The organism is Paenibacillus sp. FSL R7-0179 (assembly GCF_038002265.1).
Classification (GTDB): Bacteria; Bacillota; Bacilli; order Paenibacillales; family Paenibacillaceae; genus Paenibacillus_AQ.
Window position 1 is genome coordinate 2,324,359 of the sequence record NZ_JBBOCC010000002.1, and the last position, 57,671, is coordinate 2,382,029.

Here is a 57,671-nt window from a genome sequence, read left to right on the forward strand (position 1 = left end):
CTTGATATATTGCCGGGCGGTCCAACGAAGGTGTAGGTCAGCTCCCGGTAGTTGTCCCGGAGACTTCGCAGAGCATACAGGTCAGCCAGAATTTCGCAAGGGTGATTATGAGCAGTCATCGCATTAATAACGGGAACAGAGGCGTAGGCGGACAGTTCCTTCAGTTTGCAGAGGTCAGGTGTTCTGACAATAATGCCATCCCCCCAGTTCTCCAGGTAGCGGACGATATCGCCCGGCGCTTCTTTCTTGTCGAGCGTCTCCGGCGGAAAGGGAATGCAGGCCCCGCCCAGGTCACGGATGCCTTTCTCGAAGCTGACCCTTGTCCGCAGACTGGTCTCAGGGAAGAAGAGAATCATCGTTTTACCTTCGAGCAGTGGTTCTGATTTTCGGAGACGCAGCCGGTCGGTTAATTCAAAGATATCCAGAATCTGCTCTGCAGTAAGCTGGTTGATATTCAAAAAATGCATCGGTGTATCCCCCGGTAGATGAGAAATCAGCAATAAATGCCGGTTGAATAAATATACAATAATCAGGAATAGTATACAACCCATTTTATGTTAAATTGTTTAGGGAGTTTCATTAATACTTAACCCTGATATTGTCATCCGGAACATTCTACCGGCAGTTGAATCAGAGGGGATGCAGCCATTCAACCAGCAATTGATAGGATTGCGTATGCTGAAATGCTATGCTGTTTCTGGCAGTGCGCACTGTACATATTATAATCTCGGAGGGATATCATGCTCGACTTACGCAGAATTGGGGCTTATATATCGCGGCTTCGCAAAGACCAGGACTGGACCCAGCTGGAGCTTGCCGATCAACTAAATGTAAGTCATCAGGCCGTATCGAAATGGGAGCGGGGCGACTCGCTGCCGGATATTGGAACACTTCCGCAGGTTGCGGGGTTATTCGGCTTAACCGTTGACGACATTTTGAATGCAGGAGACCACGCAGAGCATCGGGAACACCCGCATCTGGGACGGATCGTAGAGGAGATTGCAGAGAACAGGCCGGGCCAGGTTACAGAGATGGTTAATGCCGGTAGGCTGGAGATGGAAGAGCTTGTAGAGGTAGCGCCTTTTGTAAAAGCAAGTGCCCTTAATAAGGTCACAGAGGGTATAGACAGCAGCGTCCTTAGTTTAAATGTAATTATGCGTCTAGCCCCGTTTCTGGGAAGAGATACATTGGATGAACTGGTTCGTCAGGCTGAAAAGAAAGAAATGGCATGGGATGTTATTGCCGGACTTGCGCCGTTCGTCAGCAGCGGTACCTTAAGCGAACTGGTCGATCAAGCAGCAGACGGTTCTAGAGAGGTGAACAATCTTGTGGGCATCGCCCCGTTTCTGGAACGGGAGCAGCTGGACCGGTTGGTGCAACAAGCCAGTGGGGACTGCCCCAGCTGGCATTCCATTCAAGGACTGGCTCCCTTTATTAGCAGGGGGACGTTAGGCCTTCTGGTTGACCGCGTGGCAGACGGTACAGTCGATGGAAATCGGCTCCCAGGACTCGCTCCTTTTCTGGATAGGGGGAAGCTTGAGAAGTTGCTTGGTGAAGTCCAAGCGGAACAGCTTAGCCCGGATCTGCTGGCAAGCCTCGCCCCGTTCATCGATCAAGGGACGTTGAGCAGAATGGTGGCAGGCTTGTTGAATACAGGGAAGTAGACAGCAAAAAGAAAATAGACAGATAAAAACAGAGCACCGGCGTATCCGCCGTCATGCTCTGTTTTGCGTTAAATATGGGTAGCGTTGCTGCTACAGCCCGAGCGTATTTCCTTTTTCCAGCCGCTGAATCTGCTGTTCGCCGTTATCTGCCAGCTCCCGGAACTGGGTAATGGTCTCACGCATCTTGGGGAGCGCCTCCTGCTTGTAGGTGCTGATCGAATCCAGGGCGGAGAGGACGTCGGTGAAGGCCTGCTTCAGCGTATCGACCGAAATACTGGTTTCGAGCGATTGCTTGTGAATGGCTGCACCCTGCTCCTTAAGCATTCTGGAGGTGCCGCTGATCAGATTATCGGTGGTCTGGTTCAGCAACTCGATTTTTTGGAGAACGATCTTCTGGTTGTATAAGGCGCTGGCCACCGTAACCGAAATTTTAAGCGCAGATACCGTAACATTCCTGGCTCTGTCCACTCCACGGATCAGTTCCTTGTTGTTGCGGATGACAACCTCGATGGCCATAATTCCCTGTTGATTGACCACGAGCATCTGCTGCAGATCCATCACCCGCTGGCGCAGCGGGAACAGCACCTCCTCCGTAATGAACCGCACCTTATCCTCATCTTCACTGCGCTGCTTAGCAGCTTCAATCTGCTTCTCAATCTCCTCGTCCATCAGGATGCCGAGCTGAATCTCCTTCTTAAGGCGCTTGGTCAGCTCCCTCAGGGTCTGCTGTTCAATCTCCAGTGTCGTGTTGTCATTCTTCAGCACGGCTTTGCCTTTATCCAGGGATAGAATAATATCTGAGATGACAGCGTCGGCCTTTTGATATTTGGCGAAATAATTACGCAAGGGATGAAAAAACTTGCCGAGAAACCCGCTTTTGGCGAAATCTACCGCGCTGGGGTCCAGATCCTTAAGCTGCTGATGCAGCTCGGTTAATCCCTTGGCGACCTGGCCGCCTTCATCCCCGGTCTTGGACAGATTGCCCACCGATACCTGAAGCAGGGAGTTCTTCTCCGACGAGGAACGCATGGTGCCCATCCCGAAGCTGTCAATGGACTGCAGCACGGCCTTGCGTTTCTCCAGAGACTCGAAATCCAGCTCCAAAATACTGGAGACATTATTAATCGCCTGCTCCTTAAGCTGGGTGACTTCCTCCGGCTCCGGCTGGACCTGCTCCTCGATGACCGATTTCAGCTTCTCGGGGCTGGGAATTTCCATGGTGAATGACATATGAACCCTCCTTCAGAATATAAAGTCTACATTTGCACGTTGAGCAGATTACCGATTTTGTATACTACATCCTCTGTGTCGGCGTTGATATTGGCCGCCTCGTTGATGCTGGAAATGCTCTCCAGAGCCTTGATATTGGCGTTATATCCAATGGTGTATACCGGAATCTTGTACGTCTCGATCAAGCCCCGGATATCATCCAGGGAATGGCCTTCGTTCGTCTCCCCGTCGCTAAGCACGAAGATCAGGGGCTTCATATCCGGGTTCACCGCCAGCTCATCCTTCAGCATCTTCATCGCAACCACCAACCCGTCGAAGGTAGCCGTTCCGCCCACAGGCTGAAGGCTGTTAATCGCTCCTACGAACATGGATTGCTGATTGGTGTCATATTTGCCGATGGGCAGATTGATGGTCACATCGCTGGAATAAGAGACGAAGCCGATGCTGTTGTCCTTGCCGAGGAATTTCTGGCCCTTCAGCAGGGACTCCTTGAGCCGGTTCAGCGGCTCGCCGGCCATGCTGCCTGAGACATCGGCAACGAACACTGCCGCAATCGGTTTGCTGCCGTTCTTTTTCTCCTTCCAGAGCTTCTGGGCTGAGGAGAGAATGGAGCCGTCAACCGGTGCCAGTTCGGAGACATAGTCTGTCAGGCCGTTGAAGCCCTTGTCGGCAGCTGTCTTCTGATACTTCTCCTGCTGGACGAATTCGCCGAACTTCTTGATGATCGCCAGCTTCTCCGGCGGCAGTTGCCCGAGTGCATAGAGCGGGCTGTCATGTCTTACCCCGAACGGGGTGAATACATAGCCGCTGGTCAGGTCCTTCGCATTGACAAAGGTCTGATACTCAAGCACGAAGGCATCCAGCATGCCGGATTTGGCCGCTTCCCGCATTTGCAGGGTGGTGGAGGCGATGAAGGGCACGTTGGCCTGGAACTTCTCGAAGCCTTGAACCGCCTTGTCTCCCAGCAGATCCGTACTGTCGAAGGTGCTCAGAGCGGTGACCAGGAAATTCAGCCCCGTTGAGCTGGCAAAAGGATCGGTGTACCCCATCGCCAGCTCATTAGCCGCAATGGCATCGGTAATGGTCTTCACGTTGATCGAACCGTATTTGTCGACCAGCTGATCGTATTTCTGCTTGCTCATTACTACTCCGGCTACGTTGCCGGTCAGACGCTTCGTAACCAGCTCGGCCTGCACTCCGCCGGCCTTAACCATCTCGCCCCATAGCTCATTAGAGGGAGTGAAGGCATCAGGCACATATTTGCCGGACCGGATATAATCAGCGGCTGTGCCGGAAGCGATGTTGCGGATTTTGACGGAGGCCGGTTTGCCGTCTATTGTAATACCGGCAGCGTTGAAGTCTGTTGCGACTTCATTCAGCCAGCCGTCATTGCCTGTTCCGGACTTCTCCGTGGAGGAGAAAATCTCGACGTAGCTATCGGTTGTGCTCTCTACGGAGATGGGGAACTTGGAGATATCGGGCAACGAATCGCCGATGGACGCCGGATCAAGATCAATCTGCCCTTTTACAGGCTCAGCACTGGTCACGTTGATATCCTTATAGATGCGGTTCAGTCTTTTGTCGGCGTCTTCGGCAGAGATTTCTGTCTTGGATTTGCCCAGATTGGACGTTAAGGTAATTCCGAAATAGACAAGTGCGAAGACGGATGCGGCGATAATGCCGAGTATGAACAGTGTTTTGCCTTTCCTCATAGGTTCATCTCCCTTTCCTTACTGATAGAGTTTCGTCTGCCCGATCAAGGCGGTTAATTCCTGCATACATGGCATGTCTTCCACATTGGTATAATCTGTGCTGCCCAGCTCGGTGATCTCCAGCAGCAGCTGATCCAGCTTCAGCAGAATTTCCTCGTTGGCCCCGAGGCAGCCTTTGACATAGGAGAGATATTCGTTGTATAACGCGGTTTTCTTCTGAATCAGGGAGCTGGAAAACCGGGTAGACGCGTTATCTGCACTAAATCTGGCGAACTCTGAGGCATCGAATACGCTGAGCTTGCCCAGCAGCCCCCGGATATTCAGATAAAAGAGCTTCTCGACCTCCATAATGACGGAATGAAACTTGCGGAAGCTGAGCTCAGCCGGATCGAACCTGCGGCCCAGCACCTGGAGCAGTGCGGTCTTCTTCTTCTCAATCCGCTCCATCTGGTCCAGGGCGAGGGCGATATCATCCTTCAGCACCTTCACATTCCGGTGACGGCCGAGGCCGGCAATGTAATCCTCCCGCGTCTCTAATTGCACGCTAACGGGCTTGGCAGCCGGGGGGTTGAAGAGCAAGGTGTAACTGCCATATAGGACGACCAGCAGACTGATGATTAACAGGGTTACTGCCGATGCCGTTTCCAGCGGACTTCCGCCGATCTCGACACCGAGCAGGCCGGGAGAGAGAACGATGACATTTAAGATTACAACTCCGGCAATCATGCCGAGGAGCTTAACGGGCCCGGATCTGTTCAGGATCTACACCTCCTCCATAGTAGTATATTTGGGGATAGCAGCTTGAATCACATGAAAAGAGTTAGAATGAAGGCTATTACAGACTGCTACGTATCGAAACTTGTCAATGTTTCAAATTTTTACGATTGCGCCGGATTGAGGACGGGGCTTGACCATATGTAGGCTCCTTTCAAATGATCTGCTGAATTGAGTTATATTTTATCATAATTTGGGAGAGTAGGGTCTGTGTTTGTTATGTTCATTGGCTGGAGAATTAATTGAAAAGAGGTCTATGTACCCTGAATTTCAAATTTAAAAGAATTAAGGCTTGACGTCAGCTCACTTGGCGTGTAACATATGAACAGTCGTCATTCAGGTGTAACCAGGCAATAATTTCATAACTCTATATTGTTCTCGTATAACCTCGCAGCCATTCCGATGTCACAGGGCGAGGGTTTCTACAGGAAGCCTATTCTTCCTAACTACGATGATAAGGACCGTGAACCAAGCGGTCCCTGTCCCGGAGTTAGGATTTTTTGCGTCTCTGCGGTCCTTGACCTTGACGAGATGATTCAGATCAGAAGATTCAGGAGGCATAACAGACATGAAAGATATGAAATATTTAATCTCCGTACTTGTAGGCGCTATGAGCTACGGCATTTTATCAACAATTGTTGTATTGGCCTACGGGCAGGGTTACAAGCTGGGAGAGGTAGTCGGCACCCAGCTCTTAACCGGCTGTATTCTCGCCTGGCTGCTTGCGTTATATACCAAGCTTAGAGCGAACCGCAAACAGCGCAGCACAACGAACGTTACAGCAACTGCCAAGGCGGCCCCCGCAAGGCTGACCTGGAAGCATAGACTGCTCTTGATGATGGCCGGTGCGCCAACCGTGGTTACGGGCCTGCTCTACTACCAGTCGCTCCGGTATATTCCGGCTTCGCTGGCGATTATCCTGCTGTTCCAGTTCACCTGGATCAGTGTGCTCATTCAGGCCGTAAGCAAACGTCAACGCCCTGACAAAATCACGGTGCTGACGCTGATCCTGCTGTTCGGCGGAACCCTGCTTGCCGCAGGTATTCTGAATCAGGGAGCTGCCGAGTTTAACCTGCTGGGGCTGATGCTCGGATTATTATCGGCAGTAAGCTATTCGATGTTCATTATCTTCAGCGGCAAAGCCGTTCCATCGGCCCATCCGGCCTACCGGAGCGCCTGGATGGTCACTGGCGGCCTGGTGCTGTTGTGTATCCTGTTCCCGCCGACCTTCCTGTTTAACGGTATGCTATGGGGACCGCTGCTGCTGTTCGGCTTCCTGCTCGGCTTGTTCGGCGCCTTCATTCCGCCGCTGCTGTTCGCCATCGGAGTTCCGCATATCGGCGGCGGGATGGCCGGTATTCTGGGTGCCGTCGAACTGCCCGTTGCCGTCTTAATGTCCTCGTTCGTATTGCAGGAGCATGTAAGTCTTCTACAATGGATTGGGGTGGTGCTGGTGCTGCTGGGTGTGGTATTGCCGGAGCTGTATAAGCTGCGGTGGGGAAGTGGAAATGCCCAGGCCGTGAGTTCGTCATCGGTCTAAGGTAAGTGCAGATAGAAGAGGAGTGTTCCCTGTGAATAGGGGACATTCCTTTTTTTGACATAACCATACATTTGTAAGCGCAAACATTTTTGTTGCCAAAACTGAAATTCGGTGCTATTCTGAATTTGGGATTGTTACTGCAAAGGCAAAACCCAAAACATGGTCACGTGTTTTGGGTTTTGCCTTTCTTTATGTTAAGGGCCCTGCGGGACGCCGTAAGGAATCCTTGACCCGTCTAACATCCTGTAAGCAGTGCCAAATGAAATTCGGGGTAAAGGAGGGCAGCTGGGTTGATTATCGAGAAGATTTTCAATAACAATGCCATTATTGCCAAGGATTCAGGTAAGGATGAATTGGTTGTTATGGGACGCGGCATCGGCTTCAAGAAGAGCCCGGGTGATCCGGTGGATGTCTCTCTGATTGAGAAAACATTTGTGCTGAAGCGAAATGACGCGTCCGAGAAATTCAAAGCCTTGATGGCGGATGCCCCCGCCGAATATGTGGGCTTAAGCTATGACATTATCGAGTATGCCAAGCAGACGCTGAAGGCCCGGCTGAGCGATTATATCTATGTGACCTTGACGGATCATTTGACTCATGCGCTAAGGCTTCATGAGCAGGGCATCCGCAATGACAATCCGCTTCTCTGGGAGATTCAGCGCTGTTACCCGAAGGAGTATGCGATCGGGCATCATGCCATGGGGATGATTGAGCAGGTTACCCGTATCCGCCTGCCGGAGGATGAGGCCGGGAACATTGCACTCCATCTGATCAATGCACAAATGAACAGCTCGGGTAACAAGATTGCGGATCTTACCAGGCAGACTCAGCAGATTGATGACATCCTCAATATTGTTAAGTATTCCTATAACAACGAAATTGATGAGAGTACCGTCAGCTATGAGCGGTTCATCACCCATCTGCGGTATTTCTTCCAGCGTTCGCGTAAGCAGGAGTCTGAGGAGTCTGTGGACGATTTTCTGCTCAAGCAGGTGAAGATGAAATACAGGAAAGCCCATCATTGTGTACTCAAAATTGAGAAGTATCTGGACCAGAAGCTCCGGGATGAAGAAATCCTGTATCTGACAATTCACATTCAGCGGGTAACACAAAGACAAACTGAATAAAACCACTTGGATTGTTACTGGTCATGCAGGCGAAACCAAATCAGGCAGGAACCTGCCGGGATGGTTTCGCCTTTTGCTTATCATTCATCAGGAAACGGGAGGACTTACTATGAAATATGAGGCACTAGCCAAGGATATTATCAAGCATGTCGGCGGCAAGGAGAATATCAACGGACTTAGCCATTGCGTGACCCGTCTGCGCTTCAAGCTGAAGAATGAGGCGGTGGCGAATACAGATGTACTAAAAAATATGGACGGCATTGTAACGGTGATTCAGAGCGGCGGCCAGTACCAGGTCGTGATCGGCAATCATGTATCTGAGGTCTATGCGCAGGTGATGACCGCGGGCGGTTTACAGGAAGGCGGATCAGAGGCAGCCTCCGGTGAGAAAATGGGTCTGTTCAACAGCTTCATCGACATGATCTCCGGCGTATTCTCGCCGACTCTTGGCGTACTGGCCGCAACCGGGATGATCAAGGGCTTCACCGCCCTGTTCCTGACCGTAGGACTTCTCACCAAAGAGTCGGGGACCTACCAGATTCTGAATGCGCTCGGGGATTGCCTGTTCTACTTCTTCCCGATCTTCCTGGGGTATACCTCGGCCAAGAAATTCGGAGCCAACATCTTTATCGGGATGGCAATAGGCGCTACGCTGGTGTACCCGTCCTTTGGCACCATCACGGCGGCGGGCGAACCGTTGTACACGCTTTTTAGCGGAACGATCTTTGAATCGCCTGTGTACATTACCTTCCTGGGGATTCCGGTCATCCTGATGTCCTATACCTCCAGCGTCATTCCGATCATCATCTCGACTTATATTGGCTCCAAGCTGGAAGCCTTCTTCCGAAAAGTGACGCCGAGCGTGGTACGTACCTTCCTCGTCCCGTTCTTTACCCTGCTGGTCACCGTCCCGCTGGCGCTGATTGCCATCGGTCCGGTCTCCACCTGGGCCGGACAGCTGCTGGGGCAGGGAACCTTATTCCTCTACAACCTCAGTCCGGTTATTGAGGGGCTGCTGGTAGGCGCGTTCTGGCAGGTCTTCGTGATCTTCGGGCTGCACTGGGGTCTGGTGCCGATTGCCCTCAATAACATGGCTGTGCTGAAATCCGATCCGATTCTGGCGGCTTCCTTCGGCGCTTCGTTTGCCCAGACCGGTGCTGTGCTGGCAATCATGCTGCGGACCAAGAACGCCAAGCTGAAGTCATTGTCGATTCCGGCCATTATCTCAGGCATCTTCGGAGTTACGGAGCCTGCTATTTACGGAATTACACTGCCGCGCAAGAAGCCGTTCATCTTAAGCTGTGTTGCGGCGGCGGTCGGCGGCGGTATCGTCGGTCTAATGGGCACCAAAGGCTATATTCTCGGCGGTCTGGGAATCTTCGGTATCCCAAGCTACATTAGCCCGGACGGGATGGATAAAGGCTTCTATGGCGCGATTGCCGCCATTGTAATCAGCTTCATTCTCGGATTCATTCTTGTCTTCTTCTCCGGGTTCAAGGATGAGGAAGCGGCGGACAGCAAAAGCGGGGGGACTGCCCGGAGCGTTCTGGTGAAGCAGGAGACGGTGGGAAGTCCGCTGAAGGGTCAGATCAGAGCCTTGTCGGAGCTGACCGACGAAGCCTTCTCTACAGGCGCAATGGGCAAAGGCATAGCGATTGAACCGCTGGAAGGCAAGGTGTACTCTCCGGTTGACGGGGTACTGACTACCTTGTTCGCCTCCGGCCATGCAATCGGCATTACCAGTGATAACGGGGTCGATATTCTGATTCACGTCGGCAAGGACACGGTCAAATTGAAGGGCAAACACTTCACCCCCCGGGCCAAGCAAGGCGATACCGTCACCAAGGGCCAGCTGCTCATGGAATTCGACGTTGCCGCGATCAGAGAGGCGGGCTATACGCTGACCACGCCAGTGATTATCTCCAATTCCGGCGAGTATCTCGATGTGATTGAGACGGACCAGAAGAACGTCGATTACCGGGAGAATCTGCTGACCGTCATGATCTAACCGGTATTCTAATCTAATCTGAGGAGGAATTAATATGAATAAGAATGTGAATGTGATGGTGAGCAACAGTAGCTTTCCGGCAAATTTCCTGTGGGGCGGCGCAACGGCTGCGAATCAGCTCGAAGGCGGGTTCGATGCGGGTGGCAAGGGGTTAAGCACAGCGGATGTCATGACCGCCGGAACGCATACGGTCTCCCGGAGAATTACTCCGGTGCTGGAAGCGGGAGCTAATTATCCGAGCCATGAAGCGATTGATTTCTATCACCGGTATGAGGAGGATATCGCGCTGTTCGCCGAAATGGGCTTCAAGGTGTTCCGCATGTCCATCGCCTGGTCACGGATATTCCCGAACGGGGATGATGCCGTGCCAAGCGAAGAAGGGCTGCAGTTCTATGACCGGGTGTTTGCCGAGCTGGCCAAGCACGGGATCGAACCGCTGGTGACGATCTCCCATTATGAAGCGCCTTACCATCTGGCCGAAGCGTACAACGGATGGGCGGACCGCAGAACAATTGATTTCTATGTCCGTTACTGCGAGGTGATTTTTAACCGGTATAAGCATAAAGTGAAGTATTGGCTGACCTTCAATGAGATCAACATCCTTACGATGCCTTTCGGGACCTTCATGGCCGGGGCGATGAAGCCTGAGGGAAATGCCGAGCTGAGTGCATCCGCGCAAACTGAGAATGAGCAGCTAAGATACCAGGCACTCCATCATCAGTTCATCGCCAGTGCCAGAGCCGTGAAGCTGGGACATGAGATTCATAAGGATTTTCAGATCGGCTGTATGATTGCCTATATGTGCTCTTACCCACTGACCTGTAATCCCGAGGATGTGCTGCTGGCCCAGCAGAAGGATAATCTGAGTAATTTCCTCTGCTCCGATGTTCAGGTAAGAGGCGCTTATCCGGGCTTCGCGCTGCGATACTTCCGGGAGAAGCAGATTGAGCTGCAGATGGAGGAGGGTGACGGGCAGATTCTTAAGGAAGGCTGTGTAGACTTCTACACCTTCAGCTACTATTCATCCACCTGCGTAAGCGCAGCTCCGGATCAGGAGTCGATTGGCGGCAATATGTCGCTGGGTCTGAAGAACCCTTATCTGAAGGCAAGCGCATGGGAATGGCAGATTGACCCGCAAGGCCTGCGGTGGTCACTGAATAATATCTACAACCGGTATGGCCTGCCGATGATGGTGGTGGAGAACGGCCTTGGCGCAGTAGATACCGTAGAAGCAGACGGGTCAATCAAGGACGATTACCGGATCGAATATCTGCGGGAACATATCCGGGCGATGGGGGAGGCGCTGGCTGACGGCGTGAATTTAATCGGATACACCTCCTGGGGCTGCATCGATCTGGTCAGTGCAGGTACCGGAGAGATGAAGAAGCGTTACGGCTTCATCTATGTGGATAAGGATAACGAGGGCAAGGGGACGCTGGACCGGTCTCGCAAAGACAGCTTTTTCTGGTATCAAAGGGTAATCGCCAGTAACGGAGCTGAGCTGGAGTAATCCGCGACTGCCGGAAGCTCACGTTTTACAAATATTTGTCTGCTGTTTCAGTCCGCCATCCCTACGGTATATGATTATTAACAAACATTAAAGGGGATTTCCTATGGTCATAAAAGGGATCGAGAACATGGACGGCGGCAATATTATGAGCCAGATTCAGCAAGGCGGCAAATTCGTGATCTATACGTATTGCTTCTCCGTTGTCCTGATGACGTTCAGACGCAGCTCGGGTATCTATTTCATCAAGGCGGGCGAGGGCTCCGTCAAACAAGGCTTGAAGTACACCCTGCTGACTTTCTTTGTAGGCTGGTGGGGGATTCCTTGGGGACCGATCTATTCCATCGGGGCGTTCATTACTAACTTCAAGGGTGGCAAGGACATTACCGATGAAGTGTTAGCCGCTCTGTCGAATCAGAACGCTTCATAAACAGAAATACACATACGAGAAGCTGTCCCGCATGCCGTGAAATAGGGCTGGTTGGGACAGCTTCTTGTGTTAATCATTTTTGCTGCTGCATACTGCGATATAATTGAGATCCTTGCCTGTGGTGTTGAAAAAGGTATACATTTTTTTGAACTGCGCGCGGTTTTCCTTTTTGAGGGCATTCTTGAAAATACGCAGCGTACCGGCGACCCCTTCATCCCGGATCATCCCCGTAATGCTCATCAGCGACATCGATCCGGTTGCATGCTCAACCAGCTTGAAGCCGGTCGTGTTGAACAGGCCTTCCCAGTCTGCTACAGGCAGCGGTTCTACGTTCACATGAATGGTCTTCCGCAGCTCGGCCAGCTCCTCCGCCATATTCTCCTTTGCAAAAGTGATGTCATGCGTAAGCAGCACACCGCCCGGCTTGAGGACACGGAAGTATTCAGCTACCGCTTTTTGCTTCGCCGCCTGGTTCAGCATCGTCAGCATGGCTTCATTAATGACGACATCGAAGCTGTTATCCTCAAAAGGGAGCTTCATCGCATTCGCTTGTCTGACATTAATATATCTCTCCAGCTTCGCGTCTCTGATGTTCTGCTCCGCCTTCGCAAGCGCCCTGGGGTCCATGTCGATTCCGGTAATCTGGCAATGGTACTCCCGCGCAAGCTGGATAGAGGTAGTGCACATGTTACAGGCTACCTCCAGTACCCGGCTGTCCTTACTCAGCTTCGCTTGCCGGATTAACCAGTTCGTAGCAGCGACACCGCCGGGACGCAGCCGTTTTTTACCAAGCTTGGCAAGGAAATTATGACCGACTTCCTTTTTCAACATGTCTCAACCCTTTCTTCTCAGGCTTCACAACGATTAACAGCATTTGGAAGGCTTCTATTGCATATAACGCGTGGGGAATATTGGCAGGCAAAATAAGAGTCTCCCCAGCGCGCACTATATAGGGCTTATCGTCAATGGTAATCCGCGCTTCACCTGACAGAATATTGACCATGGCGTCGCCGGGAGAGGAGTGCCCGCCAATCGATGAACCTGTATCTACTGAGATCAGAGTCATGGCAAGGTTCTGCCGCTGGACCAGGGTCAGGCTGGACACTTGCTCCTGCTCAACGGTAATGATTTTGCGCAGATCCATAACCTCCGCATGCGGGAGTCTTTTAATAAATTGCTCTTGTTCTTGTTCCATACGATTACCTCCAGGTTAAATGCTGATTTGCAGGAATTTGCAGCTGCTCTGTGCGGTGAACTCATGCCAAGTGCCGGTCTGTACGACGACTGCTGCTCCGGCGGTTAATGCACAGGACTGGTCAGCGATAAGCATGTGCAGTTCCCCCTCCAGAACGTGGATGATCTTGGATCTGGGCGAGGTCTCTGAGCTGATGGATTCGCCGGTGTCCATGCCGTATAGCACCCAATCCGGGGCTTCCGCAGTGGCGGCAGCTCCTTCAGGGAAGTGAAGTGTTCTGCTGGAAATCTGATTAGGCCGTATACTGATCATGTGATTGAAGTGAACGATCGTTCCTTCTTTGATTTCACTCATAATGTCCTCCTGTATATTGCTTGATGCTTAACTTTTGCTATAATGAGAAGTAAAGTGAGAATCGTTCTCATTTATTGAATTGTAGCAGAGTTTCTAAAATGACTCTGTTGCCATGGCAACAGGAGGCGGATAAATTTGCAGCAATATATGAACAAAATTCAAAATACAGTCCTGTTCAAAGGATTTCAGGGCAGTGAGGTGCAGCAGGCGCTCGGTTGTCTTCAGGGGACGATTAAGGATTTCGGCAGGAGGGATTTCATCTTCAAGCAGGAGGAATACCTGGAGGCGGCGGGCATCATTCTGGAGGGGAATGTCCTGCTCTGCAAGGAGAACAGCTCTGGCACACGCTTCATCTTCTCAGAGCTTGCGGATGGGGAGATTATTGGGGAGACAGCGCTTCGTCAAGAGCAGGAGCCCAGCGGTTATGAGGCGATAGCCGGGTCGGCATGCCGGATTCTGTTCATCCGAATGAACAATATTATCCGTCCGGGGCAAACGACCTGCATTCTTCGCGGACGGATTATAGAGAATATGCTGGCCCTGCTGCTGGAGAATAACCGCTCGATGTATCAGAAGCTTGATCTGGTCTCCCACAAATCGCTGCGGGAGCGGATCATTCACTACCTGAGCATTCAGGCCCGTAAAAACAATTCGCCCGCCTTCGAAATCCCGTTCGGCAGAAGTGACCTGGCGGATTATCTGACGGTGGACAGAAGCGCCTTATCAAGGGAGCTGCAGCGGATGGCGCAGGACGGGCTGATCCGGTTCACGCGGAATCAATTTGAACTGCTTGCGGTAGACTATGAGCTAAGGTGGTGATCTGTGGTATCCAGGCTGAATTAACCGCTTAATTATCTATAGCACCTTATAATATGTTATAATGAATCTCTGATTTCATACTACTAAGCAGAATAGAGGTCGCCAAAGGATGAAAGTAAAAATTAACCGCAATGCAGCTAAAGTTCTAAAAGATATGCTGAACAGCCCGGAAGCGGAAGGCAAGAAAATCCGCGTGGTCATCACCCAGAATCATGGAGATCACGGACACTATGATGTAGCGCTGGATATCCCCACAGAGCACGATGAAGTAGTTGCTACAGACAAGGATATCGAGATTCTGCTGGATACCCGCGAACCGCTGCTTGACGGCGTATGGATTCAGTATTTCTATGTGCCGCAGGAAGGCTTCTTCATCACCAATCCGTCTACCGGGTTCCTTGAGAAATAAGCAGCGGATCACTATCATCTGTGTGGCCTTAGGGGCGGCACCGTCTGAATCAGCCTCACCCGGCTGGTCAGACGGTGCCGTCTTTTTGTGCAACATTACTGCCCAATAGAAGGTGGAGCTGCGCAAGCAGAACTGGCGGCAGTTCATCGATTCGGATAATGCAGTGGCTGCTGCGTTATTGGCGAAAATGGGGTATACTGGCACTGATTATGTCGGTAGCGGACCTGTACTTCAAGCCGGACCGGGCACAAGATGAGGAGATTTAAGAGAATTAATCGATGACTACCCGGAGGAGGGAGAAGTAATTATGGAAGAACTCATGCCAGCCTGGAAGCGTTGGGGTTATGAAGAGGGTATTGCGGAAGGTATGGAAAAAGGTATACAGAAAGGCAAAGCGGAAGGAAAAGAAGAAGGCAAAGAAGAAGGCCAGGCGGAGACGATTCGTAAGCTGCTGCTCCACGGATTTTCTCCCGAGGCAGTATCCAAGGCGGTTGAATTGCCACTGGAAGAGATTAAGAAGCTGATGTGAATACAGACCCGGGCGGATGTTGCCCGGGTCTTTTTATGATAGGCTCTTTTACAGGAATATTATGTTATCCCACCCTGAAAGTCGTTGCAAAAGTATGTATTATCGTTGAATGCCTATATTAGCGGGGCGCAGATTTTTTATTATACTGTTCTTGTAAGCGATTACACACATATAGCTGGGGGGAAATTCTAGTGAATAAGAAAAAAGCGATGACACTGATGTCCAGTATCCTGATGATCTCTCTGCTTAGCGCGTGCGGAGGCGGCAACGGGAATGCCGGTGGAAACGCAGCGGAGCCGAAGGCCTCAGCCGCAGCAACGGAAGCAACAGGAACAAACGCCCAGCCAGCCAAGGATGCCGGTGCAGTGGATACATCCCAGCCTGTTACCCTGAAGATGATCTTCGTAGGTCCGAAGCCGGTTGATTATGATCAGGTATTCGGAGAGATCAATAAGAAGCTGAAGGAGAAAATCAACGCCACACTGGAAGCTGAATTCCTGGACTGGTCCGACTGGGCGCAGAAATATCCGCTGAAGCTGGCGGCTAACGAGGACTTCGATCTGATCTATGCCGCCAACTGGGCAGGCTATAACGACCAGGCACTCAAAGGCGGGTTCCTGGAGCTGACGAACGAGATGCTGGAGAAATATGCACCGATGACCTGGAAGGCAATGCCTGAGGTAGCCTGGGGTCAGGCGAAGGTAAACGGAAAGCTGTATATGGTGCCTCAGAACCGTGGCGAAACCGTGGAGAAGCTGATTCTGTACCGCGAAGACCTGCGCAAAAAATATAATCTGCCGGAGATCAACAGTCCGGAGACATACGCCAACTATCTCAAGACTATATCCGGTAAAGAGAAGGGGGTTACCCCATTCGTACCGGAGACCGGTGACTGGAAGCTGCATAATCTGGACCGGATCCTGCTCAAGCAGCAGAACGAATGGAATCTGTTCGACCTCGATCTGCCGATGGGCTTCAAGCTGGATGATCCGGCGGGTAAAGTGTTCAACTTATATGAGACTCCTGAATTCAAGGAGCTTGTCTACTATTATAAAGATCTGGCCGAGAATAACGCCTGGTCGAAGAGCGCACTGAACAGCAAGCTGGATCATCAGCAGGAATTCAAGGCAGGCAAGGCAGCCTCCATCACCCACAATCTGGGTACGCTGGGCGCCTTGATGACCGATATGCGGGAGAAGAACTCCCCGTATGAGCTGGCTCTAGCCGATATTAACCCGGATAAGAAAAAATCCGTTGCCGTCTCCACGCAGAACGGCGTAGCGATTCACTCCACCTCCAAGCAGCCGGAACGGGCGCTGATGATGATCGATCTGCTCCAGAACGACAAAGAGCTGCATGATCTGATCATGAACGGCATCACGGCGGTGCATTATAATCCGGTCGGCGAAGATAAATTCACGAACGCCGAGAAGAATGCTAACTACACCGGCTTCTCCAACTGGGGCTTCAACTCGCCGCTCAACCGGGACAATGCTTCCTTCCCGGACGAAGCGAACGCCCTGACTGACAAATGGGAGAAGGAAGTCTATCATTACCCGCTGGAGACCTTCGTCTTCGATAACAGCAAGGTGAAGACAGAAGTGGCCAATGTCGGCAATGTGATGCTGCAATACGGCATTCCGCTGGAATACGGAACGGTGAAGGATGTAGATGCAGGTCTGGCCAAGCTCCAGCAGCAGGTTAAGGCAGCGGGTATCGATACCATCATCGCAGAGGTGCAGCGTCAGATTGATGAATTCCTGGCGAACTCAGCCCAATAAGCCAGGGCAACTCTGTTATACCCTACAATACGTACAATATGGCAGCGGTTCTCCCTTCGTGGACGAACCGCTGTTTCATGTTTTTTTTGGCCTGTTCATCTTCTGTTCATGTTGCCGTCACTTTGGGGACATTTTGGCAGGTTATGCTGTCTTTAGCGCCGAATCAGGCGGCTTACACTATTAACAACAAGATAGGAGTAGATGCAGCAATGAAGCTAAGAGAGAGAAGAACCACGAAGACAAGCCTACGCACAGCAAGCGCAAAATATTCTTTGGCAGCAGCAGCGCTCGTACTGACTATGCTTGCTCCCATGTCTGCTATGGCTGCACCGGCCGCCGGGGCGCTCGGGCCTGCCCAATACACTGCAGTCCAGAAGCTGGCGGAGGATAAGGCCACGCTGCTGACAGAAACATACGGTGTCCCAAGTGTACAGTATGCGTTAATCGATCATGGCAAGATTGTAGTGTCAGGCCAGGCAGGCAAAAACGATCTGAACGGCAAGCGTCCCCTTACGTCCAATACCATATACGGGGTAGGCTCCACGAGTAAAATGATGCTTACCGCTTCTGTGATGAAGCTTGTAGATGAAGGGAAAGTAGACCTGGATACTCCCGTAGTCAACTACATTCCGGATTTCAAGATGAAGGACAGCCGGTACACGCAGATCACCCCGCGTATGCTGCTCAATCATTCCTCCGGCCTGCTCGGCAAACCGGGTCCGAATGTGGCGCTCTATAACGATAATGATTCGTACGCACACGATCATTTGCTGGCTCAGCTGGCTACTCAGAACCTGAAAGCAGATCCGGGAGCCTTCTCCGTCTACTGCAACGATGGCTTCACCTTGGCTGAGATTCTGGTCGAACGGGTCAGCGGCATGAGCTACACGACATTTTTACACAAGTACATCACTAAGCCTCTGGATATGAATCATACCAGAACCCCGCGTGATCCTATGGATCTCAAAGCAATGGCCGGTATCTATTCTCCGACTTATGAGGGGCAGCTTCCCCAGGAGAATTACACTGTTATCGGTTCGGGCGGCGTCTTCTCTACAGCGGAGGATCTGGCCCGGTTCTCACAGATTTTCACAGCCCAGAACAAGGGGATTCTCTCGAAGGATTCCTTAACGGCCATGGCTCAGCCAGAGTACAGAAAAGGCATGTGGCCGCCAGCAAGCGACGGCTCCTTGGCTTATGGCTTAGGCTGGGACAGCGTAGAACTGTTTCCCTTCAACCAATACGGAATCCAGGCGCTGGTCAAGGGCGGAGACACCATGTCTTATCACTCCTCGCTAGTGGTGCTCCCGGAATTGAACCTGGCTGCGGCTGTGATCTCTTCAGACGGTTCAAGCTTGATCGATCAAATGATGGCAAGTGAACTGCTCCTCCGTGTGCTTCAGGACAAACAAATCATTAAGCAGTTGAAGCCGGAACAATCCTTCGGGACTCCAGTGCCCGCCGTTATGCCCAAGGAAGTCTCTCAATATGCCGGTCTCTATGGCAACTCTGCGTTGTTAAAGGCAGAGATTACTCCGGCAGGGGAACTGTCTGTAGCAGCGAGCGGCGTGCCGGACAGTGCTGTGCAGAAGTATACGTACACAGCCGACGGCTCTTTTGTAAATAAAGAAGGAACGGAAAAAATAAAATTCGTGGTGGAGAAAAATGGGCGTACCTATATGTGGTCCCGTTCTTATATAAGCGTACCAGGGCTTGGACAGGCGGCGACCTCTGAGTATAGTGCGGAGAAGCTTGATCCCAATCCCTTGTCTGCAGAGGTTGCAGACGCATGGGAGAAGCGGAACAACACCCGATATTATTCGATATCCGAGAAGTATTCATCGATGCTCTATCAATACGGGCTGGGGGTTATACCAGTGAGCTTGGACAAGAATGCACCGGGATATATTTACAATAATAAAATTCTGAGCGCCAATCAGGCACTGAATGAACAGCAGATTCCCGGGATGGCAGGCCGTGACAATATGCAGATCGATTTCTATACAGACAATGGAATAGAGTATATGACGGTAGCAGGCAGTTTGTACGTTAGTGAACAAGCGGTCACAGACCTCTATGCAGGCGCAAAGTCATCCGCAACGATCTCAGCAAGCGGCTATGCCAAGTGGTACAGTGTGCCGAAAGCAGCCCAAGGGAAGCTTATGACCGTCAAGTTACCTGCGAACAGCTCCTTTGCGGTATATGATCAAGCCGGAATCTGTGTGAACCACACCGTGGTCAGCGGGAAGAATCAGGTCCTGCTGCCAGAGCAGGGTAAGATTGTATTTGCAGGCGGGGCGGGTGCAAAGTTCCAGATTACACTTAAGAAGTAAATGGAGATACCAGGGTAGCGGTATATTTAGAATCAACGAGCAGGCGGGGGCGGCAACCCCCTCCTGCTTGTTTGCGCGGAATTAGCTTGTAGTGCGGGCTGGCGGGATGCTCTGCGGATTGTTGAAGACATTACCTGGATCATATTTCGCCTTAACTCTGCGTAATCTGGCATAGTTTGTTCCATAATAGACCGGGCCGGAGTGCTTGATGCCCTGGTCAGGCACATTGATGTAGCTTCCTACGATGAACGGCTGAAGCTTGCGGCGGGTGTTGCGGACGTAGAATATGTTTTTGGCGGCCTCTGCTTTCTTGATCCAGGAGCTGTTCCACTCCACGTAGAACTTAGCCTTGCGCCAGTAGAAGGCGGTAGCTTTAGGAGATTTACGGCTTACCGCTCCACCCCAATTGAGGAAAAAGAACCCGGCGTCCTTCCCCTCCACCTTCTCAAGGAACTCGCGCATCGGCTTGAATGCCTGCTGCGGGAATGGTTTCCGTCCGAAGCCGCTGGAGAACTGGTTGCTGAACCGCTGGGTCTGTACCGGATCGGGAGCGAGCAAGAAGCTGACTACCTGCGGATAAGGCAGAGAACGGATCGTTTGGATTGTAGGCGTTCCTACGCTTGTAATGGGCTTCAAGAGGCGGACCGCCTCGGCCTTAGATCCCAGGAAAAGTCCCAGCATGCTGACATTTCCGCCTTTTTTGGGACCGATGGATAATTCGCTGCCCAGTCTCGTATTCACTGCGGGGGCCCAGCGCTGCCAGGTCTTCAGGACCTGCTCGAACTGGCTCCAGGGCCAGGTGATGCGGAATACGGTCGCTGTGGCCGGAGCCGGACGTACTTTGAATTTGTAACGGGTGCATACGCCGAAGTTGCCTCCGCCGCCGCCGCGGGAAGCCCAGAGCAGATCGGCATTACTTTTCTTATTCGCAATAATAATTCTGCCCTTGGCATCGACCATTTCAAGCTCCACCAGATTATCGCTGACCAGCCCCAGGGTACGCTGAAGCGGGCCGATGCCGCCGCCCAGTGTAATGCCGCCGATTCCAACGGTTGGACTATCCCCGAAGGGCGACATATACCCTTTCCGGGCCAGCGTATGGGCGATTCTCCCGACTGTATTTCCGGCTCCAACGACGGCTGTCCCGGTTTTGCGGCTTAGCTTAATGCTGTTCATTTCACTGACATCAATGACGATGCCGCCGTTCACCTGGGACAGATTGACCTCCAGCGCATGTCTGCCGCCTCTGGGCCGGATGGGAATCCGGTGCTCGTTGGCCCATTTGATAGCGTTAGCTACATCCTGCGTCTTCTTAGCGAACACAAATACCTTTGGGAAGCGGTCGGTGTGCGGGTCCCAATTTTTGCGCGCTGCTTCATAACCCGGATCACCTTTGTAGACGACGCGTCCGGTAAGCTTTGTTGCTGAGTTCACTGGTTTCCAGCTCCTTTTGAGCTAATATTGGCATGCATGGAGATGAATTTGACTAGGTTATCGTATGCAGGGCGTTAGTCTATGGCGTGGGCTATAGTATGGGGTATGAATGAGAATAGTTATCAATTATAATGTGATTTACCGGCATAGGATACAACGGAATAAAGATAAGCGGGGAATAGAGATGAAGCTGAACGAACATATACAGTGGTGGAACCATGCATCGGTCAGGATTATGGATATCCGCAGAGGGAGACTTCCGGCAGGCTCGGCACTTCCGTATTACCAATTGCCTGCGAGTGCATTCCTGTATGCAGCGCAGGGACAGGCGCAAGTACAGCTGGATGAGCTGCGGACAACCTTGAGACGCCATCAGCTAGTGCATGGCGGGCGGGGAGCCGTTCTTGCGGTGCATGCGGAGGAGGCCTTCGAATACTTCCTGGTGCTGTACAAGGCAGTGCTGATGCTGCCCCAGTCGAGCAGAGTGATCAAGCTGCTGGAGCAGGAGAATCCGGCCAGGCATCAATACAGCTTCAGTCCTGCTTATGCGCATCCCCTGCTGGACCGGCTTGAACAGATGCACATAGAGTGGTTAACCGCAGATCCGCTGCAGCATCTCTATGTGAGATCGCTGTTTCTTCAGTTTGTGCATGAGGTGCTGGCTCAGATGAAGCAGCAGGGTCTTGTTCCGGTTCAGCCGGACCTGCTGGCCCAGGCTATGCGGTTCATGAAGGAGCATTACAGGGAGCAGATCACTCTGGATACTCTGGCTGATCAATTTGATTGCAGCGTCAGCTATCTGAGCAAGCTGTTCAAGAGCCGGATGCAGGCAGGGCCTATCCGTGTACTTACACAGATCCGCATGGAGAGGGCAGCGCGCGATCTGCTGCATAGCGGATATACCGTGCAGGAGATCGCGGAACGGACGGGCTATCCCGATGCCCATACCTTCAGCCGGAACTTCAAGAAGCAGTATGGTTGCCCGCCGGTACAATTCAGAATGAAAATGGACGCGGAACTGCATGTACAAGAATCGCCCGTCACCCATCCGATAACTGCCCTTGTAGCTCATAATTCCAAGTGCTATAGTATCCAAAGTAGTGAGAATTATTATCATTTACAGCGAAAAGGGGGATTACCGGTGATGCGGGGAACGAAGACGGCATCTATGGCTACAGCGGTTTTATTATTGTGTGTAACCTTGCTGCTAAGCGCATGTTCGGGGGCTGGTGCAGGAACATCGGCGAATAATGGTGCGGCAGGAAATAATGCGGCTCAATCCGTGAGTACGTCCAATCCGGGGAGCGAAGCGGCGGCTCCGGGCTCTATTACAGGCAATACGGCTGCAGCAACGAAGATCTATACTGACGGCAAAGGGGAGGTAACCATTCCAGTGAATCCGCAGCGGATTATTGATTTGACAGGCAGCGCAATCGGGAATCTGCTGGTGCTTGGCGTGAAGCCGGTTGCAGCTTCGGATGACTCCTTGAAGAATCCGTTCCATACGGGTCAGCTGGATGATATCGTGAATATCGGGGCGGAGCCCAACGCTGAGGCTATACTGAAGCTGGACCCGGATCTGATTCTGACTTTTGACTATATCGAAGAAGCCCAGTATGAGCAGCTTGTCCAGATTGCTCCGGTGGTCCGGCTGAAATACGGCGGGGGTACTCCGCAGGACTTGTTGCTGGAATTTGGCAAGATTACCGGCAAAGAGACGGAGGCGCAGCAGTGGATTGACGGGTGGAACGATAGAATCGCTGAAGTGAAGCCGAAAATTACCGAGGTTGTCGGTGACAAGACAGTATCGATTCTTCAGCCTTATGCGAAGGGAATTTATGCCTGGGGCAATAAGGGAGGAAGAGGCGGTGAGATTCTGTACGGAGACCTTGGCCTTAAGGCGCCGGAGATTATCCGGACCACATTGATTGACGGGGAAGGCTTCGGAGGTGATCTGTCGCTGGAGCTGCTGCCGGAGTATGCGGGAGACTATATTTTCACCAGCAACTGGGGCTGGGATGACGGGGATGCGAATGTTGTGTACGGCAGCAAGGTATGGAAATCGCTCCCGGCTGTGAAGAATAATCATGTCTATTTCATTGATGAGAAGGGCTCGTATTATAATGACCCGATCTCTCTGGAAGCGCAGCTGAAATTCATTGTGGAGAGCTTTCTGGGAACGGGCCAATAAGCTGGGCGGTGCGGCTGCGCAACTTGATGTTTACATTTCGTGTAATGTATATATACTTAACTTTTGAAGGATTCATATCTCCGGGTTAACCGGCAAGGGAGGATATTACAGACATGACATCAACCATTAGAGTAGGCATCGTCGGATACGGAAACTTGGGCAAAGGGGTGCAGCAGGCCATTGCGCAGAACGCCGATATGGAGCTGGTAGCCATATTTACCCGCAGAGACCCGCAGCAGCTGGCAGACATCACAGGAACGCTCACCGAGCATATCTCAGCCGCCGAGCAGTACATAGGCAAGATTGATGTAATGATTCTGTGCGGCGGCTCCGCGACAGATCTGCCGGAGCAGACTCCGCAGCTGGCCCGGTTGTTCAATACGGTGGACAGCTTTGACACTCATGCCAAAATCCCCGATTTCTTCGCTGCGGTGGACAAGTCCGCCCGCGAAGGCGGCAGCGTTAGTGTGATCTCTACCGGCTGGGACCCGGGCATGTTCTCCATGAACCGGCTGCTGATGCAGTCCATCCTGCCGGTAGGCGAGGATTATACGTTCTGGGGCACGGGAGTCAGCCAAGGGCACTCGGATGCGATCCGCCGTGTTCCTGGTGTCAAGGCAGGCGTGCAATATACCGTGCCGGTCCAGGAGGTTATTGACAGCATTCGCGGAGGCGAGACCCCGCAGCTGTCCACCCGCGAGAAACACCGCCGTGAATGTTATGTAGTGGCTGAAGCAGGAGCTGACCGTGATGCCATTACCCGGACGATTGTGGAGATGCCGAACTATTTCGCCGATTATGATACGACGGTTCAGTTCATCACGGAAGAGGAGCTTGCTGCTGAGCATTCCGGCATGCCGCATGGCGGCTTCGTCATCCGCAGCGGAGTGACCGGGGGCGGAAGCAAGCAGATTGCCGAATTCGGGCTGAAGCTGGATAGCAACCCGGAATTCACCGCCAGCGTCCTGGCCGCCTATGCCCGCGCTGCTGTGCGTCTGAAGCAGGAAGGCCAGACAGGGGCCAAGACGGTATTCGACATTCCGCTCGGCCACCTTTCCCCAAGATCTGCTGAGGAGCTGCGGCGTGAGCTGCTGTAGGCTTCAATGAGAGGGATAAATCCCCTTGGTGAGGTCAGAAGTTGACCGGAGGGCTGAATGAGAGGGATAAATCCCTTTGGTGAGGTCAGAAGTTGACCGGAGGGCTGAATGAGAGGGATATATCCCTTTGGTGAGGTCGAGTACCGCTGAGGGAGAGTAATGAGGAGCACAAGTGCACCTGAATTCGCCGGAAGTCAGCTAAATGAGTAAATGAAGAGCACAAGTGCACCTGAATTCACCGAATGTTGGCTAAATGAGCAAATGAAGAGCACAAGTGCACCTGAATTCTCCTGAATTCGCCGAATGCTGGCTATGTGAGCAAATAAGGAGCATTAGTGCTCCTTATCTCACCGTTGGTATCTGAATTGCCATTCGTACGTATACACCCTACTGGATGCATTCTGCCCAACCCTAGCGAGCAGATAGTATCAGTTGCCGATCTCTAACAACCCCTGAACCTAAAAATAGAGGTGTCCCCAGCCAAATGGCTCAGGGACACCTCTTCTTGTATCAACATAACAGTTATACGATACCTTGCGCCAGCATGGTATCAGCAACCTTCAGGAATCCGGCGATGTTGGCACCGGCAACCAGATTACCGGCAACCCCGTAATCCTCAGCCGCCTGAACGGTTCTGCTGTAGATATTTTTCATAATGAGTTGCAGCTTCTCGTCCACCTCTTCGAAGGTCCAGGACAGACGCATGCTGTTCTGGCTCATCTCAAGACCCGAGACCGCTACGCCGCCGGCATTGGCTGCCTTGGCTGGAGCAAACAACACCTGGTTCTCCAGGAACAGCTCCACCGCTTGGAGGGTGGTCGGCATATTGGCGCCTTCGCCAATGGCCTGAACCCCGTTCAGAATCAGCGTCCGGGCGGATTCCAAATCCAGCTCGTTCTGCGTGGCACACGGCAGGGCGATATCGCAAGGCAGGCTCCAGATTCCGCTACAGCCCTCAACATACTCGGCATGCGGATGCTCCTTCACATATTCGCTGATGCGCAGGCGTTCAGTTTCCTTCAATCTTTTGACGGTAGCCAGATTGATGCCCTGAGGATCATGGATGTAGCCGTTCGAATCACTGCAGGCAATGACGTGGGCGCCAAGCTGCTGAGCCTTCTCGATAGCATAGATGGAGACATTCCCGGAACCGGAGATGACCACCTTGCGGTCCTTGAAGCTTGCTCCGCGAGATGACAGCATCTCTTGCACGAAGTATACACAGCCATAGCCGGTAGCTTCCTTGCGCGCCAGACTGCCGCCGTAGAGCAGCCCTTTTCCGGTAAGAACCCCGGCAGCATGCCCGCCGTGAATCCGTTTATATTGGCCAAACATATATCCGATCTCTCGCGCGCCTACACCGATATCTCCTGCTGGAACATCTGTATCCTGTCCAATGTGACGGTACAATTCCGTCATGAAGCTCTGGGTGAAGCGCATAACCTCTTGATCCGATTTATCCTTGGGATCGAAGTCGCTGCCGCCCTTGCCGCCGCCCATGGGCAGGCCGGTCAGCGAGTTTTTGAAGATCTGCTCGAAGCCCAGGAACTTGATAATCCCGAGGTAGACGGAAGGATGGAAGCGCAGGCCGCCTTTGTAGGGACCGATGGCACTGTTGAATTGAATGCGGAAGCCGCGGTTAACCTGCGTATTACCGGCATCGTCCACCCAAGGGACACGGAAGGAGATGCTGCGTTCTGGCTCAACCAGCCGCTCGAGAATCCCGTGCTTCATATACTGCGGGTGGCGGGTCAGAACGGGGGTGATGCTCTCCAGGAATTCCTGGACAGCCTGGTGAAATTCCGGCTCATGCGGGTCGCGCTTCTGGACCTCTGCATAGATCCGCTGCACGTATTGCACAGCCTCATTTGATACTTCTGACGTTAGTGTAGGAACGATGGACACTTTGGCAAGCACTCCCTGTCTGATTGTAATTCGGGCTATCCCGTATTAATTAGAATTTAAAAGAATTCTATAAAACCTGACATCAATTTGCCAATCAATTATTTTTGGCATAGTCATTAAGAAATTCTATGAACCTTACATACTGTGCCAGCTATATGCGGCAGGATGTTAATAAACCTCTGGTCAATTCAGGATTGCAGTTCCCCTTGAATAGGGTATATATAGATAGCGGCAGTAGCACAAAGTATCGAAAGAGAGGCGGCAGAAAATGCACTTATTATCTGTAACAGAATTAGTAGATGTGGAGAACCATGCGTGGGAAGAGATCAGGGAGCTGCTGAGCCAAGGGCCGCGTACCTACAGGCTGGAGGGTGCAGAACCGGAGGCAGCAGCGCTGACGCTCGTCCGTCTGCAGGTAAGTACGAGATCTTATCTTGGAGCGATAGCCTACGAGACAGGAGGAATCGTGTTCGAGCATGGATGGCTTACCTTACTTGGCGCTGGAGCACAAGGCATCTTCGGCAGCCTGGCTTCCTGGAACGGTCTGAGTGCTGCAGAGGGCACGGCGCCGCTGCCGGGTATGCTGATTGTGGCCTACGATGCGGCCGGAGGCTTCTTCGGTCTGGATGCCGGGCGGTTCGGGCAGAGCGGGCATATCTATTATTATGCCCCCGATGCTCAAGAATGGGAGACGACAGAATTAACCTATTCTGGCTTCATCAGCTGGCTGGCGGAAGGGGACCTGGATCTGTTCTATGAAACGTTCCGCTGGGAAGGTTGGGAAGAGGCGACCGAGAAGCTTGCACCGGATCAGGTCTTCGGGTATTACCCGCCGCTCTGGACGAAGGAGGGGGGCGGCTCGGCCAGCAGCAAAGCGCCGGTCTCTATTCTAGAGGCATGGCGGGCAGCGAGAAGCGCAGGTGCTCAATGAAGCGGCGTAAGGCTGAACGAGGGCAGCTTAGAGTCTTAAGGGTAGCGGAAGAACCGCTGGAGGTGGTTCCCTTTGTCAGTGCGGCGCCCGGCAGCCAGGGAATAATATATGGCGGGCTTCCGATTTACCTGGGAGAGATGCTGGGACTGCCGGAAGAGGTGGAGGTGCTGATCGCAGCATCTGACCTTCAGGGAATCGCATTGTGTGACAATGGCGGTTACAGCGATTTATTGGTGGGTGAGAAGCTTGCCGCTACACTGGAAGATCTGCTTCACCGCCATATGCCGGATGTCCGCCCGGAACAGGTGCTGGTCTGTTTATGCGGTGATCTATACGGAGACACTGAAGTAAGAGGCTCCAGCGGCGATCCGCTGCCGGTATGGCGGGCCTTCCGCCGCCGATTCGGAACGGTATTCGGCGTGAACGGCAACCATGATCTTCTGACTCCGGAGGGGGAAGCAGAGCTTGCCTCCACACCGGGAATGCATCTGTTCTCCGAGCCCGCAGCCGTGCATCATCACGGGCTGCTTGTAGCAGGACTTGGAGGCGTCACGGGAAGAGCGGGCCGGCCGAACCGGACACCGGAGAAGGAGTATCTGGAGAGACTAGAAGGTCTGCTGCGCCAGAGCCCCGGTCTGCTGCTGCTGCACCAGAGCCCGGACCTTCCCGGAGCAGGGCTACCGGGACACGCAGGCATCCGTGAGCGGCTGGAAGCCGGGCCGGAGGTGCTGGTCTGCAGCGGGCATGTTCACTGGAGCCAGCCGCTGGCGGAGCTTGCGAACGGTGTCCAGCTTCTAAATACAGACGGAAGGGTGCTGGTATTCACCCCGGCTGGTTGAAACCAAACGCGAGCTTGTCCGTAAACTTTACAAACAGCATCGGAATAGATATAATTTAGGTATAACTTTCAGGGTTTGAAACAACAGAAAGGGGCCTAACGCCATTAGGCTCCTTTTGTATTTCCGGCCCATGTTAACAGGAGGGCGAAAGTCATTCACAAGGAAAAGATTATGGTATGTGTTCATTACGGCCCGCACGGCGAGCGTTTGATCCGGCGTGGAGTCCAGTTATCCGAGTTGATCGGAGCACCGCTATATGTGCTCAATGTGGATAGTTCAGACAGTGATGAATATAATCAAAGCAAAGAAATGTATATGGCAGTCTGGAAACGTCTGGCTGAAGAAGCCGGCGCTGAATTCATGGTGCGGGGGCGCCGCGGCCGCAAGACTACGGATGTGATCGTTGAAGCGGCTGAGGAGCATGAAGTCACTCAGATTATTATCGGGCAATCCGCCCAGACCCTATGGCAGGAGCTCACCAAGCGTAACTTCGTCAATGAGCTGATCAGCAAGATGAAGATGATGGATCTGCATGTCGTTGCAGTTCAGCGTATGCGAGCCGGTCTTGAAGAGACCCATGAAGAAGGGGTAACCGCTTATTTGGTGAAGAACGAGGGAATGTATCAGCTTAGCGATGAGCCGGAAGGTACAGACTTCATTAAAGGAAAATACTTCCACGAATTGCACACCGAGTTTGAGAATGGCTTGTTCAAAATTGAGCAAGATGGTAAAGCAAGATATTTGCATATCTGTGAAGGGAACTTGGCCGATCCGCTATAACCGGTCTTGTTTTCAGGAAGTAAGTACCAGTGTTCACAACCTATATCACTGAAGGGAAAAGGAGGCTTGCCTTTGCTGCATATAACCGTTCTTGTTCCGTTTCTTATGGCCCTGATGATAGCGCTTCTACGCGGGAGGGTACGCCAGCTCCATAGAGGATGGCTTGTACTGGCTGCACCGCTGATGTTATTTATCTACTTCTTTACCCGTATTCCGGTCATCAAGGGAGGGGATCTCGGATATGAGACCCTACCATGGATTCCTTCCCTTGGGATTGATCTGGTCTTCCATTTGGATGGATTAAGCCTGCTGTTTGCCTTGTTAATTACGGGAATGGGCACCCTGGTCTTTATCTATTCCATCTTCTATCTGGACAAACGTAAGGAAGAGCTGACTCCCTTTTATGTATACTTGCTGCTCTTCATGGGAGCTATGCTGGGAGTCGTCCTATCGGATAACCTGATGGTCTTATACGGATTCTGGGAGCTAACGAGTGTCTCATCCTTCCTTCTGATTGCCTACTGGCACCGGAGACAGAAATCACGCTACGGCGCGCAAAAGTCGATGCTGATCACTGTCTTCGGCGGTCTGGCGATGTTCGCAGGCTTCCTGATGCTGTATGTGATGACGGGTACCTTCAGCATCCGTGAGATCTGGAGCCAGGTGGGCGATATCAGCGGACAAACGCTGTTCATCCCCGCAATGCTGCTTATTCTGCTGGGTGCCTTCACCAAATCGGCCCAGTTTCCGTTCCACATCTGGCTGCCTGATGCGATGGAAGCGCCGACCCCGGTCAGTGCGTATCTGCATTCAGCAACCATGGTCAAAGCCGGTTTATATCTGGTAGCGCGGTTCAGCCCGGTGTTTGCGGGGCAACATGAGTGGTTTTGGATAGTGTCGGGCGTCGGCCTGATCACCTTGATCTATGGATCGATCCAGGCGATGAAGCAGACGGACCTGAAGGCTCTGTTAGCTTATTCTACAATCAGCCAGCTCGGTCTGATTATGGGATTACTCGGCATGGGATCGGCAGCTTCCTTCTATACAGGGGAGCAGGCTGTATTCTATACCGCCGCAACAACGGCAGCACTCTTTCATTTAATTAATCATGCCATATTCAAAGGTTCGCTCTTCATGGTAGTCGGAATCGTCGACCATGAGACGAATACCCGTGATCTGCGCAAGCTGGGGGGGCTGGTGTCTCTGATGCCGGTAACCTTCACGTTAGCGCTGATCGGCAGCTTCTCAATGGCGGGTCTTCCGCCGTTTGCCGGATTCCTGAGCAAGGAAATGTTCTTCACGGCTGTGCTGAATATCAGACAGCTGGATATCTTCAGCCCCGGGGCCTTCTTTACCATATTCCCGGTGCTGGCGTGGATTGCAAGCATATTTACCTTTGCATACAGCATGATTATGGTCTTCCACACCTTCTTCGGCAAATATCAGCCGGAGAAGCTGGACAAAAAACCGCATGAAGCGCCCTTCGGCCTTCTGCTTCCGCCAGTCATTCTGGCACTGCTGGCCATGATCACCGGCTTCTTCCCGAACATACTGTCGGGGACACTGATCGTGCCGGGGATGAATGCCATTCATCCAGAGATTGCAGCCAGCTCGCCTTTTTATGTGAATATCTATTTCTGGCACGGGTTCACCGCCGAGGTCTGGATGACGCTTGGCGTGATCCTTCTGGGGATTATTGTCTACCGCGTATATGGCCGGTTCAGTCTTGTTGAGAAGGAATGGCGCAGCGGCCTCACGCTTACACAGGTATATGACGGGAGCATCCGTCTCGTGGAGGGACTGTCCCGTGCAGTTACAGGGCTATACATGACCGGTTCGATGCGTAATTATCTGATGTATATTTTCACCCTGATAATTGCCGTAGTCGGCGGAACCATGCTGTATTCGGAGGGCATTACGTTCGGCCAGGGGAGCTACGCTCCGGTCACCTTCTTTGAAGTTGTTGCCGTGCTGGTTCTGCTGACAGGCGCCCTAGCCATTCCGTTCGCAAAGTCGAGAATCTCAGCGATTCTGCTGACGGGAATGGTCGGTTACATGGTGACGCTATTGTTCATCCTGTTCCGCGCACCTGATCTGGCCCTCACTCAGATGATCGTGGAGGTGGTCTCGGTCACGCTGTTCCTGCTCTGCTTCCGGCATCTGCCGAAGCTGAAGCGGGAGAAGGTGAAGCTGCGGGTCAAGGTCCCGAGGCTGATCATCGCCTTAGGCTTCGGGATCACGATGACGCTGGTGGCGCTCGCTGCGCTCGGCAGCAGTCCGTTCGAGTCGATCTCAAGCTACTATGTGGAGAATAGTTACAAGCTTGGCGGCGGCAAGAACATTGTCAACGTCCTGCTGGTGGACTTCCGCGGCTTCGATACCATGTTCGAAATTACGGTGCTGGGGCTGGCGTCGCTGGCCATCTACTCGATGATCAAGCTGCAGCTGGAGCAGGATCATACGCCTGTTCTGACCCGAAACAAACAGGAGTCCAGCACGCGCCGTTATACACGCAGCAATGATGTACTGCTGCAATCGGTGGCAAAAGTAGCCTTCGTCATCATAATCACGTTCTCCCTGTATCTGTTCTTCGCGGGTCATAATCAGCCGGGCGGCGGCTTTATCGGAGCCTTGATGGCTGCGGCGGCGCTGGTGCTGATCGCGATTGCCTTCGGTACGGAGTTTGTGGAGAAGGTGCTGCCGGTCGATTACCGCAAGTTAATCGCAGTCGGGATTATGATTGCTTTTCTCACCGGAATCGGTTCCTTTGTCTACGATGTTCCGTTCCTGACCCAGGCCTTCGGCTACTTTGAACTGCCGGTTATGGGCAAGACGGAGCTGACGACGGCGATGCTGTTCGATCTGGGAGTCTACCTCTCAGTAATCGGTGTCACGATGAATATTATCTTTACGATCGGGAGGGATAACTAATGGAGATCCTTATTGCCCTGGCGATCGGTGTCTTGTTTACCGTAGGTGTCTATCTGGTCCTGTCCAAAAGTCTGCTCCGTATCCTGCTCGGGACGACGCTGCTGACTCATGGCGTTCATCTGCTGCTGCTGACGATGGCTGGCCTGAAGACGGGCGCTTCACCTCTGCTTGGCGAGAAGGCGGATAGTTATGTCGATCCGCTGCCGCAGGCGCTTATCCTGACTTCCATTGTCATCAGCTTTGGGGTATCCGCGTTCTTCATCGTTCTGGCCTACCGGGCTTACCGCTCGGCGGGGACGGATGATGTGGAAGGAAGCAAGGGGGAGAGACCATGAATAACCTGCTGGTACTGCCTTTGCTGATTCCGGCCTTTACGGCGGTCATTCTGATTTTTCTGAAGGAACGAGTTAAGCTGCAGCGTATCCTCAGTGCCATCAGTGTGCTGGTGAACATCGCAGTAGCGCTTATCATAGTGTACCAGGTCCATACAGACGGGATTCAGACGCTCTATATGGGAGGGTGGATACCGCCTTACGGCATCGTCTTCGTAGCCGATATGTTCGCAGCGCTGCTCGTCTTGACGGCTGCGGTGGTGGGGGCAGCTTGCCTGTTCTTCTCCTTCGCAAGCATCGGTGAGGAGCGGGAGCGTTTCTACTATTACACGTTCTTCCATTTCCTGCTTACCGGCGTGTTCGGCTCGTTCCTGACGGGTGACCTGTTCAACCTGTTTGTCTGCTTCGAGGTGCTGCTGGTTGCTTCCTACGCTATGATTGTTTTGGGTGGAACCCGTATACAGCTGCGTGAGACGCTCAAGTATATCCTTGTCAACGTAATTTCCTCCACCTTGTTCGTAGCAGCGATTGCTTATCTGTACGCTGCGACAGGCACGCTTAATATGGCTCATCTGGCCATCCGTGTGGGAGAGGCCGGGCAGGGCGGAGTCATGAATGTGATTGCCGTGCTGCTGCTGCTGGTGTTCTCGCTCAAAGCAGGTCTGCTGTTATTCTTCTGGCTGCCGGATTCGTACAGTGCTCCTCCGCAGGCGGTAAGGGCCTTGTTCGGCGCACTGCTTACCAAGGTAGGGCTGTATGCGATCACCAGAACGTTCTCGCTGATTTTTGTACATGATATGGCCTTGACCCATTCGCTGATCGGCTGGATGGCAGGGGCCACTATGATCCTTGGAGCCATAGGGGCACTCGCCTATAATGATCTAAGCCGCATCTTCAATTATAATATTGTCATCAGTGTTGGTTTCATCGCCTTCGGCATCTCCTTAGCTACCCAGGATTCGCTGAGCGGGGTTGTGTTCTATCTGATGCACGATATGGTGGCCAAGGCGCTGCTGTTCTTCCTGGGCGGGCTGATTGTCGCGGCTTCGGGGACGGAGCAGCTGAGGCTGATGGGCGGTCTGATCCGCCGTTATCCGTGGACGGGCTGGATGTTCTTCGTCCTGACGCTGGCGCTGGTCGGCGTTCCTCCGCTTAGCGGTTTTGCCGGGAAGGTCATGATGGTCCGCAGCGGCTTCGGAGAGCAGCACACTGTGCTTGCGCTCATCGCCCTCGCTTCCAGCTTCGTTGTCTTGTATTCGCTGATCAAAGTGTTCCAGCAGGTATTCTGGGGGGGCGAGAAGAGCGATGAAGAAATCCGCCCTCTGCGCTACAAAGCGATGATGGTCCCTGCTGCTGTGCTGTTTGTTCTAGTCATCTTAATGGGTATCGGCGCTGAGCTGGTGAACGGCTATGTGGGGCAGGCCGGCGCAGTCCTCGCTGATCCGGCAGCGTACATTAATGCTGTCATGAAGGAGTAGATGAAGATGGCCTTTCAAATATTATTGAATCTCATGATCGCCTTCCTGTGGATGTTCCTGAATAATGACTGGACGGCCTCCGGATTCATCGTCGGCTATGTGCTGGGGGTGGCCGTGTTGGTGGTCATGCGGCGCTTCTTCGACGGACGGCTGTATCTGGGCAAAATATGGGCGATTCTGAAGCTGGGAGCCTTGCTGCTGCGCGAGCTTGTGGTATCCAGCTATGTAGTGGTGAAGGCGGTGCTTAGACCGAGTCTCAATATACGCCCTGCTATCCTGATGTACCATACCGAGCTGAAGTCGGACTGGGAAGTAGCCGTGCTGATCACGATGCTCTGCCTTACGCCGGGTTCCGTCGTGCTGGAGGTGTCCAAAGACAACCGGACCTTGTACATTCATGCCATGGACATTCAGGATGTGGAGCAGTTCGATGCGAATATCCGTAATACCTTTGAACGCGCAATTCTGGAGGTGAGCCGTTCATGATTCAATCGATTCTTATGCTGGCGTTGTCGATTATGGTCATCTCCATTGGAATCTGTGCCTGGAGGGTGGTTAAGGGGCCATCACTGCCTGACCGGGTTGCCGCACTCGATACCATCGGTATCAATCTGCTGGCGATGGTGGCCGTCCTCTCGGTTCTGTTCAAGACGCAAGCCTTTATAGAATATATTCTTCTGATCGGAATCCTCTCTTTTATCGGGACGATGGCTTTGGCCAGATATATCGAAAGGGGAGTGGTGTTTGAACATGGACATGATCAAGACGATTATTGAGTATGTGTTTGTCCTGCTGATTCTGACCGGGGCCTTGCTTAGCGCAGTCAGCTCTGTAGGGCTGATCCGTTTGCCCGATGTCTACTTAAGATCACATGCCGCTGCCAAAAGTGCTACGCTTGGTGTGCTCTGTGTACTCAGCGGCGCATTCCTGTATTTCGCCTTCTTCCTTGACTTCATCAGTGCCAAGCTGCTGCTCGGAATCGTGTTCGTCTTCATGACTTCGCCGCTCTCCGCTCATCTGACAGGCCGCGCGGCCTACCGTTCCGGTGTTCCGCTCTGGAGCCGCCGCGTTCAGGATGATCTCAAGGAGGCGCTGGAAAAGGAACAAGCAACGGAACAGGCAACGGAACGTGTGAAGACTGACGCATCACCATAAAAGAACAGGGATGTCCACAGCACTAGTGCTGCTGCGGACATCCCTGTTGTAATATTTGGCCGGGTTCATGTGCTCTGCGGAGCAGTCCGTCTGCGGTATAGATACAGTAGCAGATAAGAGGCAGCGAACGCTGCGGTTACCAGCCACAGTGGAATTCTCGGGTCGAGCTTGTACGCCCAGCCTCCGATAATGCCCGCAGGTGCGGTGAATAACAGAATCAGGACGGACAGCATGGAGAAGACCTTGGCCCGCTTATCATCGTCAATGGCGTTCTGCACGGCTGCTTCCAGATAAGGAGAGCTGATCATGAGGCCTACGGCTGCCAGAATGGTGCTCAGCCCGATCCAGATGAAGCTCGCTGACGGATAGAGAACCAGCATGGCATTCGACAGAGCAGATAAGCCGAAGCCTGCCATCATTGCGCGGTTAGCACTCTGATCCGGGATTCTGGGCATCAGCAGCCACAGAGTCAGCAGCATGATGACTGAGGTCACTGCGGGGAACAGTGAGAGGATGCCGCTGTCCAGATGGATGTAATCTGCCAGATACAGGTACAGGTAGGTGCTTTTCAGCGTAGCCTGGAAGTTGAACAGAATGTATACGCCGAAGATCAGCAGCAGATTGCGCTCAGCCCCCAGGTCACGGAAGGCGCCGCCGTATTCAATCATACTCTCCCTGAGGCCGAGCTCCCGGGTCTCCTGTCTTTTGCGGATGCCGGCCTCGGTCTCCCGGGTAGTCAGGTGACGGCCCACGAACTGGAAGGTCATGAAGAGGAAGGCCAGCACGTACATGATCCTCATGCCCGTGACCATGCCATACTGGTGGACAAGCAGACCGCCCAGCGGTGCGAACAGGCCTCCGATCACCCCGATAATTTGCAGCAGTGTGAATACATAGGTCCGGTCAGCGGGGCGGGTATCTTCAACAATCAGGCAATAAAAGGCGATATGCGGCACACGCTGGAAGCCGTTAATCACCGCAGCCGCCACGAAAAACCACAGGTTCTGTGAGAAGGCCCATAATAAGGTGGCGAGGCTCCAACTGAGCAGGTCAAAGTATAGTATAGCCCGCTTGCGTCCCAGCCGGTCCGTTAAATATCCGCTGAGCAAAGAGGAGAATACCTGTACTATGAGTCCGATGGTTGTTATCCAGCCGATGTTCAGCTCGGTGAGTCCAAGCTCATACATGTACAGGGTGGCATAGGTAGAGAACATGCTAAAGGGAATCAGGAAAAAAGGCTCAAAGGTCAAGCAGCCCCGGCTGTTTCCCTCCAGCCGCGGAAAAAAGGGTTTTGCCATAATGAAATCCTCCAGGTTGTCGATAGTCTGCACTATATTTATTTAACACAAATTGGAGCTGATTGCATGTTTATTATTCTCGGACTGGTATTTATTGCGATATATGCCCTGGTAGTCTTCTATATTGGCTGGAGCGGCTGGAGCTGGATCAAGCCGGTTTTCTCCGGACGGTTCCGGCTGTTCTACATCATCGTACTGATCTTTCTGGCCAGCTCGCTGATTCTCTCCAGAGTGGTGGCGGGGTCAGCGGTCTTAAGCGTCATAGGCAGCTACTGGCTGGCCGTATTCAGTCTGCTGCTCATGCTTCTTCCTCTCTTACACCTGATGGTCTGGCTCACGAAGCTGTCCAAGCTGCCGCGCCGCACGGTTCAGAAGTGGTCCGGTATCCTGACGCTGGTTATTCTGATCGCCCTGATTGGATGTGGAAGCTATAACGCGTACAGCCCGGTTGTGCGTTCCTATGAGGTGCAGATTGACAAGCCGGGTCCGGCCGGCGGGAAGCTTCACATTGTGATGGCTTCGGATATGCACTTCGGTTATTTATCCGGCAAACGCCATGCGGAGCGGATGGTGCAGGAGATTAACGCCTTGCGCCCCGATCTGATCCTGCTTCCGGGCGACATCGTGGATGATGACGTCAGGCCCTATAAGGACAAAGGCCTCGGCGCTGTGCTGGCGAAGCTTGAAGCTCCGCTTGGTGTGTATGCTTCCCTGGGGAACCACGACCGGTTCAAGGGCGGGACAGAGGAGATCATCGGCCTGCTGAAGGAGAGCGGGATGCAGGTGCTCTATGATGAAGACGTCGAGGTGGGCGGCTGGCTCACCCTGATTGGACGTAAGGATTACAGTGATAAGGAGCGGGCCAAGCTGGCCGATCTGACCAAGGATATCGATCATGCCAAGCCGGTGTTCATGCTGGAGCATCAGCCGGTGGAGTTCGGAATTGCAGAGGAGCAGGGCATCGACCTGATGGTCTCCGGCCATACACACCGCGGGCAGATCGCGCCGGCCAATCTAATCACTTCCAGGGTGTTCGAGAATGACTGGGGGTATTTGAAGAAGGGGAAACTGAATACCGTTGTCTCTTCAGGCTATGGCTTCTGGGGCCCGCCGATCCGCATCGGTTCACGCTCGGAGGTAGTGTCCATTCAGGTGCAGTTTTCGAATGCAGGTAAGTAAGTGACAGGGCTAACCCGTGAGGGGTTGGCTCTTTTTTTTGAAGGATAAGGATTTACAAATCCCCAAAGATCAGTTATATTGTACTGGTACAATAAGCACACTGTTCACGCAAGGAGGAAGCGTGTGGAGATTATCATCAGCAGTAACAGGAACAAGCCCATTTATGAGCAGATCACCTCGCAGATCAAAGGCAAAATCATGAGCGGAGAGCTCCAGGCAGGAGACCCCATTCCTTCGATGCGCGCCTTGGCTAAGTCCATTCAGGTCAGTGTCATCACCGTACAGAAGGCGTATGAGGACCTGCAACGTGACGGATTCATCGAAACGACGGTCGGGCGCGGAAGCTTCGTCTCGGCCGTGAACCAGGATGTCTTTCAGGAAGAGCAATTGAAGAAGGTGGATGAGCATCTAATGAAGGCGGCCGAAATCGCCCGTGCAAGCGGAATCAAACTGGATACGATGGTGGATATGCTGACTATCTTTTACAAGGAGGAGAATCATGAATCTTAGTTTGGAAATCACCGGACTGACCAAGTCCTATGCCGATTCCGGCTTTATGCTGGACAATGTATCATTCGCTATTCCCAGCGGATCGATTATGGGGTTCGTGGGGGAGAACGGGGCCGGGAAGACGACAACGATCAAGTCCATTCTGAACACAGTTCAGATTGACAGCGGAACGATCCGGCTGCTGGGCCGCGAGATGACGGATACAGACATGGCATTACGCGAAGACATCGGAGTGGTGCTGGATTCGGCCAATTTCCCGGCGGTGCTGACCCCGGCTAAGCTGGCTAAGGTCATGCGCGGCGTCTATAAGCAGTGGGACCAGGAAGTCTACGCCAAGCTTACAGGGAAGTTCGGCCTGCCTATGAACCAGAAGATCAGCGGGTTCTCACGGGGGATGACGATGAAGCTGGCGATTGCTGCCGCCTTGTCACACCATCCCAAGCTGCTGATTCTGGATGAGGCCACTTCAGGGCTGGACCCGGTGACCAGAGAGGAGATTCTGGAGGTGTTCCTGGAATTCGTAGAGGATGAGCGTCACGCTATACTGATGTCCTCCCATATCACAAGCGATCTGGAGAAAATCGCCGATTATATCACCTTCATCCATCAAGGGCAGATCATTCTGACAGCGATGAAGGATGAGTTGATCTACGACTACGGCGTGGCCCGCTGTACCAGCGGCCAGTTCCAGAGTATTGATGAAGGAGACAGGCTGGCTTACCGGGTGAGGGAGCATCAGACCGATGTGCTGGTGAGAGACAGAAGAATCTTTGAGCAGCAATATAGCGGGATCACCGTCGATCAGGTATCTATTGAAGAAATTCTACTGCTGCTGGTAAAGGGGGCGAAATAGGATGCGCGGACTGCTGCTTAATAACTACTACTCGCTGCAAAATACGATCAAGACTTCCCTGGGCATTGCGCTGATGCTGGCGCTGGTCCCATTGGCCGTAATTGATAACTCTATCCTGAATGCCATCATTGGTGCGCAGATTCTGGTCTTTGTGGTGAGCATCGGAGCCTCCCTGCAGGCAGATGAGGCATCGAAGTGGAACCGCTTTGAGCTCACATTGCCGATCAGAAGGAGAACGGTGATCTATGCCAAGTACTTAAGCTTTCTGCTGCTGATTCTGATGGGGACGGCTACGAGCCTGCTTACTATAGGGGTGATCTATGCCAAAGGCGTGGATACCTCGGGCTGGAGCCTGTCCACCGGGTTCACGTTCGGTTTATCGCTGGCCATCACAACGCTGGCGGTCTATTATCCGGTTGTGCTTAAATTCGGTGTGGACAAAAGCGAGCTGATGGTGATGGTAGCCGCTGGAATCGCTGTAGTCCTCCGGATTCTGGTTTGGCTGCTCCTGCGCCGGTATATGGACGGTGTCAACTTCAATGGACCAGAGACCGGGTATGCATCCCTGCTGTTGGCGGTTCTCTTTTTCGCCGTATCTTATGTGACGGCCGTGCGGATTCACCGGAATAAGGAATTCTGATGCTGCTGCAAGCCGGGCTATGACCCGGCTTTATCATTTCTTGCGGCTTCGCATAATCTCTTTATAGACTTCAATGGCCAGCGCCCGGGACCGCTTCAGGTCAACGATGGCATCATCGGCAGGCAAATGAATGTCTTTGTCAGACCAGTCTGCGCGTTCTGGCAGCCAGGTACGGATATAGCTGCCCCCCGGATCATGAGTCTGGGATTGGGTGACCGGATTCATCACCCGGAAATAGGGAGAGGCATCGAAGCCGAGCGAAGAGCTCCACAGCCAGCCGCCACGGTTCTGGGCATTGTCGTAATCGCTTAGCTTGAGCCGGAAATAACGTTCGCCGTAGATGAACGGACAGCCCAGATTCTTCGTCAGGAACATCGCCGTAATCATCCGCAGGCGGTTCGGCATCCAGCCGGTTGCATTCAACTGGCGCATGGCCGCATCGATGACCGGAACGCCGGTTCTGCCCTGGGACCACGCCTCGAAGTGCTGTGTTCCCAGAGCAGACAGATCATAGACCTTCTCATAATTGAAGAAATCCCCGTCCAGCCTCGCCTGATACAGATAGAAATCCCTCCAGGCCAATTGCCGCAGCCATTCCTCCCCCAGCCCATTTTCTTCAATCAGCCTGCTATAGACAGCGCGTGCTGAGATAGCCCCAACATTCAGATGGCTGCTCATCCGGCTTGTCCGGTCCTCCGCGTACTGGTCGCGGGTATCCGGATAATGCCGGAGTTCTTTCATAATGAAATCCTCCAGTGTGAGGCCTGGATTCATCACCTTGGCGTCGAGGTCCATTGGAGTGAACTGCTGTGTTATTTCCTCAGGAATCCTGAAGGCATCTCTCACCTCTGGATGAAGATCCGCCGTCTGCAAGCTCTCCACTCCCTCAGTGTACGGGGGCCGAAACCGCTGAGCGAGGTAGGTGCGCCAGCGGCGGTAGAAGGGGGTGAACACCTTGAACGGCTCACTCCGGCCGCACCAATCCATGAAATCTTCCAGATCATCACAGAGCATACGGTCATGCGGTGCCTGGAAGCGAAGTCCCAGCGCATGGGCAGTCTCTCGCAGCAACTGGTCCCGCTTAAGGGCATAGGGGGTATAGTCTGCATGTATGCTGACCTCCTGAATGGGATGCAGCTGTGCCAGCCGTCTGAGGATCTCCTCCGGCTCCCCGTACAGGAGATGGAGTTGCTTGCCTTGCTCCGCATATTCCTGCCGGAGGCGGGCAACATGCTGGAGGAAATTGCGGCCGCTATGCTCCAGATAACGCTTATTCCTTAGCAGAAACGGCTCCAGTATTAATACATGCAGTGAGCATACTCCGGCAGCAGCTATAGCGTCAAAGGCCGGCAGATCAGCAGTCCGCAGATCTTTGCGGTGAATGAAGAGGATCATAGGTGATAGAGTTCCTTTCAGCGATAAATATCATGTCTCTATACTATATACCCCGTTTAAACAATTACAAGAATATACGGCTGAAGTGTCAGGTTTTTGTTAGAATAGAAGAGCTACTAGAATTTGCTGGATTAGGGAGAGATCTTATTTTGCGGAGACGAGGAATGATAGTTCTATTCGCGGTATTACTGCTGTTGTGCGGAGGGGTTACAGCGAAGGCGGCAGAGCAAGGCAGTGGAACGGCACGTGGCGGGGGAGCTACCCCATCCGGTATCCCGCTGAACGGGCTGGAAGCTTTTGTAGACGAGTATGTTGAAGAGTACATAGGAACGCAGACCGTAGGCGCGTCGGTTGTGATGGTTAAGGATGGACAGATTGTGTTGTCCAAGGGGTACGGCTACGCCGATGTGGAGCAGCAGATCCCTGTCTCCCCGGATACGGTCATGGAATGGGGCTCGATCAGCAAGCTTGCAGTTTGGACTTCAGTCATGCAGCTGGCCGAGCAGGGGAAGCTGGATTTGAGCGAAGATATCCGTAAGCTTCTGCCGGAGAATTTCTTAACCAAGCTGAAGTATGACGAGCCGATCACGATGCTGCAGCTGATGAACCACAGTGCCGGATTCGAAGAGTATATGTTCGACATGGCATATCAGTCTCCTAAGGAAGTGCGGTCACTGGAAGAAGGGCTAAAGCTGGCCCAGCCGGCTCAGATCTACAGACCGGGTGAGGTGGTCGCTTATTCCAACTACGGCAACTCGCTGGCCGCCTACATTGTGGAGAGAATCAGCGGGCAACCGTATCATGAATACGTCCAGGAGCATATTTTTGAGCCGCTGGGTATGAAGCATTCTATCGCGTATTCTGTGGTGGAAGATCGTCCGGAGCTGCTGGAGCACAAGGCAAAAGGGTATTTCTTCGCCGGTAAAGGCTCCTTCAAACAGGGCTCATGGAATTATATGTCCATGTACCCTAACGGCGGCAATAACGGGACTGCGGAGGATCTGGCCAAGTTTGCCATGGCCTTCATTCCAGCAGCCGGAGAGCAATCCCCGTTGTTCCAGAAGTCGGGTACGCTGGATACGATGCTGACCCGGAGTCATTCCGCTGCGGAAGCTATGCCGGGCATCGCCCATGGATTCTGGGAGTATCCCGGGGCACACCGGACACTGGGACATGGCGGGAACACGATTGCTTTTGCCACCAATCTGATGCTTGTGCCGGAAGACCGGTTTGCGGTTATCGTCATGACGAATCAGGCGGGCGAATCTCATATTGTTCATGGTCTGACCAAAGCGGCAGTGGGACAGAGAGCGCAGACGGAGACAGCGGTTCTGCCGGACGTGTCAGAGGTGGAAGGCAGATTCGTGGCAGCGCGCCGTCCCGGACACGGCTTCATGAAGCTGTTCCCTTATCTCACGATGATGAAGCTTGAGCCTCAGGGCGAAGGTCAGCTTCAGGTGTCTCTTGTCGGGATGAGCGGGAGCTATCAGCAGGTTCAGCCCTACCTCTATGAGAAGACGGGCGGGGATTCAGGGCTGGATGCGTGGCCGATGCTGTATGCTAAAGTGAACGAGGGAAAGGTAGAGACTGTCTCGGTGTACACCACCGATTATCTGCCGCTGTCTCCGGGCCGGTCCATGCCGATGCTGCTCATCAGTGCAGCACTTGCTGCACTGGCGATTGCTTATTTTGTAATTGCTCCGTTTGTGTTGCTGGTACAGGCATTTCTGGGCAAAAGGAGAGCTCTCCGTAACCGTCCTGCCCCCCGTTCCGCTAACCGGAAGCTTACGGCCGGATTGACTTTAACCGGTACCGGTCTGGTCGTGAACAATCTGGTGCTGGCTTTGCGGATGCTAAGCAACAGTGAACGTGCGTATGCGGACGTATATCCTCAGATTATAGTGAATATTGCATTGACCGGCCTGGCGGCATTGCTTATCGCTGCGCTATTGCTAACCTTGATGAAGCGCCGGTCTCCGTCTGTCCCACCGGCACGTAACCATTGGCCGGCCATCGTGCCCATGGTGATGATGTCGATTCTGCTGGCCCAGCTTGTATTCTGGGAGTTCTACAGTTAAGTAGCAGGGAAAGGGCGGAGAAGCGGTTACTCGGACAAACTACAAACGGCTACGCCATCCTCTTAAGGACGGCGTAGCCGTTTCTGCTATATAAGGGCCCTATTAGTATTTCGGCTGCTTAATGAAGGGGGACAATAGCTTTTGTGCAATGGGACGAAGCCAAAAAGCTACGACGGTCGTTCCCGTCCATGAGCTGCGCTTATTCTGGAGATATTGATCATTAATGATATAAGTCCGGGTCGAAGCAGGGCTCCTCAGTCCCAGCCGTTCCCATTCAGCAGGATCATTGGACCCGCCGAGCCTGGCCAGCATAGCCTCTGCCGCATGGTCAAGCTTGTCCGGGATTTGATCGAACGCTGAGGTAATCTGCGTATGAAATTCATCGATCGGGCTGCGGCTGGCGATGCTCTCCAGGTGAATACCTTCGCGGAGATAGGAGACGAAGGCCAGATGGTCAGCCCAGCATTCATCGATATAGAACAGCCGAACCCGCTGCTCCGCAGGGCTCATCTGCTGCTCGCCCAGCAGGATGCGGAGCCGCTCAGCGTAGAGAATCCGCCGCTGGTCTTCGATCATATCTGAATAACGGTTCAGCTCGTTATGGATATCGAAGTTCTGGCTCATTACGATTTGCTGAATACTTGCGATCTTGCGGCTGAGCCCCCGTTCTTCAATAGCTTCCTCCTGTCTGAGCGTATGGGCTGGTGCAGGGGAACTGAAGCGGCGCATCAGGTCGTCTTCCAGACTGACATAGAATACAGAAGCTCCCGGGTCCCCCTGGCGGCCTGACCTTCCGCGAAGCTGGTTGTCAATCCGCACGCTTTCGTTCACATGGGTACCAAGGACATATAAGCCGCCCAGCCTGGCGACAGCCTCGGCCTGTGCCGGATCACCGCCGCCGAGCCTGATATCAACCCCGCGTCCCGCCATATTCGTAGAGACTGTTACGGCGCTGAGCTCGCCCGCTTTGGCAATGATTGCGGCTTCCTCAGTGTCGTTCTTTGCATTGAGGACCTGAGCGGGAACACCGGCAGCCGCAAGCGCTTCAGCCAGCATATCCGACTCCTCCACGCTTGCGGTTCCGATTAGCATAGGCCGTCCCTCCCGGTGGACAGAAGTGATCTCTTGTACGAGCGCCAGGTACTTGGCTTCCTTGTGCGTGTAGATCCGGTGAGGGTGGTCTACCCGGATGTTCGGCTGATTCGGCGGAATCTCCACCACCTGCAGAGCATAGATATCCTTGAATTCCATCGCTGAGGCGCAGGCTGTAGCTGTCATTCCGCAGATTTCCGGATATAGGCTAATGAAGTGCTGAATGGTGATGGTGCCGAGAATTTTCCCGCCCGCGGTCCATTTCAGTCCTTCTTTGGCAGTCAGTGCGGCTTGCAGCCCGTTCGGCAAATACCGGTTCTCGGCTACGCGTCCCGTATACTCTTCGATCAGCTCGATAGCGCCGTCACGAACGATGTAATCAATGTCCCTGGTTAGTAAAACCTCCACATGCAGCGCACAATTCAGTGAGGTTAACAGCTGACTGTTCCGGCTATCATAGAGATTACCGCAACCCAGCAGCTCCTCCACTTGGGCAGCACCTGCATCGTTCAGATACACGTTACGCTGAAATTCATCATAATCGTAATGCTCTCCAGCCAGCAGCTGCCGGGCCAGATCCGCGTATCGCACGCCGTCGCTATGGCTGACCTCGGATTCGCCGCTGATTACAAGCGGTACCCGCGCTTCATCAAGCAGCAGGGAATCGGCTTCGTCCACGATGACGTAGTGGAAAGGGCGGTGTACCGTAGCGGCTTCTGTGAGTGCAATAGTATCCCGCAAGTAGTCGAACCCTGCTTCTTTTGCCGTAACATAGGTGATATCGCTCCTGTAGGCCGCCCGTTTCTCGCTCAGGCTCATACCTGCTTGAACCGATTCCACCGATAGTCCCAGGAAACGGTAGATGGGACCCATCCACTGTGCATCCCGCCGGGCCAAATAATCATTGAAGGTCAGCACATGCACGCCTTTGCCGGTCAGCGCATTCAGATAGGCCGGCATTACGGCTGAGAGGGTTTTGCCTTCACCGGTGTGCTGCTCGATCAGCATTCGCTCGTGCAGGGCAATCCCGGCCATGATCTGGACATCATATGGCAGTAATCCGAGTGTTCTTGAGGCCGCCTCACAGACTAATGAATAAGCATCGACAAGCAGCTCGTCCAGAGCTATGCCGGATTGGACGGCGTGCCGGAGCCGGAGGGACTCCTCCTGAAGCTTGGTGTCATCCCATGTCTGCAAATTGCGTTTGCGGATTTGCTCCGTTTGGTCCCGGTAGACAGTAAGCATATTCCGGTTATCGTAATCTCTGAAACGTTGCATCAATTTAACAGCTATATTCATGTCATGTTTTCTCCCCGTTCTCCCGGCTCTTATATGAATGTCATCAGGCTACTTTACCTGTACATTATAATTCATTCCTGTTTCGATTTACCAATGTATGGATTATAAGCACCTGAGACAAGTATCGGCCGGACAGAAAAGGGGACGGTGATCATTCTTTAGGCACTCAGCCCTCCGTCCACCGGCAGGATGACCCCTGTTACGAAGGAAGCTTGATCACTAAGCAACCAGGCTGCAGCCTGTGCAATTTCTATGGGCTCAGCCGGACGCCGGAGGGGCGTCTGGGCACTGATTTGCTCAATAATCTCAGGATTAATGGAGACCCATTGCTGTATCATATCTGTCATCGTTGTGCCGGGGGCAATGGCATTAACCCGAATGCCCGCCGGTCCGTATTCGATGGCAGCCGTTTGCGTAAGACTGTTAACCCCGCGTTTGGAGGCACCGTAAGCACCCAAGCCCGGATTACCTTTTAAGCTGCCGACACTGCTGGTATTGACAATTGCGCCTGATCCGGAGGTGTTTAACATTGCTGTAATCTGGGCTTTCATGCACAGCCAAACCCCTTTATAGTTTACAGACTGGATCAGGTCGAAATCCTCTTCTTTCTCATCGACCAAAGAGGATACGGTGACCCCGATACCAGCGTTGTTGAAAGCGGCATTAAGCCGGCCATACCGCTTTACTGTAGCGATGACCGCTTCCTCAGCGCCGCCTGCTTCTGCCAGATCGGCTGTGAAATATTCCGCCTCTCCTCCGGCTGTCGCAATCTCATTTCTGAGTGCACGCAGCTCAGCTTCTGTCCGTGAGACGAGCATCACCGAGGCGCCCTGCACGGCAAACCACTTTGCTGCCGCAGCCCCGATCCCCCTTCCGGCACCCGTAATCATTATCACCTTGTCCTTCAATAATAGTTCAGAATGTTTTGTCATGTTATTTCTCCTTTTCGCCAGGTATATTGATATCCTTGATCACATTGAGTATACTTTGGCTATTGTTTTGGGAGGAGAGCCTTCTTTATGGTAGGCTTACGAGTGACAGGATAAGGGGGCTACCTAGTTGGATGATAATGAACGCCGTTTAGCCTTGGGGAATTTTTTGCGAAAAGCAAGATCTTCAATCTCGCCGCAAGATATCGGATTGTCTTCCGGGGGCCGCCGCCGGACACAAGGCTTACGCCGCGAAGAAGTTGCTCAACTCGCCAGTATAGGTCTTTCATGGTACACGCGGCTTGAGCAGGGGCGTGATATAAGCCCTTCAGTCGGTGTACTGGAGAGTCTTGCTTTGGCACTTAAGCTAACGCCCAATGAGCGCCGGCATCTTTTTCTGCTGTCAGGAGAGTCACTACCGCCTCAACTGGCCGCTGCTGAGGAGAAGATCAGCCCGTATGTTCAGAAGATGCTGGACGAATTCAATCCGAATCCTGCTTATGTCATCGGGAGGAGGTATGATTTTCTGGCCTGGAATACAGCGGCGGAAGCTGTATTTACGATTAGCCGGCCGTCACCGCCGCATGATTACAATTTGATGTGGCGCCAGTTCACTGACCCTGTCTGGAGAGAAGGTTCAGAGGATTGGGAAATGGTCTCCCGGAGAATTGTAGCTGAGTTCCAGACATCGAGAGCCCGTTATTTGGAGGATGCTTCATTTAGCCAATTAATTGCTGATCTTAAGAAGGTAAGCTCCGATTTCGCAAGGATGTGGCAGGGGCACGAGGCGCCGAGTAGTCTTGACGGCTACAAGAAACTGCTTCACCCTGCACTTGGAGTGATGGAGTTTGAACAAATTAACCTCCAGTTCCCCAATGACCCGGACCAGCGGATTATGCTATATTTGCCGGATACGGCAACGAAAGCCCGCTTGGAGCAGAATTTGATGGCGAGCACAAGCAATCAAGTGGAAACGGCTTTGCCGTCCTTTTAAAGGAAGGTACTGTTGCAGCAATTTTTAAAAAAAGCGACCCTTCTGAAGGCATACAGCCCCCGGAGGATCGCTTGTTTTGGCTTGCTATTTTTTTCGGCTAGACTTAGCCTTTGACCCCGCCGACAACCATCCCTTTGACGAAATACTTCTGCAGGAACGGATAGACGATGATAATCGGCACACTGGCCACAATGGTCATCGTAGCACGGATAGAGGTCGGTGTAACGGTCGATTTGTTGCCCTGCGCGTTCGCAAAGGCATCGGCTGCTGAGGAACTGGACATCGCGGTGTTGGATGTTGACAGCATCTTCATCAGCTCATATTGCAGTGTACTCAGGCTTGGCGTGGAGGAATTGTACAGGAAGACGTCAAACCAGGAATTCCACTGATAGACCGCCACGAACAGGGAGACGGTAGCCAGCGCCGGCACGGTCAGCGGAAGCACAATGCGCGAGAAGGTGATGAAGTCGCCTGCGCCGTCGATTTTGGCCGATTCCATCAGTCCCTCAGGCAGTGCCTCAATGAAGGAGCGGATGACGATCATATTAAATACGCCGATGATGCCCGGAATGATATAGACCCAGAAGCTGTTCAGCATGTTCAGCTCTTTGATCAGCAGGTAGCCTGGAATCAGACCGCCGCTGAAGTACATGGTGAAAATAAACGTGACGGACACAAACTTCTTCAGCTTATATTCCGGACGGCTTACCGTATAGGCCAGCATCGCTGTACAGAATACGGAGACCACAGTGCCGATTACCGTCCGTGCTGCAGAAACAAACGTTGAAAAGAAGATGTTGGATTCACTGAATACATACTCGAAGTTGCGCAGCGTCCATTCACGAGGCCAGATATAAATATCCCCGCGGACAGAGTCATTCGCTTCATTGAATGATAGAGCAAACATATTCAGGAACGGATAGAGGGTAACAATGACCAAAAGAATCATGAAGATCGTATTGCATATATCGAAGATTCGGTCACCAAGAGAAGAATTCCGGTATGAATTGGTTTTGGATTTAGCCATTACTTGTGTCCTCCTTTCTAGTACAATCTGCTTTCGCCCATACGCTTGGCGATATTATTGGCTGCGATCAAGAAGATGAAGCTGACCAGCGTTTTGAACATACCTGCTGCGGTGGCTAGCCCGAAGTTATTCATCTGCATCCCGTACTTCAGTACGAAGATATCCAGATTCTCCGAGTAGTCGAGGTTCATCCCGTTACCTAACAGGTACTGCGCCTCGAAGCCGGACTCCAGAATATGGCCCAGGTTCATGATCAGAATCAGAACGATAACCGGCTTTATACCCGGCAGGGTAATGTAGAACATTCTTTGCAGACGGGAAGCCCCGTCAATCTCAGCCGCTTCATATTGAGAAGGGTCGATGGAGGTGATGGCTGCCAGATAGATGATGGTATTCCAGCCGACATTCTTCCAGACTTCCGTAACCCCGAGTATTCCCCAGAAGTACTTGCCTTCGCCCAGCCACAGAATTGGATGATCAATAAGCTGCGCTTTGACCAGCAGCACATTGATGATCCCTTCCGGTGCCAGTGCCATTTGTACAATATTGGCCGCTACGACCCAGGAAATGAAGTAAGGCAGGTAACTGATCGTCTGCACGGTGCGTTTGAAGAACACATTGCGCAGCTCATTCAGCAGCAGGGCCAGTACGATGGCTGTTACAAATCCGAGAACCAGGTTAATGGAGCTCATAACCAGAGTATTACGAAGGACACGATAGAACTGCTGTTCCTGGAACAGGAATTTGAAATTGTCCCAGCCGACCCACTTCTGGTCGAACAGATCCTTGGCTGGCTTGAATTTCTGAAAAGCAATCGTCCATCCCCATAGCGGGAGGTATTTGAATATAATCACCCATAACAGAAAGGGCAATGACATCAGCATCAGCATTTTCTGTTTAGATAGCTCTTTAAAAAAGGTTTTGAAGCGCGAAGTACCGGTATTATTCGATTTTGCCAACTGCACAGCGGTTTTTCCCACCTGTACCGTCCCCTTTCCAAGCTCCATATTCTCTATTTGCTAACAAGTGTAGAAGGGAAAAGTGAAGGCAGGCTTCACTTTTCCCGGTTCATCATGCGGTATCTGGGAAGCTGACGCTTACCATTTGCCGTCGATGCGGTCCTTGATCTTGTTAGTCATGAATTCTTCGTAGCCCTTAGCATCGAGCTTGTTGTATTCGGCCAGGTATTCACTCCAGACCTTTTCAAATTGGCCAGGGGCAGCAAGCACCATACGAGGATAGTACTTCTGCTGCAAATCGCCGGCTCTCTGGCTGAAGAGCTGCTCAGGGGAGCCCGGTTCTTTCTCAATACTCCAGGCAGGGTACCATGGACGCTCAACCGGCTCGGCATAGAAGTCGGAGAAGGTCTTCAGGTTGTATTTCTCCAGCAGTGTTTTGTCGCCATCTGTGTAGTTGATCGCTGCAACTTCCGGCTGGTTGAACGGAACGTGGGCGTTGCCGTCATCATACACGGAATTGTCGCCATAACGCGGCCATTCATAATCGAAATATGCGAAGCCGAATTTACGTTTGAAATCATTGTCGTTGCGGTTTGTCAGCTGTTCTTCGCTCATCACCATACGGCCTTCAGCGTTCTTCGTGTAAGTTTCGCCTTCAATGCCCCACTCGACAAGCTTCTGGTTCTCATCGGTTAGCAGGTTGTCAAAATACTTGATGATGCGGACCGGATCTTTTGCGCTGACCGAGATACCCAGCCCGCGGTTGTTCACGAAGGAAGGAGGATCAACATAAGCATCTTTGATGCCTTCGTCAAATACGATCGGAAGGGCAACGTAACGCAGATCGTCATTACCGGCGGATCTCAGATTGTTCGTGGCGTCGTTGATCTGCCAGGAATAGTTGACATATCCGAGTACACGGCCGGAGGTCAGCTTAGCTAGATACTGGTCTTTGTTCGCTGTGAACGTCTCAGGGTCAACCAGACCCTTGCCGTTCATTTCGTTCAATTTAGCCAGCCAGCGCTTCTCATCTTCGGTTCCCTGATACAGCTTGGCTTCATGAGACTCCATGTCCACCAGGACGCCGCCTTCATTCGGATAACCGGCCAGATGCATCGGTTGGTTGGTGATGGTGAAGAATTCACCGGCTGTACCGGCGAAGGTAGCGAAGCCGATGGTGTCTTTACCATCCACCTTAGGGTATTTAGCTTGGTATTTCTCAATCAGGTCAAAGTACTGGTCAAGCGTTTTCACTTCCGGGTAACCGAATTCCTTAAGGACGCGTCTCTGCATCCAGAAGGTACTGCTTGGATCTGGCGGCGATAAGTATCCGTTTACATTTGCAGTGAAGGGAAGGATATAGATGTTGCCGTCTTCATTGGTGATCTTGTTCATATAATCGCCGTAGACACGCTTGATATTAGGGCCATACTTCTCAATCAGATCATTGAGCGGAATGTATGCACCGGCATCGAGCAGCTTGGCCAGCTCGCCGACTGGAGAGATGACATCCGGATAATCACCTCCGGCAATCATAACACCGGACTTGGTGCTTCCATCGCCAACTACATATTCCATTTTCCAGTCTACACCTGTCTGTTCCTGAAGCTTCTTACCGATGGTGGTATCACTGGCCATGGTATCCTTGTTGGCCCCGAAGCCGAAGTAAGTGAACGTTACCGGCTCAGTGCTTACCTCGCCGTCGTTGCCGCTGGCACTGTTCTTGTTCCCGTTGTTGCCGCCCGAGCAGCCGGCAATGAGGAGGGCTGAAGCCATAACAGCAGCCAGTCCGGTTTGCAACCATTTCTTTGTACGCATTTCATATCCCCTTTCTTTACTTTGTGCTATTGAACAACCTCATTATAAAAGAAAGCGTTTAACTTTGTTACAGGGCAAACCTTAGATCAGTCTTTGAATAATTAAGGTATACCCTATATTTATTTATTTGTTCTCCAGAGGCAGCCGCAGCAAAATGCGGGTTCCCGCTCCGGGCTCGCTCGTAATGGAGAAGGTGAACGATTCCCCGTAGGTGATCCTCAGCCGGGTGATTACATTCTTCATCCCGATTGAATCCCCCATGGCGGACTCATCGTCCAGATAATGCATAAGCTCACTGATTTTGGCCTGGTCCATGCCTACGCCGTTATCTGCAATGACGAAGACAATCTGCCCGTTCTCCTGGGCGATCTGAATGTTGATATACCCGATGCCGGCTATATTCTCAATCCCGTGAATACTGGCGTTCTCTACATAGGGAAGGAAGGCCATCTTCGGAATTTCAATATTCAGCAGTGACTGGTCCACCTCGATGTGATATTCAAGCTTGTTGTCGAAGCGGTATTTCTGAATCTCCAGGAAGCTCTCAATTAATTCAAGCTCCTCGCGGATCGTAACGAAGCTGCTCTTCCACATGATTGATTTGCGGAAAATCTTCGCCATGTTCTGAATTGTCCGGGCCGTCTGTGTCTCGCCCTTCATCATACTGCGCATTCGGATCGTCTCCAGTGCATTGAACAGGAAGTGAGGGTTGATCTGGCTGTGCAGCGCATGCAGCTGGGCCTGCCGTTGCCGCAGCTCAAGCTCCTTCTTCTGTATTTCTGCAACATATACATCATTGATCAGGTTCTCAATGCGCTTACTCATCCGGTTGAACTCGACGGTAAGCTCGCCAATCTCATCGCGCTCCAGGTGGTAGGGGATCAGTCCGAAGTTTTTGTCTTTTACAGACTTCATATGCTTCAGGATATTCTTGATACGCGTGTGGATCGAACGGGACATGATCATAATTACGATGGTAGGAACCAGGAAGTTAATACCGGCGAACCAGAGGATAAATTGCCCGGATTGTCTGACGTCAGACAAAATAAGGGTCTCATCCAGGACGCCATAAATCGACCAGCCGCTGAGATAACGGTTATTCTGGTAAGTCTTGTCGATCACAATGGCCTGCTTAGGCTTGGGAATCTCAGTTGGGGTCAGGGTATGCGCCGCAGTAATCAGCCCGCTGGGCTGACCGCTGGAGAGACGGCCGAAGCGGGCCTGGCCCGACGGGTCAAGTATATAGAAATCACCGCTGAAGCTGGATAAATCCAGAATCTGCCGGATATAGTTCATGTTCAGGTCGATTTTGAGCACATGCTCGTAGGTTTCCAGCCTGCGGTCGGTAAGGCGCTGGATCACGCTGATGCTATCGGGCGTTACATAGAGATGAGGGTGGGTGTTGCTGAACTTACTGATCTGCTTATACCAGTCCTGCTGGCGCATACTGTCCTCCAGCTTAATGATATGGGCTGAGGCCAGGACGGTTGGATTGTCGGTCATAATCACCGAGGAGCTCAGCACCTTGTTCTCCTTGTCGGTCCGGTTGAACAGATTCGATATGGCGTTCAGCGACTCCACATAGTAGTCCGATGAAGCATAGGTAGTATTCAGATGTTGAATCAGCTGCCGGTCAATAGAGTAGAGGTAGGATATGCCTGCCGCATCCTCAATGACAGTCCTCAGCTCAGCCTGCAGCAGATTCATCGCCTGCTCGGCATCCGCTGTCTTCTGATTCTTGATATTGGCGGTAGTAACCTGATAGAACATTACATTGGTCAAGACGATCGGGATGAACACGCATACAATGTAGATGACAATCAGCTTGCTTCTAAGCTTCATATGATTCAGACGGAAGTTGAACACGGCAGGGAGCCTCCTTATTTACTGCCCAATCATCATATTGCGATAATCGGTTGGCGTCATATTCTCAAGCTTTTCAAACTGGGTGGCAAAATAATCCGCATTCTGGAAGCCGACCAGCTCCGCGATTTCGTACATCCTTTTCTTGGTCTGCCGAAGCAGGCGCTTAGCCTCCTCAATCCGCAGGGTCAGCAGGTATTCATTGAAATACACTCCGTAGGTTTTGCGGAATAACTGTCCAAGATAGACCGGGTTCATATCGAAATCGGCGGCAATGCCCTTGAGGTAGATATTTTCACGGTAATGCCCGTCGATGTATTTTTTGATTTTTTCAATATTGCCTTCGCTCTTGCCGCCGCGCTTCTCTGCGATATATTCTGCGGCTTCGGCGATAAACTGCTGGAATATCTGCTTCAGCTGATTCAGATTGCGGTATTTCAGCGGCCAGTTAAGCAGCTCATGCATCCATTGCAGTGTATTCTCGTCACCTTCGAGCTGCCGGATAATATTGATGATGGCAATCATGCTGCGCCGGATCGTGTTCGTCACCGCCCCGGGGGCGAAGTTGCGCTCTTGGAACATGGTGAAGATAGCGTCGACAGTAGAGCTGTAACCCTTATTGTCATTGGCTTCAACCTCGTAAATCAGCTTGCTGTGCAACCCTTCATCGATGTCGAAATAGTATAAGGGCAGCTCCAGCAGCTTGTCCGCCATATAAATGCCTTCGAAGCCGGCGGCAAAACGGTACTGGAGGCATTGCTCGGCACTGGCCCCGGAGTCTGCAATCTGCTTGAGATGGCTTACCTTCCGGCCAACAAACAAAGCGATGCTTGCTCCAAGCTCCCGCTCCAGTGCATCCAGCATCGCACGGTAGCCTCCCCATGGGGATGGATTAGGATCATCGACCCAATGGCCGGGCACGATCACCCCGTATTGATTGTTCGTACGTACATGAAGGAGCAGAGTCTGAGCCTCTTGGCGGAAATAACGCAGCAGCGAGTCCTTCAGTGCAGGCAGGTAATCGACTTCTCCGGCGGGGAGCTGATCCTGCATTTCTACGATGAGATACGTATAGGAAGAGGTGAGAGGAAGCTCCAGCGCGTAGGCGATCCGCCCCATGACCTGATCATCGGGTTCGGTCTGCAGCAGGCTTTCGATGACCGTCTCGACCAGAGGCTTTTCACGGGTGATGGAGAGGAGCTGCTTCTTGTTCAGCATATGGGCGATTTTGCTGAGCGCAACCGTAAGCTCCTGTTCGTCAACGGGCTTGAGGATATAATCGGACACATTGTACCGGAAGGCTTGCTGGGCATACGAGAAGTCGGCATATCCGCTCAAAATAATAAAAATAGGCTCCTGCACAAGCTCCGTCTTTACTTTCTTGATCAGTCCCAGCCCGTCCAGCACAGGCATACGGATATCGGCAATTACCAGCTCCGGGTTCAATTGTTCAATCAGGGTAAGCGCTTGCTCCCCGTTCTCGGCTTCACCGCAAATTTCGAATTGCGGCGAGCATTCACTCAGAATCCGGATCAAGCCCTTCCGCACAAAAACTTCATCATCTACAATCAGCACCTTATACAATGGACTTCCTCCTTGGGGTTATTCTGGATTGCTTGGTCCTGTTCCATCCTCGGTCAAGTCGCAGTGTGATCATTATAAGCTAATTCCCTGACAGAATTCGAGTGGAAACGACTTTTTATTCTAGCACCTGCTGGAAAATCTCTTCAACACGAAGAGCCTGCATCGTTAGACACAGGCTCTTCGGTATTGTATTTTTCGCTATACTCTTTGTTTATTTGTCATTCTGCTGGAGATGCGGGGGCAGCGGCTGCTGATGCTGTACCAGCTCTGCAGCCCTGGTCTGAACTTTCGCCAGTTCAGCTGAATATTCATCCGTCCACAGGTCTCCTCTGGCCAAGCGGTCCTTCAATTCCTGCGTCAGGGCGCCTACAACCAGATTAATAAGCTTCGAACTGGTTCCATTGGCGCCAGCGAGATCTGCCAGCGACTTTCCGTCTGCCAGGCTTGCAGTAAGTTCACTTGTGCTTAAGCCAAGAAGCTCTGCAAGCTCTGAACGGTCCAGGTCCTTCAGCCCCGGACCGAGTGGTGGCAGCTCAGCCGCCCCTGTTCCTGGAGCCGGCGGCTGCGGCCGGGTCTGGCTTACCCAGGCCGCTGCACGGCTTGAGATTTCGCTCAGACGGGCCTTATAGACGCTCTCGGTAATGCGGCTGTCTGCATACTCCTGCCTGAGCTGGGCCTGTAGTCCGCTTGCCGCAAGCTGGACCAGCTTCTGCGGGTCTACCTGCTGCGCTTCGGCTATACTGGAGAGGGAGCTCCCGGCTTCAAGGGCAGTCCGCAGTTCCGCTTCCGACAGGCCCAACGTGCTGAGCAGCTCAGTAGGGTCTATGCCGCCAAGCCCGGGACCGGGTCCGCCAGGAAGACCGGGCGGCGGGGTGTGCGGCTCCGCACCTGCCAGAGGGGGCTGTCCTGCTTCAGGAACTGGAAGCAGCGAAGCCGGACTGCTGCTGTAGGTTGCAGATTGGACACTCGTAACGCTAGTGGCCGCAGTGGAAGAGGCAGCGAAGGCGCTTAGCCCGCCAGTGCCTAGGGCGAGTGCTGCCGCCATGGTGCCGGCAATCAGCTTGCCTGCTTTTGGAGTGAACGGATTACGTGTTGCTTTCATAGGTAAATCATCCTTTCCCGTTTTCAGGTATTGTATGGCTTGCCATTTACTCTAGCCTTCCAGGGTGAAAAGATGGAGAAAGGGCAAACGCATTGTTTTCACCTGATTTTCACCGGAATGTGGTATCTTGATATATTGAGGAAGGAGAGGACCACATGAAGATCCTGCTCGCGGAAGACGATATCCGGCTGGGTGAACTTATTGTACATATGATTAAGAAGAAAACGGGATATACCGTTGAATGGGTCACTTCCGGGGATGAGGCCTATGATCTCGCCAGTGTCTCCGGCTATGATGTGCTGGTGCTGGACTGGATGCTGCCGGAGCGGGATGGCCGGGAGGTGTGCCGTCAGCTGCGGCAGGATGGCTACCCCGGGGCAATCCTGATGCTGACGGCAAGAGATTCGCTGGAGGACAGGATTCGCGGTCTTGATGCGGGCGCGGATGATTATCTGGTGAAGCCGTTCGAAATAGACGAATTGCTGGCGCGGCTCCGGGCCTTGGGGCGGCGGACCTTCCTCCCGCTGGAGAATGATACGTGCAAGATCGGTGAGCTGGTGCTGGACCGCAGCAGCCACCGGATTGCAGCAGCGGAGCAAGAGGTACAGCTTACGCCCAGAGAATATCAGCTCCTGGATCTGCTCCTGAAGAATCAGGGTACGGTGCTTACCCGCGAGGTGATCCTGGACCGGATCTGGGGGATGGAATCCGAGGTTACGCTGAAGACCATCGATGCTACGGTCAAGCTTCTCCGTAAGAAGCTGGCTCTTCTGGACGGGGTACAGCAGCATATACAGAGCATCCGGGGAGTGGGGTATAGCTTTGAAAAATAATATTCCTCGTTCCGGAGGGGGCCGCTCTGGTAATGACTTGTTCGCGCGCACCCGGAAGCGGCTTACCTGGCGGTACAGTGCGCTGATGAGTGTTTTTCTGCTATTGTCCTTCCTGATCATCTATCTGCTTCTGCATCTCCTGATCTGGAATAACCAGAAGGAACGCCTTAACCTGCTGCTGGATGCCGAAGTCAAGCAACTGCAAGGGCCAATGTACGAAGAACTGCTGCAGGGGCAGTATCAGGGACCGGGTAACCAGGCTTTTACGCTCAGTGCGGATCAGTCGTTCTATGTGATCCTGAATTCGGAAGGCAATCTGCTGGGCAGCGGCGAGATTCAGCCGGGACTGAAGGAGCAGGTGCTGAAGCTTGCAGACTCCGGTACGGCGGGGACAACAGGGAAGGGACTAGAGATTGTGGAGCTGGAGCAAGGGCCAGGCCCGCTGCATAAGGGCAATGACCCCAAGGACAGCCCACAGACTGCTTATCTGTTCGGCAGCCGGACCTTCGAGCATAAGGGGCAGCCTGCTGGTATCCTGTATGCAGGCAAAGACGTTACCTTCCAGCAGCAGTTATTCCGCTGGCTGCTTGGCGTATTGGCCGCCATTGCCGCGGCATTCATCCTGCTGGCAGCCGTCTTCAGCCGGGTAATGTCGCGGCAGGCGATGGTGCCGGTCCGCCGGGCGTATGACCGGCAGAAGCACTTCGCGGCGGATGCCTCGCATGAGCTCCGCACGCCGCTGAGCGTGCTGCTGTCCTCCATCGAGACGCTGAAGCTGGAGGACAGCATCAATGAACAGCCGTTCACCCGTCATGTGGTGGACGGGATGTATTCCGAGGTCCAGCGGATGACCGCGCTGACCCGGGACCTGCTCCTGCTGGCCCGCAGTGATGCCGGGCTGCTGGAGCAGGACCTCCGGCGCTTCGACCTCGCGCCGGCTCTGGCCCGTATGCTCTCCGGCCTGAGCGTGCTGGCCGAAGCGAAGCAGATCCTGCTAGAGCTTGAAGCTCCGGCGGAGCTTCCGGTGAAACAGGATCAGGAGAAGCTGGTGCAGCTTATGATCATTCTGCTGGAGAATGCCATTAAGTTCACACCCGCAGGCGGTCAAGTCATTCTGCGGGCTGCGCCTATTCAGAAGAATGGCAGCCCTTGGCTGAAGCTGGAGGTGGAGGATACAGGCGTGGGTATTCCTGCGGAAGATCTGAACCGGATCTTCGAGCGGTTCTACCGCCCTGACCAGTCCCGTTCGCGGGAAGCCGGGGGCCACGGACTGGGCCTTGCCATTGCCAAGGAGCTGGTAGACACGCTTGGCGGCAGCATTGGGGCTGAGAACTGCCCCGGTGGAGGCAGCGTATTTCGTGTGGAGCTGCGGGGCTGAAGCGGCAGTATGGACACGAACAGGATGCATGTGAAAATACAATCTGCCAGAGCGAGGTGTGCGGGCCGACTGTAATCGGAAAACCGATTACGATGGCCCGGGCGAGAGGTGTGGATGGGAATGTAATCGGAAAACCGATTACGATGGCCCGGGCGAGAGGTGTGGACGGGAATGTAATCGGAAAACCGATTACGATGGCCCGGGCGAGAGGTGTGGACGGGAATGTAATCGGAAAACCGATTACGATGGCCCGGGCGAGAGGTGTGGACGGGAATGTAATCGGAAACCGATTACGATGGCCCGGGCGAGAGGCGTGAACGGAAATGTAATCGGAAAACCGATTACAATGGCCTGG

The 57,671-nt window shown here is 52.9% G+C and carries 51 protein-coding genes and 1 pseudogene (2 of these 52 only partly in view); 33 read left to right on the top strand and 19 right to left on the bottom strand.

The features are described from left to right. Positions 1–467: the 5' portion of an ornithine carbamoyltransferase gene (locus MKX63_RS26525; protein WP_341021392.1), read on the bottom strand. Its footprint begins 382 nt before the window's first position; 467 of the gene's 849 nt are visible here — the first part of the coding sequence; its start codon is at positions 465–467; its stop codon lies off the left edge, out of view. A gap of 273 nt (positions 468–740) precedes the next feature. Here MKX63_RS26525 and MKX63_RS26530 point away from each other — a divergent pair, with 273 nt between their 5' ends. Then, on the top strand, positions 741–1,664 hold the full coding sequence (locus tag MKX63_RS26530) for a helix-turn-helix domain-containing protein (protein WP_341021393.1): 924 nt from the start codon (positions 741–743) through the stop codon (positions 1,662–1,664). Positions 1,665–1,754: 90 nt separating this feature from the next. Here the strand turns inward: MKX63_RS26530 and MKX63_RS26535 are convergent, their stop codons facing one another. The 3 genes from MKX63_RS26535 to MKX63_RS26545 are packed head-to-tail and all read right to left on the bottom strand — an operon-like array spanning position 1,755 to position 5,332. Further along, positions 1,755–2,894, bottom strand: a complete 1,140-nt coding sequence (locus MKX63_RS26535) for a toxic anion resistance protein (RefSeq protein ID WP_341021394.1) — start codon at positions 2,892–2,894, stop codon at positions 1,755–1,757. A 26-nt stretch (positions 2,895–2,920) separates the two neighbouring features. Next, positions 2,921–4,606, bottom strand: coding sequence for a vWA domain-containing protein (locus MKX63_RS26540; RefSeq protein ID WP_341021396.1), 1,686 nt, complete (start codon positions 4,604–4,606; stop codon positions 2,921–2,923). Between the two features lie 18 nt (positions 4,607–4,624). Then, positions 4,625–5,332 (bottom strand): hypothetical protein, encoded by a 708-nt coding sequence (locus tag MKX63_RS26545; protein WP_341021397.1) that lies wholly within the window; start codon positions 5,330–5,332, stop codon positions 4,625–4,627. A 625-nt stretch (positions 5,333–5,957) separates the two neighbouring features. Between MKX63_RS26545 and MKX63_RS26550 the strand changes: the two genes are divergently transcribed. From MKX63_RS26550 to MKX63_RS26570, 5 genes are all read left to right on the top strand, one after another. Then, positions 5,958–6,920 (top strand): DMT family transporter, encoded by a 963-nt coding sequence (locus MKX63_RS26550; RefSeq protein ID WP_341023291.1) that lies wholly within the window; start codon positions 5,958–5,960, stop codon positions 6,918–6,920. 290 nt (positions 6,921–7,210) lie between these two features. After that, positions 7,211–8,047 (top strand): BglG family transcription antiterminator LicT, encoded by an 837-nt coding sequence (gene licT, locus MKX63_RS26555; RefSeq protein WP_341021400.1) that lies wholly within the window; start codon positions 7,211–7,213, stop codon positions 8,045–8,047. 109 nt (positions 8,048–8,156) lie between these two features. Continuing rightward, entirely contained in the window at positions 8,157–10,055 is a 1,899-nt protein-coding gene (locus MKX63_RS26560; RefSeq protein WP_341021402.1) for a beta-glucoside-specific PTS transporter subunit IIABC, read from the top strand. A gap of 34 nt (positions 10,056–10,089) precedes the next feature. Then, positions 10,090–11,565 carry a 6-phospho-beta-glucosidase gene (locus tag MKX63_RS26565; RefSeq protein WP_341021404.1) on the top strand — a complete coding sequence of 492 codons (1,476 nt, stop codon included), beginning with the start codon at positions 10,090–10,092 and terminating at the stop codon, positions 11,563–11,565. 103 nt (positions 11,566–11,668) lie between these two features. Then, entirely contained in the window at positions 11,669–11,992 is a 324-nt protein-coding gene (locus tag MKX63_RS26570; protein ID WP_341021406.1) for a hypothetical protein, read from the top strand. A 69-nt stretch (positions 11,993–12,061) separates the two neighbouring features. Here the strand turns inward: MKX63_RS26570 and MKX63_RS26575 are convergent, their stop codons facing one another. The 3 genes from MKX63_RS26575 to MKX63_RS26585 are packed head-to-tail and all read right to left on the bottom strand — an operon-like array spanning position 12,062 to position 13,541. Further along, entirely contained in the window at positions 12,062–12,820 is a 759-nt protein-coding gene (locus tag MKX63_RS26575; RefSeq protein ID WP_445321847.1) for a class I SAM-dependent methyltransferase, read from the bottom strand. After that, positions 12,798–13,187 carry a cupin domain-containing protein gene (locus MKX63_RS26580; protein WP_341021410.1) on the bottom strand — a complete coding sequence of 130 codons (390 nt, stop codon included), beginning with the start codon at positions 13,185–13,187 and terminating at the stop codon, positions 12,798–12,800. Before MKX63_RS26580 ends, MKX63_RS26575 begins: the two co-directional genes overlap by 23 nt. A gap of 15 nt (positions 13,188–13,202) precedes the next feature. Continuing rightward, positions 13,203–13,541 carry a cupin domain-containing protein gene (locus MKX63_RS26585; RefSeq protein ID WP_341021412.1) on the bottom strand — a complete coding sequence of 113 codons (339 nt, stop codon included), beginning with the start codon at positions 13,539–13,541 and terminating at the stop codon, positions 13,203–13,205. 147 nt (positions 13,542–13,688) lie between these two features. Between MKX63_RS26585 and MKX63_RS26590 the strand changes: the two genes are divergently transcribed. The 6 genes and pseudogenes from MKX63_RS26590 (at position 13,689) to MKX63_RS26610 (ending at position 19,412) form a co-directional block, all read left to right on the top strand. Next, the gene (locus MKX63_RS26590) at positions 13,689–14,360 is read left to right on the top strand and encodes a Crp/Fnr family transcriptional regulator (RefSeq protein WP_341021413.1); all 672 of its coding nucleotides are present in this window, start codon (positions 13,689–13,691) and stop codon (positions 14,358–14,360) included. A 109-nt stretch (positions 14,361–14,469) separates the two neighbouring features. Then, positions 14,470–14,769: an iron-sulfur cluster assembly accessory protein gene (locus tag MKX63_RS26595; protein WP_341021414.1), complete on the top strand. Its 300-nt coding sequence runs from the start codon at positions 14,470–14,472 to the stop codon at positions 14,767–14,769. Between the two features lie 112 nt (positions 14,770–14,881). After that, positions 14,882–14,983, top strand: a pseudogene (locus MKX63_RS32610) (DUF4351 domain-containing protein); the annotation flags it as partial. A gap of 93 nt (positions 14,984–15,076) precedes the next feature. Beyond that, positions 15,077–15,298 (top strand): hypothetical protein, encoded by a 222-nt coding sequence (locus MKX63_RS26600; protein ID WP_341021416.1) that lies wholly within the window; start codon positions 15,077–15,079, stop codon positions 15,296–15,298. Between the two features lie 191 nt (positions 15,299–15,489). Next, positions 15,490–17,079 carry an ABC transporter substrate-binding protein gene (locus MKX63_RS26605; protein WP_341021417.1) on the top strand — a complete coding sequence of 530 codons (1,590 nt, stop codon included), beginning with the start codon at positions 15,490–15,492 and terminating at the stop codon, positions 17,077–17,079. Between the two features lie 209 nt (positions 17,080–17,288). Beyond that, a complete protein-coding gene (locus tag MKX63_RS26610; RefSeq protein WP_341021418.1) occupies positions 17,289–19,412 on the top strand; it encodes a serine hydrolase domain-containing protein in 2,124 nt (707 codons plus the stop codon). An 81-nt stretch (positions 19,413–19,493) separates the two neighbouring features. Here the strand turns inward: MKX63_RS26610 and MKX63_RS26615 are convergent, their stop codons facing one another. Beyond that, positions 19,494–20,846, bottom strand: a complete 1,353-nt coding sequence (locus tag MKX63_RS26615) for an FAD-binding oxidoreductase (RefSeq protein ID WP_341021420.1) — start codon at positions 20,844–20,846, stop codon at positions 19,494–19,496. A gap of 184 nt (positions 20,847–21,030) precedes the next feature. On the opposite strand from MKX63_RS26615, the gene MKX63_RS26620 reads away from it, so the two are divergent. Both MKX63_RS26620 and MKX63_RS26625 read left to right on the top strand, forming a co-directional pair. After that, positions 21,031–23,037 carry an AraC family transcriptional regulator gene (locus MKX63_RS26620; RefSeq protein WP_341021421.1) on the top strand — a complete coding sequence of 669 codons (2,007 nt, stop codon included), beginning with the start codon at positions 21,031–21,033 and terminating at the stop codon, positions 23,035–23,037. A 113-nt stretch (positions 23,038–23,150) separates the two neighbouring features. Continuing rightward, the gene (locus tag MKX63_RS26625; RefSeq protein ID WP_341021423.1) at positions 23,151–24,134 is read left to right on the top strand and encodes a diaminopimelate dehydrogenase; all 984 of its coding nucleotides are present in this window, start codon (positions 23,151–23,153) and stop codon (positions 24,132–24,134) included. Positions 24,135–24,656: 522 nt separating this feature from the next. Here the strand turns inward: MKX63_RS26625 and gdhA are convergent. After that, the gene (gene gdhA, locus MKX63_RS26630) at positions 24,657–26,051 is read right to left on the bottom strand and encodes an NADP-specific glutamate dehydrogenase (protein WP_445323540.1); all 1,395 of its coding nucleotides are present in this window, start codon (positions 26,049–26,051) and stop codon (positions 24,657–24,659) included. 256 nt (positions 26,052–26,307) lie between these two features. Here gdhA and MKX63_RS26635 point away from each other — a divergent pair, with 256 nt between their 5' ends. The 9 genes from MKX63_RS26635 (at position 26,308) to mnhG (ending at position 34,485) form a co-directional block, all read left to right on the top strand. Beyond that, positions 26,308–26,970 carry a DUF2625 family protein gene (locus MKX63_RS26635; protein ID WP_341021425.1) on the top strand — a complete coding sequence of 221 codons (663 nt, stop codon included), beginning with the start codon at positions 26,308–26,310 and terminating at the stop codon, positions 26,968–26,970. Then, a complete protein-coding gene (locus MKX63_RS26640) occupies positions 26,967–27,809 on the top strand; it encodes a metallophosphoesterase family protein (RefSeq protein WP_341021426.1) in 843 nt (280 codons plus the stop codon). The genes MKX63_RS26635 and MKX63_RS26640 overlap by 4 nt, the downstream gene beginning before the upstream one ends. Positions 27,810–27,980: 171 nt before the next feature. Beyond that, positions 27,981–28,589, top strand: a complete 609-nt coding sequence (locus MKX63_RS26645; protein ID WP_341021427.1) for a hypothetical protein — start codon at positions 27,981–27,983, stop codon at positions 28,587–28,589. A 66-nt stretch (positions 28,590–28,655) separates the two neighbouring features. Beyond that, on the top strand, positions 28,656–31,520 hold the full coding sequence (locus MKX63_RS26650) for a Na+/H+ antiporter subunit A (protein WP_341021428.1): 2,865 nt from the start codon (positions 28,656–28,658) through the stop codon (positions 31,518–31,520). Beyond that, positions 31,520–31,855: a Na(+)/H(+) antiporter subunit C gene (locus MKX63_RS26655; RefSeq protein WP_036729053.1), complete on the top strand. Its 336-nt coding sequence runs from the start codon at positions 31,520–31,522 to the stop codon at positions 31,853–31,855. The genes MKX63_RS26650 and MKX63_RS26655 overlap by 1 nt, the downstream gene beginning before the upstream one ends. Next, the gene (locus MKX63_RS26660) at positions 31,852–33,330 is read left to right on the top strand and encodes a Na+/H+ antiporter subunit D (RefSeq protein WP_341021430.1); all 1,479 of its coding nucleotides are present in this window, start codon (positions 31,852–31,854) and stop codon (positions 33,328–33,330) included. Before MKX63_RS26655 ends, MKX63_RS26660 begins: the two co-directional genes overlap by 4 nt. 6 nt (positions 33,331–33,336) lie before the next feature. After that, entirely contained in the window at positions 33,337–33,816 is a 480-nt protein-coding gene (locus tag MKX63_RS26665) for a Na+/H+ antiporter subunit E (RefSeq protein WP_341021431.1), read from the top strand. Then, complete coding sequence (locus MKX63_RS26670) at positions 33,813–34,106, top strand: Na(+)/H(+) antiporter subunit F1 (protein WP_341021432.1); 294 nt, start codon at positions 33,813–33,815, stop codon at positions 34,104–34,106. Before MKX63_RS26665 ends, MKX63_RS26670 begins: the two co-directional genes overlap by 4 nt. Beyond that, positions 34,081–34,485, top strand: coding sequence for a monovalent cation/H(+) antiporter subunit G (gene mnhG / locus MKX63_RS26675; protein ID WP_341021433.1), 405 nt, complete (start codon positions 34,081–34,083; stop codon positions 34,483–34,485). The genes MKX63_RS26670 and mnhG overlap by 26 nt, the downstream gene beginning before the upstream one ends. Before the next feature lie 65 nt (positions 34,486–34,550). On the opposite strand, the gene MKX63_RS26680 is transcribed toward mnhG, so the two are convergent. Beyond that, positions 34,551–35,783, bottom strand: coding sequence for an MFS transporter (locus MKX63_RS26680; protein WP_341021434.1), 1,233 nt, complete (start codon positions 35,781–35,783; stop codon positions 34,551–34,553). 66 nt (positions 35,784–35,849) lie between these two features. Here MKX63_RS26680 and MKX63_RS26685 point away from each other — a divergent pair, with 66 nt between their 5' ends. From MKX63_RS26685 to MKX63_RS26700, 4 genes are all read left to right on the top strand, one after another. Further along, entirely contained in the window at positions 35,850–36,962 is a 1,113-nt protein-coding gene (locus tag MKX63_RS26685) for a metallophosphoesterase (RefSeq protein WP_341021435.1), read from the top strand. Between the two features lie 123 nt (positions 36,963–37,085). After that, entirely contained in the window at positions 37,086–37,472 is a 387-nt protein-coding gene (locus MKX63_RS26690; protein ID WP_341021436.1) for a GntR family transcriptional regulator, read from the top strand. Next, positions 37,462–38,325 (top strand): ABC transporter ATP-binding protein, encoded by an 864-nt coding sequence (locus tag MKX63_RS26695; protein ID WP_341021437.1) that lies wholly within the window; start codon positions 37,462–37,464, stop codon positions 38,323–38,325. Before MKX63_RS26690 ends, MKX63_RS26695 begins: the two co-directional genes overlap by 11 nt. A 1-nt stretch (position 38,326) precedes the next feature. Next, entirely contained in the window at positions 38,327–38,965 is a 639-nt protein-coding gene (locus MKX63_RS26700; RefSeq protein WP_341021438.1) for an ABC-2 transporter permease, read from the top strand. Positions 38,966–38,998: 33 nt separating this feature from the next. Here the strand turns inward: MKX63_RS26700 and MKX63_RS26705 are convergent, their stop codons facing one another. Next, a complete protein-coding gene (locus MKX63_RS26705; protein ID WP_341021439.1) occupies positions 38,999–40,360 on the bottom strand; it encodes a cryptochrome/photolyase family protein in 1,362 nt (453 codons plus the stop codon). Between the two features lie 164 nt (positions 40,361–40,524). Between MKX63_RS26705 and MKX63_RS26710 the strand changes: the two genes are divergently transcribed. Beyond that, a complete protein-coding gene (locus tag MKX63_RS26710; protein ID WP_341021440.1) occupies positions 40,525–42,438 on the top strand; it encodes a serine hydrolase domain-containing protein in 1,914 nt (637 codons plus the stop codon). Between the two features lie 102 nt (positions 42,439–42,540). Here MKX63_RS26710 and MKX63_RS26715 read toward each other — a convergent pair whose 3' ends face one another. Together MKX63_RS26715 and MKX63_RS26720 are read right to left on the bottom strand one after the other, a co-directional pair. After that, complete coding sequence (locus MKX63_RS26715; RefSeq protein WP_341021441.1) at positions 42,541–44,829, bottom strand: preprotein translocase subunit SecA; 2,289 nt, start codon at positions 44,827–44,829, stop codon at positions 42,541–42,543. A 158-nt stretch (positions 44,830–44,987) separates the two neighbouring features. After that, the gene (locus tag MKX63_RS26720; RefSeq protein WP_341021442.1) at positions 44,988–45,761 is read right to left on the bottom strand and encodes an SDR family NAD(P)-dependent oxidoreductase; all 774 of its coding nucleotides are present in this window, start codon (positions 45,759–45,761) and stop codon (positions 44,988–44,990) included. A 127-nt stretch (positions 45,762–45,888) separates the two neighbouring features. Between MKX63_RS26720 and MKX63_RS26725 the strand changes: the two genes are divergently transcribed. Then, a complete protein-coding gene (locus MKX63_RS26725) occupies positions 45,889–46,752 on the top strand; it encodes a helix-turn-helix transcriptional regulator (RefSeq protein WP_341021443.1) in 864 nt (287 codons plus the stop codon). A 103-nt stretch (positions 46,753–46,855) separates the two neighbouring features. Here the strand turns inward: MKX63_RS26725 and MKX63_RS26730 are convergent, their stop codons facing one another. From MKX63_RS26730 to MKX63_RS26755, 6 genes are all read right to left on the bottom strand, one after another. After that, positions 46,856–47,779, bottom strand: coding sequence for a carbohydrate ABC transporter permease (locus MKX63_RS26730; protein ID WP_036694305.1), 924 nt, complete (start codon positions 47,777–47,779; stop codon positions 46,856–46,858). 17 nt (positions 47,780–47,796) lie between these two features. Continuing rightward, positions 47,797–48,759 (bottom strand): ABC transporter permease, encoded by a 963-nt coding sequence (locus MKX63_RS26735; RefSeq protein WP_051493410.1) that lies wholly within the window; start codon positions 48,757–48,759, stop codon positions 47,797–47,799. A 117-nt stretch (positions 48,760–48,876) separates the two neighbouring features. Next, positions 48,877–50,556 carry an ABC transporter substrate-binding protein gene (locus MKX63_RS26740; RefSeq protein ID WP_340953306.1) on the bottom strand — a complete coding sequence of 560 codons (1,680 nt, stop codon included), beginning with the start codon at positions 50,554–50,556 and terminating at the stop codon, positions 48,877–48,879. A gap of 123 nt (positions 50,557–50,679) precedes the next feature. Further along, positions 50,680–52,422 carry a sensor histidine kinase gene (locus tag MKX63_RS26745; RefSeq protein WP_341021445.1) on the bottom strand — a complete coding sequence of 581 codons (1,743 nt, stop codon included), beginning with the start codon at positions 52,420–52,422 and terminating at the stop codon, positions 50,680–50,682. An 18-nt stretch (positions 52,423–52,440) separates the two neighbouring features. After that, positions 52,441–53,994, bottom strand: coding sequence for a response regulator transcription factor (locus tag MKX63_RS26750; RefSeq protein ID WP_341023295.1), 1,554 nt, complete (start codon positions 53,992–53,994; stop codon positions 52,441–52,443). Positions 53,995–54,214: 220 nt separating this feature from the next. Then, complete coding sequence (locus tag MKX63_RS26755; protein WP_341021447.1) at positions 54,215–55,105, bottom strand: hypothetical protein; 891 nt, start codon at positions 55,103–55,105, stop codon at positions 54,215–54,217. 155 nt (positions 55,106–55,260) lie between these two features. Here MKX63_RS26755 and MKX63_RS26760 point away from each other — a divergent pair, with 155 nt between their 5' ends. From MKX63_RS26760 to MKX63_RS26775, 4 genes are all read left to right on the top strand, one after another. Further along, positions 55,261–55,938 carry a response regulator transcription factor gene (locus MKX63_RS26760; RefSeq protein ID WP_341021449.1) on the top strand — a complete coding sequence of 226 codons (678 nt, stop codon included), beginning with the start codon at positions 55,261–55,263 and terminating at the stop codon, positions 55,936–55,938. Between the two features lie 85 nt (positions 55,939–56,023). After that, positions 56,024–57,316 carry a sensor histidine kinase gene (locus MKX63_RS26765; protein ID WP_341021451.1) on the top strand — a complete coding sequence of 431 codons (1,293 nt, stop codon included), beginning with the start codon at positions 56,024–56,026 and terminating at the stop codon, positions 57,314–57,316. A 56-nt stretch (positions 57,317–57,372) separates the two neighbouring features. Continuing rightward, complete coding sequence (locus MKX63_RS26770) at positions 57,373–57,633, top strand: hypothetical protein (protein WP_341021452.1); 261 nt, start codon at positions 57,373–57,375, stop codon at positions 57,631–57,633. Beyond that, positions 57,612–57,671 carry the start of a hypothetical protein gene (locus MKX63_RS26775; protein ID WP_341021454.1) on the top strand. It continues 207 nt past the right edge of the window, so the window shows 60 of its 267 coding nt (coding positions 1–60); it begins with the start codon at positions 57,612–57,614; the stop codon falls past the right edge of the window. Before MKX63_RS26770 ends, MKX63_RS26775 begins: the two co-directional genes overlap by 22 nt.

Coding starts and splice junctions, on each gene's coding strand:
- MKX63_RS26740 (WP_340953306.1), bottom strand. CDS start 50,556: ATGCGTACAAAGAAATGGTTGCAAACCGGACTGGCTGCTGTTATGGCT.
- MKX63_RS26610 (WP_341021418.1), top strand. CDS start 17,289: ATGAAGCTAAGAGAGAGAAGAACCACGAAGACAAGCCTACGCACAGCA.
- MKX63_RS26760 (WP_341021449.1), top strand. CDS start 55,261: ATGAAGATCCTGCTCGCGGAAGACGATATCCGGCTGGGTGAACTTATT.
- MKX63_RS26685 (WP_341021435.1), top strand. CDS start 35,850: ATGTTTATTATTCTCGGACTGGTATTTATTGCGATATATGCCCTGGTA.
- MKX63_RS26585 (WP_341021412.1), bottom strand. CDS start 13,541: ATGAGTGAAATCAAAGAAGGAACGATCGTTCACTTCAATCACATGATC.
- MKX63_RS26710 (WP_341021440.1), top strand. CDS start 40,525: ATGATAGTTCTATTCGCGGTATTACTGCTGTTGTGCGGAGGGGTTACA.
- MKX63_RS26705 (WP_341021439.1), bottom strand. CDS start 40,360: ATGATCCTCTTCATTCACCGCAAAGATCTGCGGACTGCTGATCTGCCG.
- MKX63_RS26695 (WP_341021437.1), top strand. CDS start 37,462: ATGAATCTTAGTTTGGAAATCACCGGACTGACCAAGTCCTATGCCGAT.
- MKX63_RS26565 (WP_341021404.1), top strand. CDS start 10,090: ATGAATAAGAATGTGAATGTGATGGTGAGCAACAGTAGCTTTCCGGCA.
- MKX63_RS26540 (WP_341021396.1), bottom strand. CDS start 4,606: ATGAGGAAAGGCAAAACACTGTTCATACTCGGCATTATCGCCGCATCC.
- MKX63_RS26590 (WP_341021413.1), top strand. CDS start 13,689: ATGAACAAAATTCAAAATACAGTCCTGTTCAAAGGATTTCAGGGCAGT.
- MKX63_RS26755 (WP_341021447.1), bottom strand. CDS start 55,105: ATGAAAGCAACACGTAATCCGTTCACTCCAAAAGCAGGCAAGCTGATT.
- MKX63_RS26535 (WP_341021394.1), bottom strand. CDS start 2,894: ATGTCATTCACCATGGAAATTCCCAGCCCCGAGAAGCTGAAATCGGTC.
- MKX63_RS26670 (WP_341021432.1), top strand. CDS start 33,813: ATGATTCAATCGATTCTTATGCTGGCGTTGTCGATTATGGTCATCTCC.
- MKX63_RS26550 (WP_341023291.1), top strand. CDS start 5,958: ATGAAATATTTAATCTCCGTACTTGTAGGCGCTATGAGCTACGGCATT.
- MKX63_RS26560 (WP_341021402.1), top strand. CDS start 8,157: ATGAAATATGAGGCACTAGCCAAGGATATTATCAAGCATGTCGGCGGC.
- MKX63_RS26765 (WP_341021451.1), top strand. CDS start 56,024: ATGAGTGTTTTTCTGCTATTGTCCTTCCTGATCATCTATCTGCTTCTG.
- MKX63_RS26530 (WP_341021393.1), top strand. CDS start 741: ATGCTCGACTTACGCAGAATTGGGGCTTATATATCGCGGCTTCGCAAA.
- MKX63_RS26660 (WP_341021430.1), top strand. CDS start 31,852: ATGAATAACCTGCTGGTACTGCCTTTGCTGATTCCGGCCTTTACGGCG.
- MKX63_RS26545 (WP_341021397.1), bottom strand. CDS start 5,332: ATGATTGCCGGAGTTGTAATCTTAAATGTCATCGTTCTCTCTCCCGGC.
- MKX63_RS26715 (WP_341021441.1), bottom strand. CDS start 44,829: ATGAATATAGCTGTTAAATTGATGCAACGTTTCAGAGATTACGATAAC.
- MKX63_RS26665 (WP_341021431.1), top strand. CDS start 33,337: ATGGCCTTTCAAATATTATTGAATCTCATGATCGCCTTCCTGTGGATG.
- MKX63_RS26620 (WP_341021421.1), top strand. CDS start 21,031: ATGAAGCTGAACGAACATATACAGTGGTGGAACCATGCATCGGTCAGG.
- MKX63_RS26625 (WP_341021423.1), top strand. CDS start 23,151: ATGACATCAACCATTAGAGTAGGCATCGTCGGATACGGAAACTTGGGC.
- MKX63_RS26635 (WP_341021425.1), top strand. CDS start 26,308: ATGCACTTATTATCTGTAACAGAATTAGTAGATGTGGAGAACCATGCG.
- MKX63_RS26580 (WP_341021410.1), bottom strand. CDS start 13,187: ATGGAACAAGAACAAGAGCAATTTATTAAAAGACTCCCGCATGCGGAG.
- MKX63_RS26700 (WP_341021438.1), top strand. CDS start 38,327: ATGCGCGGACTGCTGCTTAATAACTACTACTCGCTGCAAAATACGATC.
- MKX63_RS26640 (WP_341021426.1), top strand. CDS start 26,967: ATGAAGCGGCGTAAGGCTGAACGAGGGCAGCTTAGAGTCTTAAGGGTA.
- MKX63_RS26720 (WP_341021442.1), bottom strand. CDS start 45,761: ATGACAAAACATTCTGAACTATTATTGAAGGACAAGGTGATAATGATT.
- MKX63_RS26570 (WP_341021406.1), top strand. CDS start 11,669: ATGGTCATAAAAGGGATCGAGAACATGGACGGCGGCAATATTATGAGC.
- mnhG (WP_341021433.1), top strand. CDS start 34,081: ATGGACATGATCAAGACGATTATTGAGTATGTGTTTGTCCTGCTGATT.
- MKX63_RS26600 (WP_341021416.1), top strand. CDS start 15,077: ATGGAAGAACTCATGCCAGCCTGGAAGCGTTGGGGTTATGAAGAGGGT.
- MKX63_RS26655 (WP_036729053.1), top strand. CDS start 31,520: ATGGAGATCCTTATTGCCCTGGCGATCGGTGTCTTGTTTACCGTAGGT.
- MKX63_RS26645 (WP_341021427.1), top strand. CDS start 27,981: ATGGTATGTGTTCATTACGGCCCGCACGGCGAGCGTTTGATCCGGCGT.
- MKX63_RS26730 (WP_036694305.1), bottom strand. CDS start 47,779: ATGGCTAAATCCAAAACCAATTCATACCGGAATTCTTCTCTTGGTGAC.
- MKX63_RS26680 (WP_341021434.1), bottom strand. CDS start 35,783: ATGGCAAAACCCTTTTTTCCGCGGCTGGAGGGAAACAGCCGGGGCTGC.
- MKX63_RS26595 (WP_341021414.1), top strand. CDS start 14,470: ATGAAAGTAAAAATTAACCGCAATGCAGCTAAAGTTCTAAAAGATATG.